Origin of the sequence: Candidatus Enterococcus willemsii (assembly GCF_009933335.1) — a bacterium.
GTDB classification, from domain to species: Bacteria; Bacillota; Bacilli; order Lactobacillales; family Enterococcaceae; genus Enterococcus_F; species Enterococcus_F willemsii.
In genome coordinates this window covers 1-57,671 of record NZ_MAEL01000045.1, presented here as the reverse complement: position 1 = coordinate 57,671, position 57,671 = coordinate 1, and the positions used below count along the sequence as shown (strand labels likewise).

Below are 57,671 nucleotides of genomic sequence, written 5' to 3'. Positions count from 1 at the left end.
CACCACTACCATCACATGTATGGCATGTTTCGTCACGTTTGTATTGGATTTCTTTTTCAATACCGAAAATTGCTTCCTCAAACGTTAAATTAATTGAATATTGTAAGTCTTCCCCTTGTCGTGGTGCATTTGGATTAACCGTACGTCCACCACCGCCAAAGAAAGATTCAAATATATCTTCAAAGCCACCAAAGCCACCAGCTCCAGAGAATCCGCCACCGCCGAAACCACCAAAGCCACCACCAGCTCCGCCATAATTGGCATCTGTTCCAGCATGACCATATTGATCATATGCTGCACGTTTTTGTGGGTCGCTTAAAATTTCGTATGCTTCCGAAACTTCTTTAAATTTCGCTTCTGCATCAGCTTCTTTGTTAATGTCTGGATGGTATTTTTTGGAAAGCTTACGATACGCTTTTTTGATTTCGTCATCCGAAGCCCCTTTTTGTAAACCTAAGACTTCGTAATAATCACGTTTTGTTGCCATTGGCTTCCCTCCATTATCTTACTTTTAACAGTCTTTCGTATTTTATCATAAAACCGAAAGAAGAAACATCATTTTGAAAAAAACTTCAAAAAAGAGCAAGAAATTTATATTAATTTGGTTAGAATCGCTCGAATATCTCACTTCTTTTCAGAAGAAAAAGCCAAAGCGGATGACTTTGGCTTTTTCACAAATAACGAGATTAGTCGTTATCTACTTCTTCAAAATCTGCATCAACCACATCATCTGCGCCACCTTGTGCAGCATTTGGATCTTCTGCCGCTTGTTGTTGAGCAGCTTGTTCATACAATTTAACTGTTAAGTTTTGTACGATTTCGTTCAACGCATCACGTTTTGTTTTCATTTCTTCAATGTTATTGGCTTCAACAGCAGCTTTCAATTCATCACGTGCATCTTCTGCTTTTTTCACTTCTTCAGCATCAACTTTACCTTCTAATTCGCCTAAAGTTTTATCAACAGAGAATAACAATGCATCTACGTCATTACGTAAATCAACTTCTTCTTTACGTGCTTTATCTGCTTCAGCATTTGCTTCAGCATCTTTCACCATACGTTCAATCTCTTCATCTGATAAACCTGAAGAAGATTTAATTGTAATAGTTTGTTCTTTTTGAGTACCTAAATCTTTAGCAGATACATTTACGATACCATTTTTATCAATATCAAATGTTACTTCAATTTGAGGGATTCCACGTGGAGCTGCTGGAATATCAGTTAATTGGAAGCGACCTAATGTTTTGTTATCGGCAGCCATTGGACGTTCACCTTGTAACACATGAATGTCTACTGCTGGTTGGTTATCAGCGGCTGTTGAGAATACTTGTGATTTACTTGTTGGGATTGTTGTGTTACGGTCAATTAATTTCGTAAATACGCCACCCATTGTTTCAATACCTAATGATAATGGTGTTACGTCAAGTAAAACAACGTCTTTTACATCACCAGTGATAACGCCACCTTGAATAGCTGCACCCATAGCTACAACTTCATCAGGGTTTACTGATTTATTTGGTTCTTTACCAGTTTCTTTACGTACTGCTTCAACAACTGCAGGAATACGTGTAGAACCACCAACTAAGATAACTTCATCAATTTCAGATTGAGAAATACCAGCATCTTTCAACGCTTGACGTACAGGTGTTTTTGTACGTTCTACTAAGTCAGCTGTCAATTCATCAAATTTCGCACGAGACATTGTCATTTCTAAATGCAATGGTCCTGCCTCACCGGCTGTAATAAATGGCAAGCTGATTTGTGTGCTTGTTACACCAGATAAATCTTTTTTCGCTTTTTCAGCAGCATCTTTCAAACGTTGTACAGCCATTTTATCTTTGCTTAAGTCAATACCGTTTTCTTTTTTGAATTCTTCTACCATGTAGTCGATGATTTTGTTATCAAAGTCATCCCCACCAAGGTTATTATCACCAGCAGTTGATAATACGTCAAACACACCATCACCTAGTTCAAGGATAGATACGTCAAATGTACCACCACCAAGGTCAAATACTAATACTTTTTCATCACGGTCAGTTTTATCTAAACCGTAAGCTAAAGCTGCTGCAGTTGGTTCGTTAACGATACGTTCAACTTCTAACCCAGCAATTTTACCAGCATCTTTTGTTGCTTGACGTTGTGAGTCATTGAAGTATGCAGGAACTGTGATAACTGCTTTTTCAACTTTTTCACCTAAATAATCTTCAGCGAATCCTTTGATATATTGTAAAATCATTGCTGAGATTTCTTGAGGTGTATAAGATTTACCATCAACATCTACTTTATAACCAGCTTCACCAATATGACGTTTGATAGAAGAAACTGTATTAGGGTTGGTTACTGCTTGGCGTTTTGCTACTTCACCAACTTGGATTTCACCATTCTTGAATGACACAACAGAAGGTGTTGTACGGTTTCCTTCTGGATTTGTAATAATTTTTGCTTCGCCGCCTTCTAAAACAGAAACAGCTGAGTTTGTTGTACCTAAGTCAATACCAATAATTTTACTCATATTAAAAATCTCCTTTGTCTAATTTATCTTCGTTTTCTTTTAATTATCAATTTTTATTGTGCGACAACAACCATACTTGGTCGTAAAATACGATCATGCAGTTTGTAGCCCTTTTGTAGAACTTCAACAATTGTATCTGTTGCATGTTCATCTGAAGCTGGAACAGTTTGAACTGCTTGATGCAAGTTAGGATCGAATGTTTCGCCTGCAGCTGGAATTTCTTCAATTCCTTCTTCTTTTAAACTATGGATTAAACTTTCTAATACCATTTCGATACCTTTTTTCAGACTGTCGCTTTCATCCGTTACTTCCGCACTTAACGCGCGTTCTAGGTTGTCGATTGCAGGTAGCAATTTCTTACCTAAATCTTGCGAGCGATATTTTTGAAGTAACTCTCGTTCATTACGATTACGATTCGTAATATTTGCTATTTCAGCACGCGCTCGTAAGAATTTGTCTTCAGTTTCTTCTAATTGTTTCTTCAATTCATCAATTTCAGAAACCGTTTCTTCCACTTCTTCAACCGATGTTTCTTCAAGTGGTGTTTCTTCAACTAATTCTTCTGAAACATTTTCTTTTTCTGACAACGGACTAACTTCCCTTCTATAATAAAGTCATTCTATAGATTAACTTGCCAACCCTACGAATCTAATGTTCGATAATAGTCAGCTAATGTTAAAGCTAATTCTTTCCTGAATACATCCATCAAACCAAACATTTTTGAATACGGCATACTTGTCGGTCCTAGTAAAGCGATTGTCCCTTTGCCATGTCCTTCAATATCATAACTTGCTTGAATCATGCTCATATTATTTAGCAATTCGTCGCCTAATTCTGAACCAATCCGAATTTGAATCGCCCCATCACGAGGTGCCAATAGTTGATTTAAATTATCCGTGTTCTTCATAAACGAATACATCGAACGAAATTGTTCAACATTCTGGTTTTGTTCAAAATTCAAAAGATTCATTCGGCCACCAACAAAGATTTTATCTTCAAAAATATGATTGAGCATTTCTTCAAATAAGTCTAAGACACCATCTGTTGTTTGGAAATACTTATGGAGATTCATCGGTATTTCAGTTCGTAATCGATGATAAACCGTCAATAACGGTTCCCCGATAAGTTTATCATTAATAATTCGAACCATTTTCTCTAAATCTTCACTGTTTAGATATTTTGGAATCGTAAATACTTGGCTTTCCACATTTCCTTTGTCCGTCACGATAATCGCAATGACTTGTCGATTGTTCAAAGGAATCATGCGAAAACCGGTTAGTTTTCGATCCTTAACATCTGGACCAAGTGATAAAGTTGTATAACTTGTTAAGGTAGATAAAATATTCGCCGATTGCTGAATGATTTCATTAATTTCATGAAATTCTCTGCCAAAGGATTGCCGAATAATCTCTATTTCTTTCTTATCCACTTGTGAAGGTTTCAAAAGGTGATCGACATAGTAACGATAACCAGTGATGGATGGTACTCGACCCGAAGATGAATGCGTTTTGGAAAGTAATCCCGCATCTTCAAGATTTTTCATCTCATTACGAATTGTTGCAGAACTTGCTTCTACGCCATCCTCCATCAATTTTTTCGAGCCAACCGGCTGGCCTAAATTTGTATAATTTTGGATGATCAGACGCAAGATTGTTTCTTGTCTTTCTGTTAACAAATTTATCACCTCTCAATTAGCACTCTTAACATCCAAGTGCTAACCACATATATAAATATATCACATCTAGATTAGAAGTCAAGAACAAACACTCAAAAATTAGCACTCTTTATTATAGAGTGCTAATTTTATTTTTTTCAGCAAAATTTCGCGAACACATCAATGTTTTCTTAAAATATGTTACACTAGTTTGGGTACTGACTCATTTATGTAACGATGGAGGAACACACATGCACAAACCAAATCCAAGCAAGAGTACATCTGCTTACATCCACATCCCTTTTTGTGAGCATATTTGCTACTATTGTGATTTTAATAAAGTCTTTTTAGAAGGCCAACCAGTCGATGAATACATTCAAGCTTTACTAAAAGAAATTGAGTTAACCTTACAAATTCATCCAACAAAAATTTCCGATACAATTTATATTGGTGGAGGAACACCCACTTCACTATCTGCTTCACAGCTCGATGTTCTGCTAGAAGGCATTCATCGTTTGATGCCAACTGAGACTACAAAAGAATTTACAGTCGAAGCTAATCCCGGTGATTTAACTGAAGAAAAATTACGGGTAATGAAGCACCACGGTGTCAATCGTCTATCGATGGGTGTCCAAACATTTAATAATCGCTTGCTAAAAAAAATCGGACGCAAGCATTCTGCCGAAGATGTTTATGAAACTATCCAGTTACTCGAAAAAAATCAATTTGACAACGTCAGTATAGATTTAATATACGCTCTTCCAGGACAAACCCTTGAAGATTTCCGAGATACCTTACATCGTGCAATTGATCTTGGTCTTCCTCATTATTCTATGTATTCTCTCATTTTAGAAAACAAAACTATGTTTATGAACTGGGTACGCCAAGGACGTTTAGAACTACCTACCCAAGAAGTCGAATCGCAAATGTTTGAGGAAGCCATTGAAGCGATGGCTAAATCGGGACATCATCAATATGAAATTAGTAATTTTGCAGCACCTGGTAAAGAATCACAACATAACCTCGTTTACTGGAACAATGACAACTATTATGGTTTCGGTGCTGGTGCTAGTGGCTATTTAGGAAATCAACGCTATAAAAATTTCGGTCCTATTCAACATTATTTGAAGCCTTTACGCGAAGGCAAGTTACCAATCGTTGAAACTGAAGACCTAACAGTCAAAAATCAAATTGAAGAAGAGATGTTCCTTGGTTTACGAAAGTTAGAAGGTGTCTCATTACCTCATTTTCATGAAAAATTCGGTGTTGACTTCATGACCGTTTACGGCAATATCCTTCCTGCACTAATAGATAAAAACTGGGCTGTCATCGATCATGAACGATTAAAATTAACTCAAACTGGTTTATTTATCGGCAATGAAGTATTTGAAAAATTTTTATTACCAAAATAATTTATCAAAGGAGTAACTGTATGATTACCACTATTTTCTTCGATTTAGATGACACCCTATTATGGGATAAAAAAAGTATTAAAACTGCTTTTGAAAAAACATGCGAATATGTTCCTTCTATTAATAAGGAAATTTTAGAAGATGCGGTGCGTCAAGAAGCGACCAAACTTTATCAAAGTTATGAAACATACCCTTTTACACAAATGATTGGCATTAACCCCTTCGAAGGTCTTTGGGGAACGTTTGATGATCATGGCGAAGAGTTCCAAACAATGAAGCATTTGATTTCAACTTATCAAGTAACGGCATGGACGAAAGGTTTACAACGTTGCGGTATTCAAGACAAAGACTTAGGTGTCAAGTTAGCAGAACAATTTATCCAAGAACGAAAAAAATATCCATTTGTTTATGAAGATACCTATCACGTCTTGGATTCATTGAAAGATACTTATCAGTTAGTCCTTGTCACAAACGGGGCTCCTTCTCTTCAACGGACAAAATTAGCTATCACGCCTGAAATTGCTGCTTATTTTGATACTATCATTATTTCTGGTGAGGTCGGCGTTGGAAAACCCGATCCGAAAATTTTTGATTTTGCATTAGCTCAGGCCGACATTCCTGTTGAACAAGGAATCATGATTGGTGACAACTTAACAACTGATATTTTAGGTGCCAATCGTGTTGGCATGCAAAATATTTGGATTAATCATCATGGACAAGAAGTAGCTGACATTCATCCTACGTATCAAGTGACTACTTTAAAAGATATCTTACCAATTATTAACAAACTTTCTTAACTTTGGAGACTGCTGTAAAAGCAGTCTTTTCTTTTTTCTTAATTTATAGCAATCTGACTACTCAGCTAACATCTAGATACGTTATAGTAGAAGTATCCCTTTTGAAAGGAGTGCTTTTTATTAAAACCGCCAAAAAATGGTTGTTTCGTCTCGTGTTAGTCGCAGTACTTATTTACACCTTTCCTTATTGGAAAACACCGGCTTTAAATGGACTTCATTTCGCCAAAGATACGGTCGTTGATTTATTTACTAGCAATCAACCGAATGAAAATCATCCCCTAACGTCTAACAATACAGAAAAAGTGACGATTACTACTCCTGAATCACAAACTTTTTCGATCGCAAATATTGAATTGGGTCATACCAAACAAGCGATAGAAAAACAATATGGTGCATCACAAGCGGAATATCAAAATGAATACGGATTTTCATGGTCTGTCTATCATCAAAACTATCAAAACTTTTTCTTGGTTGGTTACGACGCAGATAATCAAGTACAAGGCTTGTATACAAATCAAGACTTATTGTCCTCAACTAATGGAATTACCTTCAACGAAACAAAAGCAACTGTTCGAGAAATATTAGGTGAACCATTAGAGGCCATTCGAAAAGGATTGACGAACTATCTGATTACTAGTGATGGTGAATACGATGTGTATCATATAGATAATAGCTACATTACGTTCTTTTATGATTTACATGAGGGTGAAAAAATCACCGCCGTTCAAATCATTGCTGAAGAGACTGAATTAGCTAAAGATAACTTATACGCTTCCTCTTCATCTGCATTGCAAGAAGGATTTGAGAGATTACTATTTGATTTAACAAATGCTACTCGCGCAAAACGAGGCCTATCTATTCTATCCTGGTCAGAGCAAGCCCAAGTTACTGGTCGCAAACATAGTGAAGATATGTCCGTCAATAATTATTTTGATCATACCAATTTAGAAGGGCAGTCTCCTTTTGATCGAATGTCAGCAGATAATATTACGTATACACTCGCCGGAGAAAACTTGGCGTATGGACAACCAAGCAGTATTTTTGCTCATCAAGGCTTATTAAATTCTGAAGGACATCGTAAAAATATTTTACAACCCGACTTTGCCAATCTAGGAATTGGCGTTAGCTTTAATAACGAAGACCAACCTTATTTTACAGAATTGTTTTATCATGAATAAAAAACCAGCTCATTACCCTTGAGCTGGTTTTTTTACGATACATTCAATTTCAACATCTGCGCCTAATGGTAATTCCAAAACAGCTACACATGTGCGCGCAGGATACGGATCTTGAAATACTTCTTGATAAACCGCATTCATTTCTTCAAAATGTTTCATGCCCGTCAGATAAACATTCACTTTCACCACATTATCAAATGCGACTTGTGCTTCTCGCATCACAGCAGCTAAGTTCTTAAAGCACATTCGTGTTTGTTCAATAATACTTTCGCCAACTTCTTGATTTAAGGCATTTTTGGCAGTTTGGCCTGAAAAGAAGATATATTCACCACTGTCAACAGCATGTGAATACGGTCCAGAAGCCATTACATTTTTCCCTGTATATACTTTTCTTTCCATTTAAATCTCCCCCTTTGTTTCCATTGTATCAAATGCATTCGTTTTCAGCAAAAAACCATCTAACCCGATAAAGTTAGATGGTTCCTTTTACATATTAAAATACGCTCTTGTATCTTCTTCGTCTTGTTTCAACTGTTCAATTAACGCTTCGGCGCCGTTAAATGCAACTTGTCCTCGTAAAAAATGATTCCAACGTACACGTACATGTTCCCCATAGATGTCTTGTTTAAAGTCTAAAATATAGACTTCAACTGTTAACTGGCGGCCTTTTTCAAAGGTATCATTATGCCCAATCGATCCCATGGATGGATACCACTTGTCACCGACTTGTAATTCCGTTACGTAAACACCTTCTTGAGGCAATCGAGTAGTACTTTTAGTTTTAATGTTAGCTGTTGGAAACCCTAAAGTACGACCACGTGCATCTCCATGGACAACAGTTCCCTCAATTTCATAGGTATAACCTAAAAGATCGGCAACTTCTTCCATTTGACCAGCATCTAAATGTTCACGAATTCGTGTAGAACTAATCTTTTCACCTTCAAGTGTCGCTTTTGGTACAGTTACTATTTCGAATCGGTCTTTTGCATATTCTGGTAAACAAGCCATATTCGCAATTTCTTTCGGGCCATACGTATAATCAAATCCCGCAACAGCTACTTTCGCATGTAAATCGACAATATATTGATCGACAAATGCTTGTGGTTTTAGGCTAGCAAATGCAGAAGTAAATTCGACAATATACAAAATATCGACACCTTGTTCTTCCATTAATCGTGTTTTTTGTTCTAAACTAGTCAAATATTTCATTGTATCTGGTTGTAACTTTTGAAAAACAATTGATGGATGTTGATTAAAGGTCATCACTGCTAACTTCAAATTTTTTTCTTCAGCAATTTTCTTACCTGTTTGAATGACTGTTTGGTGTCCTCGATGCACACCATCAAAAAAACCTAAAACTAGTACAACATCTTCTGGCGGAATAATTGCTTCCTCATAGGGATGACGACATTCTATAATCTTCATGTTCTTTACTCCTTATTCTGTTTGTAAGACTTTTAGTGGTTTCACAATACCTGGTTGTTTTTCATGTGGTTGATACAGGCAAACCACTTTTTCTTGATAAAAGACTGCAAATGGTTCGGTAGGCATTGCAGTAAGTTCGAAATCTTCAAAACGTAAACGCATGCCGTTTTTGACTTTCTTCCATAAATCTTCTGAAATATCTACTCGGAAAAAATCTTTTACGCCAAACTCGATTGGCAAAAGAATATCTCCTAGTTTTTCACTATCCATTGCTTCTTGAACTTGCGCTAATGTCACGGCTTGCTCTTTTGCAAAACCAGCACTTGCTGTTCGCGTTAAATCGGACATATGGGCAGGGACACCCAATTTTTTACCAGTATCAACTGCTAACGTACGGACATATGTCCCCTTGCCACAAACAACTCGGAACCGCCAAGATTGCGTGCCATCGGGATGCCAAACTGGCTCACTTGTGCGTTCAAAGCTGTCAATTTGCGCTTTTCGTTCTGGCCGCTCAACAGTCTCACCATTTCGCGCATATTCATATAATCGTTTTCCATTTACTTTAACAGCAGAATACATGGGTGGAATTTGAATAATTTCTCCTATTAATTCATGCATTGCTCGATCAATTTCTTCTTTAGAAAATGGACTTGCTAACACTTGTTGTTCAACAATTTCGCCCGAAGCATCTTCTGTTGTTGTACTATAACCGAGAGTAATCTCCCCTTCATAGACTTTACCTGAATCGGTCAAAAATTCAATGACTTTTGTTCCTTTACCAATACAAATTGGTAAAACACCATCTACATCTGGATCTAGCGTACCACCATGTCCTACTTTTTTCGTATGTAGAATTTTTCTTAATTTAAATACACAGTCATGACTGGTCATCCCGCGTTCTTTCCATAGGGGTAAAATGCCGTTCATGCGTTCACCTCATTTATTTTTTTCAACAGTCACCATTATAACATATCCATCTTATTTGGGTATAATCAAACTTTCATTCCAAAAAATAGGGGTCAGACACTTGTCTGACCCCATCAATCATTATTCTTTATTCAAATTGCGAATCATTTCGTCAATTTTATTTCCATATGAAACAGACTGATCTAATTCAAAAATTAGCTCGGGTGTTTTATACAGTGTTAATTCACGACCTAATTCACGACGAATCAAGCCTGTTGCTTTTTCTAATCCCTGTTGTGCTTTTTGTCTGTCAGAAGCTAAATCTGACAATAAGCTATAATAGATGGTTGCTTGTTGCAAATCACCTGTTACATGTACATCCGTAATAGTTACTTCCTGCACACGAGGATCACGTACTTTTTTTCGCAAGATTTGATTAACTTCCTTCAAAATCTCTTGTGCAACTCGACGATCACGATAATTGGCCATTAAAAGACCTCCTTTGTGAGTTGATTATTTTACTTTAATTTCTTCCATGATGTAACCTTCGATTACATCATCAACTTTGATGTCGTTGAATTTTTCAATCATTGCACCACATTCAAAGCCCAATTTCACTTCTTTAGCATCATCTTTAAAACGTTTCAAGCTAGCTAAATTACCTTCGTAAATAACGATTCCATCACGAATGACACGTACACCACTATCACGACGAATGAAGCCTTCTGTTACGTAACAACCAGCAATGATACCGACTTTAGAAACTTTGTATGTTTCACGGACAACCATTTGACCAGTAATTTTTTCTTCAAATTCAGGATCAAGTAGTCCTTTCATTGCCGTTTCGATTTCTTCGATTGCTTTGTAAATAATACGGTGTAAACGAATATCAACTTCTTCAGTATCTGCTTGTTGTTTGGCTTGTGGTGTTGGACGAACGTTAAACCCGATAATAATCGCATTACTTGCTGCCGCTAAAGTAATATCACTTTCATTTACTGCACCAACAGCTGAATGGACGATATTTACACGAACACCTTCGACATCAATTTTCTTCAGAGAAGCTGCTAAAGCTTCAGCAGAACCTTGTACATCAGCTTTAATAATTACGTTAACTTCTTTTAATTCGCCTTCTTTTAGACTTTCAAACAAGTTATCCAGTGTCACACGAGAACTTGATGAACGTTGTTCAATCAATGCACGTTTCGCGCGTTCTTCCCCTGCTGCACGTGCTGTCTTTTCATCTTCAAAAACAACAAAACGATCGCCTGCTTGAGGAACATCATTTAAACCAGTAATTTCGACTGGCGTTGCAGGTGCTGCAGATTTATCACGTCGACCTAAGTCATTAGTCATTACACGAACACGACCGTAAGTATTACCAACAACAATTGGATCACCCACGTTTAACGTTCCTTGTTGAACTAATAACGTTGCAACCGGACCTTTACCTTTATCTAAACGAGCTTCAATTACTGTTCCAATTGCATTTTGTGTTGGATCAGCTTTCAAATCTTCGACTTCAGCAACTAAAAGAATCATCTCTAATAATTCATCAATGTTTTGACCGAATTTCGCTGAGATTTCAACGAAAATAGTATCTCCGCCCCATGCTTCAGGAATCAATTCATACTCACTTAATTCTTGCATCACATGTTGTGGGTTTGCCGCTGGTTTATCAACTTTATTCACTGCCACAATAATTGGCACTTTTGCTGCTTTCGCATGGTTAATCGCTTCGACTGTTTGTGGCATGACACCATCGTCAGCTGCCACAACTAAAATCGTAATATCTGTGATACTTGCTCCACGCGCACGCATACTTGTAAACGCCGCATGCCCTGGTGTATCTAAGAAGGTAATTGGTTTGCCATCAATATCAATTTGATAGGCACCAATATGTTGCGTAATTCCGCCAGCTTCACCACTAGTTACACTTACACGTGAATGACGCAAAGTATCTAACAATGTTGTTTTACCATGGTCAACGTGTCCCATAATTGTGACAACTGGTGGACGAGAAACTAGATTTTCAGCTTTTACTTCTTCTGGTTCAAAGAACTTATCGATATCAGCAATATCTACTTGTACTTTTTCTTGTGGTTCAATACCATAATCGGTTGCTAATAATTCAATCGTATCTTTATCCAATGGTTGATTTTGGTTAACCATAATCCCCATCATGAATAATTTTTTGATGATTTCAGCTGGTTCACGGTAGATTTTTTTCGCAATATCCGCTACATTCATGCCATCTGTATATTCCAAAATTTCTGGTAACTCACGGAATTTACGAGCTGGTACAGCAGGTTTGTTAGATGCTGGATGTTGTTTCCCTTTTCTGCCTTTTTTGTTGAATTTGTTACGGTTTTGATTACCTCCAAAATTGTTACCACGATTGTTAAAATTGTTATTGCGGTTACGATTTTGGTTGTTTTGACCTTGTGTTTGGTTTGAACGATTTTGTCCTTGATTTTGTGCAGGACGATTTTGATTCGTTGTTTGTCCCGCTTGATTATTTGAGCGGTTTTGATTATTCGTCTGCCCTTGATTATTTGATCGTTGTGGACGGTTTTGATTATTTTGTTGTCCTTGACCTTGCGCTTGGTTTGAACGATTTTGTCCTTGATTTTGCGCAGAACGATGTTGTTTATTTTGATTGCCACTTTGTTGTTGGCGGTTTTGGAAGTTAGGATTATTTCTTTGTGTTTGGAATTTTTTGTCGCCTTGAGCGTTTCCTTGGTTTACTGGTTTTTGGGATGCTGGTTTTTTCGATTGTGACGCAGCTCCACCTAGTTCTTGACGTAATTTTTTCTCCTCACTATCTGAGATTACTCCCATGTGATTTTTTACATCATAGCCTAGCGATTGTGCTTTTTCGACAATCTCTTTACTTGATTTGTTAATTTCTTTTGCAAGTTCGTATACTCTTTTTTTCCCCATGCAATCACCTTCCTAACCTAATATTAATTCCTTGATTCGTTTAGCAAATCCATTATCCATGACGCCTATAACCATTCGTTGCTTGCCAATGGCTTGGCTTAATTCATCGGAGTGGAAAACGTCGATACAAGGAACTTGATAAAAAGAACTCTTGTCTTTTACTTTTTTCTGTGTGTTCTTTCCGGCATCATGAGCCACTAAAACAAGTTTTGTTTTTTGCATTTTTACTTCTTTTACGGTCATTTCTTCACCGGTTACCAGTTTACCAGCACGCATTGCTAGTCCTAACATGTTTAATGCTTTTTGTCTATTCATTGCCAAACAACTCTCGTCTAGCTTTTTGATGGGTAACATAATCAACTAATTCTTGATAAAACTCATCCGTCAATTTCACTTCTAATACACGGTCTAAAATGCGTTTATCCCATGCTAATTGTGCTTCACTTGGTTCCATTGCAATGTATGCTCCACGACCAGGCATTTTACCTGTCGGATCAATCGCAACTTCGCCTTCTTTTGAACGTGTAATGCGTAACAGTTCCTTTTTTGGAATCATTTCACCAGAAACAACGGATTTTCTTAAAGGAATTTTTCTTTTTTTCATCGGAATCCCTCCAACATTATTCTTCTACTGATTCTGTTTCATCATTCAAAAAAACTTCTTCATCTGTCACAACTTCAGGCTCATTATCTAACTTTTCATAAAAATCTGCCATATCTGATTCAGACTTAATATCAATTTTGAATCCAGTTAATTTCGCAGCTAAACGTGCATTTTGTCCACGTTTACCAATTGCTAATGATAGTTGATAATCTGGAACGACAACTGTACATGCTTTTGGATTCGTTACATCAAAAATTACATCGCTAACTTCCGCTGGGTTTAACGCATTTGCGATAAATACTGCGGGATCTTCATTCCATTCTACAATATCCATGTTTTCGCCTTTTAATTCATTCACTAAAGCTTGGACACGTTGTCCTTTTGGTCCAACACATGTCCCAACAGGATCGATGTTTTCATCATGTGAACGAACAGCAATTTTTGAACGATCGCCTGCTTCACGTGCAATGCTGACAATTTCTACAATTCCATCATACACTTCTGGCACTTCTTGTTCAAACAAACGGCGTAATAAGTCTGGATGACTACGACTTACAAAGACTTGAGGTCCTTTTGATGTATTTTCAACACGTGAAACGTAAACTTTAATACGATCATGTGGTTGATAAAATTCATTCATCATTTGATCTTGTTTTGATAAAACTGCTTCGATTTTGCCAAGATTTACATAGATATAACGATTGTCTTGACGCTCAACAATCCCTTGCATGATATCTTTTTCATACGCGCTGAATTCATTATAAATGATATTACGTTCAGCTTCACGCACACGTTGTAAAATGACTTGTTTTGCTGTTTGGGCAGCAATTCGACCAAAGTCTTTTGGTGTCACTTCAAAACGAATTTTATCGCCAATTTCATAAGCAGGATTAACAGTCATCGCTTCTTGTAAAGAAACTTCCAATTGTGAGTCCATTACTTCTTCAGAAACTTCCTTGACAGCATACACGTGGATGTTGCCTTTCTTTTGATCAAATTCCACTTCTACATTTTGTGATTGACCATAATGGCGCTTATAAGCAGAAATCAATGCTGCTTCTAATGCTTCAATAACGATTTCTTTAGAAACTCCTTTTTCAGCTTCCAAAGCATCTAATGCGTTCAACATTTCTTTACTCATTGTCTTTCGATTCCTCCGTGTTTAAAATTGAATAGCTAGACGAGCTTTTGCAATATTTTTGCGTTCAACTGTAATTTCTTTTTCTCTTGTTTTGATTTTAATCTTTAAAACAAGAGTTTCTTCATTAAATGATTGTAAAAAGCCTTCATATACTTTTTCACCATCTAATGGTTGGTATAAAGAAATATGAATATACTCACCTAAAGCTTTTTCATAATCGGTCTCTTTTTTTAATGGGCGTTCTGCACCAGGAGAAGAAACTTCCAAAAAATAAGCTTGAGGAATTGGATCTGGGTCAATAGTATCTAATTTTTCACTTAAATGTTCACTGACAAAAGCACATTCTTCAATATCAATGCCACCGTCTTTGTCAATGAAGACACGAAGAAACCAACTTTTACCCTCTTTCACAAATTCTACTTCCACTAATTCAAAATTTTGTTCCTCCAAAATTGGAGTTACTAAGTCTGTTACGGTCTCCACAACAGTACTCAAATTTTATCGCCTCCTTCATGTCTACTAATGAAATCAAGTTCATTCCATAAAAAGAGTGAGGGAAAAATCTGCCCTCACTCACCTCTAGTATCATTACGTTTACAAATATAACATGATTCCGAAACTATTTCAAGTTTCAGACGTTTTCAGACCTTTTTCATTTACAAAAAATTAGAAAGGATTCGTGGAATCAATGCTTTTTCTTCAAAGTCCAAAGGTACTTGATGTGGAAAAAACTGCACCATTCGATAACTATAAACACCCAGTATCACGACGAGCATCGCTGTCCAAAAAGCTTTTGACGCATATACTTTTTGAATAATTGGCTGTTTTCTCAAAAGGACAATTCCAAATAAAATAGGGACTAACCAAAACAACGGATGATAATAAAAAGCTTCATCAATCTGACCGGATAACAAATGTAGAAAAGAACGCGTCATACCACAACCCGGACAAGGAATACCTGTTATCCAACGAAATAGACACATTAATAATCCGTCCATTCATCATTTGAAGTTGAATCGATTGGCGGTTGATTATTGACTTCGGCATCAGCACGCATCGCTTGATCCCACAAGCGATTTAAATCCGACTGTAAAATAGCCATATTAATGAGCGCTAGGCCAAAAAATGTTAGTAAAATAAATAGCAATTTATTATCGGTTGGCATTGAATAGCCTGTTTGGTACTGCGCCCGCATCATTAATTCATTGATTCGATACCACCAATAAAATTGATACAATCCACAAGTCAAAAGCGTAAGTACAATGACTAAGGAAGGATTTAAGTGATAATCTTCTGTATATTCATTTAATTCACTTGTTACTTGGTACATCCAAATGAATGGGTAAATTCCACAAGTAATAATGGATAAAACAATAATTAATAACACTGATCGATTGGGGCCAATCATACGTTTCTGATTCATAGGTCACTCTCCTTGATTCTTTCCTACAAGTATACAATGAAACGTACCTATTGATAAAGTGATGAAGCCAGTTTTATCAAAAATTATTTTTTTCAAAATGATGCATGCGATTATAATGCATATCATTGACAATATCTACACTGAAATCATCCAGTTGGTATACCACAGACCATTCTGTTCGCCATTCACCATTCCATTCAATCTTTACTTCTTCAAGTAAGTTCATCGCCTCTTCTGCCGTTAGCATTGCTTCATTTGTTAAGTTTTGTTGCAATATCTCATAACGATCATGACCAATGCCTATCTCAAAATCTTTTCCTGGTGATAACTGAAAATTAGTTGCCATCGATGTATGAATCACATTCATTTTTTGTTCTGCCCAGTCTACGACTACCGTATCACCACTTTTGTCAGCAATTAAGAAGTGATATGGCATACCTGCTGATGAATGCATATCATATTTTCTTAACAATTCAATAGCTTCCTCTGTTGTAGCTGCTTTATCCAGTAGCATTCGAACGGCAATAGTTGTCGTAATAGCTGTTTTCCCGGTCTTTTGTACAGTTGGTTCTGTCTGTAGCTCTAATACAGAAACACTCAATCCCTTTTCATTCATGCCGTCAACACTACCATACGGGGCAGCCAAAATTGATAGTTTTCCCATCAATGTTTCAGGCATTGTATCTTGTTCTTCGGATACACCTAAATGAGCTAAATTCACCATTGAATAGGATTTATAAGCATCTTTAGGTTCAGTATATACCAATAAAGCACCTGCTTTTGCGTAATCGAAATTACGACCCACTAGCCATTTGCCTTCTGGGGTCTTGACTGAAAAAGCACTACAACCAAATAGATTTTCATTGGTTTCAATCGGATAGCCAAAAAATAATTTATCAGAAACCACTTTTTCCAATTCACTCACGCTACTTACACCACGCGCTAACACGTCATCCAATTTGTAATCATTTTGATAATTGACACTGTATAAATCACCATCAACTTGCTTAATTGAACTAATTGTTTTTAAACGTGTAAACAACACACCGACAACCGCTATGATTAAAATAGCAAGTACACTGATTATCCGAATCACCCATTTTTTCATATAATTCTTCCACTTCCTTCAATTGATTTCCTGATGTTCTTATTGTAATATGGCCTTGGTATCACTACAATGTTCAATCAACCGACAGTTTTGCTATGTACTGTCGATTTAAGGAGAGAAAGATGACTACAAAAGATAGACGCATAACGAAAACAAAAAAAGCACTACAAAACAGTCTCGCAGAACTCGTCAGTGAGAAAGATTTACATACGATTACAATTAAAGAATTAACCACAACTGCCGATGTTCATCGCTCAACGTTTTATGCACATTATGTTGATATTTATGAGTTATATGACGAGGTAGAAAATATGGTTATCCATGAATTATCGGAATTAATTGAAACAAACTTCTCGCTCGAGTTTAGTATGTATTACCAAATTCTGTTTGATTATGTTGAGAAAAACCAACAATTTTGTAAAATGTTATTTAGTAATCATATTACGCACAGTTTCTTTGATCGTTTAACAAATCTGTTTAAAAATGCTTGTTTAAAGAGTTGGTGTATTCTTTTAAATACCACTGAAGTCTCTGCTGATTTAGATTATTTGGCACAATATCATCTCCAAGGTTGTTTTGGAATGATTCGTAAATGGTCAGAAGCTAATTTTGCTTATCCAAAAGAAAAAATGCCACATTTATTATCCATTATTGATACTAGCTTAACGAATGTTATCAATAAAAAACTGCGAAAAAAAGAGGAGCATCCCTTCTGATGTTCCTCTTTTTAATCGCTTATCGTTTCTTTCACCTTTATTATTTTCGTTTGCGAGTTCTACGATTTTGTAAGTACTTGTAACTACTGCACAAACCAATATTTAAGAACATGATTGCTGACAACACCGAGACAATATTATTTGTTACTTGCCCATCAACAATTACTCTTTGATAACTCTGTGATGACAAAAATATGTATAAGTGAAACAACCCTAGACCTAAAAAGAATAAACTACTAAATCCTAATTTATTAAACTCATCCACTCGATAATATGCATCATTTAAAACCATGTAACCTGTGACAAATATAACGGGTAAAAAAAGAAGTAACGCTAATATTGCCGACATTGTAAAATATTCTTTTGTTGCAAATAAAGTATCTGTATAGAAAATAACTATCAATACCATTTCCATAATAAAAGCATACTTGTAGCCCTTTTGTCTCACCAATAGCTGTCTTTCATCAAAATTCTGTTTCATATCTACCTTTCCTCCCAAAATAAGTCATCCAATGTTTTTCCTAATACTTTGCAAATACGTATACATAATTTAATAGTTGGATTGTATGCCCCTTTTTCAATCGCACCAATTGTCTGGCGGGTGACACCAATCCTTTCAGCTAATTCTGATTGCGTTAGACCTTTTTCCGCTCGTGCTGCACGCAATTTTAAGTTTTTCATCGAACCACCTCACTTAAATTGTAAACTATAACAAACTAAATGTACAATATAGATGTCATTTTTACTGTTAAGCCTAAAAAAGAATGCTCTTCCTTTCGGAGAACATTCTTTTTTTATTAACGACTAAAATTATTTACTTCTGCAACAATGGCATCTACAAACTCATTTAGCAATTCTACCGCTGTTTCTTTGCTACCATAACGACGAATATTTACTGTACCGTCTGTCATTTCTTGGTCACCGACAACGATTTGGTATGGAATTTTTTGTGTTTGTGATGCACGAATTTTGTAGCCCATTTTTTCATTACGGTCATCAACTTCCACACGAATACCTTTTGTTTGTAGCATTTCTTTGACTTTATAAGCATAGTCACTGTGTGCTTCAACTGAAACAGGAATAATTGTTGCTTGAATTGGTGCCAACCAAGTTGGGAATGCCCCTTTATATACTTCGGTCAAGTAAGCGACAAAACGTTCCATTGTTGAGACAATGCCTCGGTGGATAACAACTGGACGATGATTATTTTCGCCGTCTTCGCCAACATAAGTTAAATCAAAACGTTCTGGCAATAAGAAGTCCAATTGAATCGTAGACAATGTTTCTTCCATTCCTAGCGCAGTTTTAACTTGCACATCAAGTTTTGGACCATAGAAAGCTGCTTCACCCTCAGCTTCGAAGTAATCTAATTCTAATTCGTCCATTGCAGCTTTCAACATAATTTGCGCATTTTCCCACATCTCATCATCGTCAAAGTATTTATCTGTGTTATTTGGATCGCGGTAGCTTAGACGGAAACGATAATCTGTAATGTTAAAATCAGCATATACAGATGTCATTAAGTCTAATGTACGTTTAAATTCTTCTTTAATTTGATCTGGACGTACGAATGTGTGACCATCATTTAATGTCATTTCACGTACACGTTGCAATCCTGATAACGCACCTGATTTTTCATAACGATGCATCATTCCTAGTTCGGCAATTCGAATTGGTAATTCACGATAAGAGTGAATGTCATTTTTATAAACCATCATGTGATGTGGACAGTTCATCGGACGTAACACTAACATTTCGCCATCACCCATGTCCATTGGCGGGAACATATCTTCATGGTAATGATCCCAGTGACCAGAAGTTTTATACAAATCAACGTTTGCCATAATTGGTGTATAAACGTGTTGATAGCCTAAACTTACTTCTTTATCCACGATGTAACGTTCAATTGTACGACGGATAGTAGCACCTTTTGGTAACCAGAATGGTAGACCAGAGCCAACCTCAGGAGATAGCATAAATAGGTCTAATTCTTTCCCTAACTTGCGGTGGTCACGTTCTTTTGCTTCTTCACGTAAACGAATAAATTCTTTCAAATCTTTTTTGTCAAAGAAAGCTGTCCCGTAGACACGTTGCATCATTTGGTTATCCGAGCTACCGCGCCAATAAGCACCTGCCACTGACAATAATTTGAAGACTTGGATACGACCAGTTGATGGTACGTGTGGTCCACGACATAAATCAACAAAATCACCTTGTTCATAAGCTGTAATGACTTCATCTTCTGGTAGATCATTGATTAATTCTTCTTTATATGGATCGCCTGCAAATAATTCTAACGCTTCTGCTTTCGTTAATACACGACGAGTAATTGGATTATTTTCTTTCACAATTTTCATCATTTCAGCTTCAATGGCTGGTAAATCTTCAGCAGTCACTGGATGTTCACCATTATCAGTATCATAGTAGAATCCAGAATCAATTGCTGGTCCTACACCAAAATGAATGCTTGGATACAAGCGACGCATTGCGTTTGCCATCAAATGAGCAGTAGAATGACGCAATAAAGCCAACGCTTCTTCATGATCAGGAGTGACGATTTCAATAGCTCCGTCTTCTTCAATTGCTCGATCCAAATCGATTAATTCACCATTCAATTTACCTGCTAAGGCTTTTTTAGCTAAACTTTTTGAGATACTTTCAGCGATTTCTTTGGTTGTAATTCCAGCCGCAAATTCTTTGACTGCGCCATCTGGAAAAGTAATGTTTATCATTTTAGTTCCTCCTAGTTCGTATTATTGATTGATAAGAAAGTCGTATTGTAAGTTCCTGTTCCATCGTATAGATGTCTTACAATAAAAAAAGTCCTAGCATCACAATTGTGACACTAGGACGAAAATTCGTGGTTCCACCTAATTTTAAACACGAAAAATAAACGTGTTCCTCTAACGTGATAACGGTACGACCGCTTTTGCTTCAACAAAAGTTTCGAAAGTGGTCATTCCTTGGTTTTCTTCTGGAAAAGTTTCAGCCTAGCTTTTCCTCTCTTATCGAAGACTCTCAAGTGCAGTTGTCTTTCTCATCAATCAATTATGGTATCATTTAACCACTTCTTACAGAAAATTGCAAGTAAGAAATTAATTTATTTCCATTCACCGTTATTTCCGTAAGTCCCTTTTTTCAATTCATTGATAATCACGTGGATATTTTCTTTCGGTGCACCACTTGTTTTGTGGATAGCTTCTGTTACTTCTTTCATCATTGCTTCTAATTGTTCGGGTTTACGTCCTTCGATTAATTCAATATGAACAAATGGCATATTATTTCCTCTTTTCTTCAATTTAGCAAATAGCTAGTTCTTCTTTCAAAAATTGAGCTAACACCACCGCTTGATTGTGTTGGGTATCTTTCGCACTATAAATCAATGTAACATTCTCTGTTTGTAACCATTCACTAATTTGTTGAATAAAAGCAGTTACAGAAGAATTAGCAGCTAATTCTGTGCGATAGTTCGTTTGAAACCATGAAAATTTTTCGACTTGATGATTAAATTGCTGGCGTAATTCTTTAGTTGGAGCGATGTCTTTTGCCCACAAATCTAAATGTAAGGTCTCTTTTTTTATCCCTCGAGGCCACACACGATCCACTAGAATTCGCTTGCCATCTTCAGGTGTCATTTCTTCATAGGCTCGTTTGATTTTGAGTTTGCCCATTTTTGCTCATCTCCTGAGTAAATTATAGCGCGCAACTAAATATTGTACAAACAAAAAAGGACACGTTCAATAATGAAAATGTCCTTTTCGTGATTAATCTCTTGCTTCCAAAGCCAAGCGAATCGTTTCATCCACTAATTCAGATTGTGCATCGACAACTGGATAGAGCGTTTGTTTAGTTACTTCTTCCATCAATGAAAGTTCGGTACACCCTAATAACAAAACATCACACGCATGTTCTTTTATCATTTTCTCAAGAATAGAAAAATACAATTCTTCATTCAAAAAATTATTTTCTTTGATGTCTCGATAAATAAGATTGGTCACTTGTGTTTGAATTTCCATTGGTGGAATAACCACATCTATTTCTTGATGTGCCAATAACTCTTTTTCATACACTTTTGATTGAATAGTCCCTTCAGTCGCTAATACTCCTACACGCACTGGTCGATCATCACGCCCAAATTTTGCTAAGATAGCTTTGACTGCCAAGCGTGGCATATGAAGAATTGGTACAGAAGTGACACTAGTTAATTCATCATAAAAGTGATGCGCTGTGTTACAAGTTAACACAAAAAAGTTTGGTTGAAGAGGTGTATACTGTATCAAATCTTCTTTGAGTTTTGTCGCAGGATTTTCATTTGATTTTCCCAAAATAAACGCTGTGCGATCGGGAACTGTCGCATGATTAATCAACAAATAATTCAAATAATCTTGATCGGAATGATTGGGTGTGCGTTCATTTAATAGTTGAACAAAAGCTTCAGTCGCTAGTGTTCCCATCCCACCTAAAATAGCAAAAAAGTTTTTCATACACATCTATTTCTTTCTAAAGTATTTTTTGTAACGTCCATAGTACCCACGGAAAATATGTTGCACTAATAGGTACCGTTTAACATTCATATCTTTATTATAATAAATAGTTGATCCATATTGTTTCGTTTTAAGATAACGTTTCATCTCTTCTTTGTCAGGTCCTTCAGCAATATATTTCAGAAGAATTTTTTTAGGCACGCCAATCCATAATTTATCCCCTTTACCATAAATCGTTTCTGTTGAAGGGATATTTAGGATATAATCTTCTACTAAGTATTTTGCTAAATTGTACCCACTTAATGTCACAAAGAAACTGCTACGACCTTGGCGTAAATTAATTTCAAATAATTTATATTCACCATCACGTTCATCATACTTCATATCAAAGTTTGCAAATCCTGTGTACTCAATTTCTTCAAGAAACGCTTTAATTTGTTTACAAATTTTTTCATTGTAATCTGGCATGATTGCAACATAGTTTCCCACTGATTGCGGTGTTGGATCCTCAAGTAATGGATGTCCCAGACACATCATACGCACATGATGATTTTGATCAACATAAGCATTTAATACACGCATCCGAGAATCATCACCAGGAATAAAGTTTTGACAAATCATTTCTGAACGATAGCCTGCAGCATAAATCTTAGCCAATACGCCATCTAATTCTTGTTGTTCTGAAATAATAAAGGCTTTTTTACGCCCTTCAAATTCAACATCCAAGTATTCTACACTATTAGCTGGTTTCAAGGCTACTGGAAAAGCAAATGGCAATGTAATTGATCGCTTTTGTTCGAAAAGCTCTTTCGTAATAATTAGCGTTTCAGGATAAGGTAAGCCATACTTTTCACACGTTTCGTAAAAAGATACTTTATTTGATAACAATTCTTGAATTTCAGCATTTACTGTTGGACAGATAAAGCGTTCTGAAAGTTCTTCTTTATGATGTGTCACTAATTCTGTGTAGACATCGCCACAAGGAACTAATAACAACTTTCGAGTATCGTTTTCGTATTCTTTCATCAGCTGACGCATCACAGCAATAAAACCTTCAGACTCATTAAACCCTTGGTGGGCATGAACATTCACAATTTTACTGTATTTTGTTGCTGAAAGGAATGCCGCACTGTGAGCTTCAGACACAATCCCATATTCTTCGTAAAAGGAACGTGCCATACCATAAACATTGATGTCGCTACCCAATAAAATGGGTTGAAATTGTTCGTTCATTTTTTTATTCACTGTTAAAACACATTCTTTCATTCTCAAATTAGATAATTATTTCCTTTTATTGATTGCTTTATACATTCTTGACAAATAAAACAAGACGATACCAGTATAACATAAATCAAAAATACAAGGGAACAGCTAGTTTATTTTTCATCGACAAAATAAACTTTATACCACACTAAGAAAGAATAGATTGTCCAGATTTTACGACGAGCATCAATTTCTTGCGTATAATTTTTATCCAGCATTTCAAGGATTTTTGCTTGGTCAAAGAATTCCGGTACATAGTCTAGCTCAAATACACTACGAACTTCTTTGTAGAACTTTTCTTCATGTAACCAATCTTTAATCGGTACTGGGAATCCTAATTTTTCACGATCAGCCCATTCATCCGGTAAATGACGATTAGCTGCTTTTCGAAAGGCATATTTTGTATTTTCAGCATTCATTAAATATTTCACTGGAATTCTTTCTGCCAATTCCATCATTCGAATATCTAGTAATGGTGTACGAGCTTCTAAAGAATGCGCCATTGTCATTTTATCGGCTTTTAATAAAATATCTTTAGGCATCCATTGGTGAATATCTAAATATTGCATTTTTTTCACTTCTGGTAAATTCGGTACTTTATCATATTGCGCTTGCGCAATTTCTCTCACTGTCACGCTCTTTTGATAAGCTGGCTGTAAAATTTGATCAGCTTCATCTTCTTCAAAAACAAATGCTTGCCCAATAAAGAAATCTTCTGCTGGTGCTAAAGATTTATACAGATGTAAGCTACCTTTAAAGGTTGGCATTTTTTTAATTGTACGCGCCAAGCTATAACGAGTATTTTTGGGTAATTTTTTTAATTTTTCAGCAAACACTCGAACCGTTCTTGATTTGGTTGCAAAACCATAATCTGTATAACCTGCGAATAATTCATCTGCACCCTCACCTGAAAGCACAACCGTTACTTGTTCACGCGCAAGTTTCGCTAAGAAATACAAAGGCACGCAAGATGGGTTTGATGAAGGCTCATCTAAATGGTATTGAATATTCGGAAAAGCATTAAACGCTTCATCACTAGTTACTAATTTAGAAAAATTGCGTAACCCTAATTTTTCAGTTAATTTCTTCGCTTCATGTGACTCGTTATAGCTCTTGTCACCAAAACCAATTGAAAATGTATAGTTTGGTTTACTTACAGACGTTACAAAGCTTGAATCTACACCACTTGATAAAAAGGTTCCTAATTTCACATCACTAATGGAATGCGCAGCTACTGATTCTTGCACAGCATCATCAATTAAATCGATGGCTTGTTCTAATGTCATCTCTTCTTCTGAAAAATCTGCATCCCAATATTGAGTCATTTCTAACTCACCATTGCGAACAAAAAAGTAATGCCCTTCTGGAATACGATACACATTCTTAAAGAATGTTTCATCAATTGCTGAATATTGGAAAGTCATGTATGGTTTTAATGCTTTCTTATTCACTTCTTTGACGAAATCTGGATGATCTAAGAAACTTTTAATTTCAGAACCAAACATAAACGTATCATTTCCATGATAGTAATAATAAGGTTTAATACCAAAATGGTCACGCGCACCAAACAATTCTTGCTTTTCACGATCCCAAATCGCAAAAGAAAACATTCCTCTTAATTTTTTCACAACATCTGTGCCATATTCTTCATATCCGTGTAAAATGACTTCTGTATCGGCTTTCGTTGTAAAAATATGCCCTTTGGCTTCTAATTCTTTACGTAATTCTTGGAAATTATAAATTTCTCCATTAAAAATAATTGCTTTCGTACGATCTTCATTAAAAATTGGTTGATCGCCACTTTTTAAATCGATAATACTTAAACGACGGAATCCCAAGGCAACGTGATCATCGACAAATTCACCTGAACTATCAGGCCCACGATGCACAATCCGATCCATCATTTGATGTATTTGTTCTTTTTTTTCTTCAATTGTATATTTATTCGTCACAAAACCCACGATTCCACACATATAATAAATCCACCTATCTAAAAATTCATTACTATTTTATTTATCATTATTTGACAATAGTCTAATTTACTATAGGATATATATCCGATATAGTCCAGAATTATCTTACAAATTTGATTTTTTTTAAATAAATCTCTTGAAAATACCATTTGAAATAAAAACTTATAACGTAATCCAATATCGTCGAATAATTTCTTGATTCGTCGTATCCAAAACTTTCTTTTCTAATTGCCCATGATTGGCTTCAATAATTTTAGCTGACCCTATATTGTTATCGTTGCAAGTCACTAAAAGTTCAGTCATACCTCTTTTTTTAGCTTCTAATAAAGTCGCTCTTAATATCTGTGTGCCATACCCTTGTTTTCGATAATTCGGATGGACGGAATAACCAATATGTCCACCAAACGCTTCCAAGTAGTCATTACACAAACGAAAACGTAAATTGGACATCCCCACGAGAGTCCCCTTATCAATAATTAGCCACGTTTCACTAGGCGCCAACTCAACAGGAGGCTGCTCCTTGCGCATTTTTTCTAACACAGCTAGCCACGCTTCTACCGATGGCATTTGCGCTAAAAAAGATGAACCATCCATTGATTCTACCGTTTCTTCAAAAATTTGACGATAATCTAAAATTTGTTGTTTATATTGTAATGATGGTCGCACGAAGTTTAACATAGCCATCCTCCTTTTTTAGTCTTTCTAAAAAATGTTATTTTTTCTAATAGTATCACGAGTATAAATAATTGATAAGTTTTGTTTATCAAAAAAATAAAGACTGTTTTATGCGTATTTTAATTATCTGTGGATAACGTAAAAATTAATACCACCTGATAATCCCTTATTTATCAAGCTTATTACTAAGCTAGCTTGCTTAGGTGCTTAGTATTCGCAACTGCCACGACACATTAAATGTTTCACGAAACAAAAATAAAACTACTAACGAAATAACGAAAATGCTTATCTAGCATAATAAAATCCATATAATCACTTGGAACTACCCGTGAAACATTTTAGGAAATTTAACGATGCTAATTTATATCAGAAAAATTGGTGTATTCATAACTCACGCTATTGTAGGAATAAAGATTTTTTATTCCCCATCTAAGTTCGTTATGTGCTATAATTTTGGGGCTATATTTTTTAGGAGGTTGCCGCATGGAAGAACGTTTACTCGAACAGCAACATGTTGAATCCACCATTCAAGTGATTCAAAATGAACAAGAATTAATCAAGAAACAACAAGACACATTACAAGACACCTTGCAATCACAGTTAAAGGAGATTTCAGACAAACGAATTAACACAGGGTCGGAAGAAGCCTTTTATGAATCGGTACTAGAATACCAACAACACGAACAAGAATTAATGTTGCGTTATCAAACAGCAGAATCACAAGAAAAACGTTTAAAAACATTAACAACAATGTCCGGCAATCCTTATTTTGCCCGAATTGATTTTACAGAAGGAAATGAACCAAAAGAAACGCTGTATCTAGGAATTTCCTCTTTACGAGATAGCAAAGAAGAAACGATTGTCATTGACTGGCGCGCACCAATTGCTAATCTCTATTATGAAGGCGAGTTAGGACCGACTTTTTATCAAACAGATACCGATGAATTTGAAGTTGAACTCCTACTAAAACGTCAATTCAAAATTAGTGATGGTCAATTGCTTTCAATGGTCGATACTTCTGAAGTGATTAACGACGAATTCTTATTGGAAATTTTAGACGAAGCTTCTTCTTCACAAATGAAGAACATCGTTTCAACGATTCAAAAAGCACAAAACCAAATCATTCGCGATACAACCAGTAAGGTAATGTTAATTGAAGGAATTGCTGGTAGTGGCAAAACTTCTGCACTCTTGCAGCGAATTGCTTTTCTATTATATCGTAATCGCAAATGGCTTGATGACCAACAAGTGTTGTTATTTTCACCGAACCATCTATTTTCAGACTATATCGCCATGGTGTTACCTTCTTTAGGTGAAAGTGAAGTGCCTACACGGACTTTCCGATCATTCTTACAAAATTTATTACCAAATTATGAAATCATAAAAGAAGAACAACAAGAAGAAAACTTCTTAACAGGTGCAAACGATCGAGTGGAAAAACTAAAAAACGGTCTCGCTTTAGTGCAACAAATTCCGAATTATCTTCAATCAATTACAAACTTTGGTCCCCTTTTCCGTGACCTCAAAGTAAAAGGTGACACATATATTACCAAACAACAAATTCGTCAATGGTATCAAGAAACAAATCCACAATTGCCGTTATATCAACGGACACAGTTACTACAAACTAAAATTTTGAAAAAAATTGGCGGTCTTGAAAAAGAGGAAGCCAAAAAATCATGGGTCAAAGAAGCAACACGTGAAAAAGTCCAAGAAATCTTCGAAAATGACCCTAATTTAGAAGATTCTGAGGAGAACGAACGTCGCTTATTCAACAAAGTTCGCCGACAAATCGTGCGTAAGAAATTCCGGGCAATGACCCGTGGCGTCAATCAGTTTCAATTTATTCATTTTCCAAAACAGTATTTGCATTTCTTAAAACAAACAACCGGCGATTTGCTGAAAGCAGCTGAAATTTCAGAAGATGAGTGGTTACAATCTATTCAGCAAACTCGTCAATCATTACGAACTCGTCAATTATCACAAGAAGATGCCTTGCTATATACGTTACTAGTACGTGGTTTATATCCAATGAGCATTGAACAAAAAGCACGTTTTATCTTCGTTGATGAAATGCAAGATTTTCCACCCGCACAAGTCGCCTTATTACGAGAGCTTTATCCCAAAGCCGGAATGACTTTGTGTGGTGATTTAAACCAAAAAGTATTTGGGAATGAAACCATTGTCCATTCCTTGGATCAACTGTTCCCAACAGAAACAGTAGCACGCTACCAATTAACGACTAGTTATCGCTCAACAGAAGAAATCACTAATTTTGCAAATCAATTCTTGTCTCAAGAAGACCAAGTAAAAACTACAGCGCGCCGTGGTCCTCTACCACGTATCATCCAAACCCAACCGGATAAAGCCATGCAATGGTTAGCAAATGAGTTACAAGACGAAGAAAAAAATCGTCGTTGGCGGACAGCGATTATTTGTAAAACAACAGATGAATGTGAGACTTTGTATGCCTCATTAACTAATGATTTAAAGGAAAAAATTCAATTAATCGTTTCTGAAGAAGACTTTATGAAACGTCCAATTATGATTATTCCAGCATTTTTAGCCAAAGGTTTAGAATTTGACCGTGTGGTTGCGTGGAACATCAATCAAGCATTCCAAACAGAACAAGACAAGTTAGTCCTTTATACGATTGCTACGCGTGCTATGCATGAATTGTCATTAATTGCTATCGAAACAATTAGTCCTTTATTAGCAACAGCTGATTCAACTACCTATACAACCAAATAAAGAAAAAAGCTGACAAACAGGTTTGAAATGTTTGTCAGCTTTTCTCTACATAAGTGGTGCAAACACTTTTAAGGTCCAGCCCATTATTTTCATTAAGACACTTTCATTTTTGACGTCTTCCAGGGTGATGCGTTGTGATTGGGCAAGTGTTTTTTGGAAATCTTCTTCAATCGTCGGAATAACCGCTACTTTTTCCATATAAATGCCACATTCAAAGTGGTGATAAAAACTACGATAATCCAAATTTACGGTGCCAACAGTAGCTTTACTATTATCACTGACAAAAACTTTCGCATGAACAAATCCAGGCGTAAATTCATAGATATGAACCCCTGCTTCAATTAATGTGCGATAATGGCTTTTTGCCAATGCAAAGGCGTAGGCCTTGTCTGGAATATGCGGCAAGATAATGGTTACATCTACCCCACGTTTGGCCGCCATATAAATCGCACTTTCCATCTCACCATCCAAAATCAAATACGGTGTCATAATGTGTACGTATTCAGTTGCCTTATTCAAAATATCCAAATAGACAAATTCACCGACACGATCGCCATCCAATGGAATATCACCATATGGAATCACATGACCTGCTTCTTGGATGACTTCTTGTGGTCTATTCAACCAATTCTCTACATCCAGCACACCATCATCCAATGCCCACATTTGTAAAAACATTAATGTAAAACTATCGACAGCTCGTCCTTTTATCTTAATTGCTGTGTCTTTCCAGTAACCAAAACGTTCAATTTCATTGATATATTCATCAGCTAAATTAATTCCACCAGTAAAAGCGACTTTGCCATCAATGACACAAATTTTTCGATGATCTCTGAAGTTATAAACCGTTGAAACAAACGGACGAATAGGTGCAAAAATTTTGCATTTAATCCCCAAAGCCTCGAGTTTTTTAGGATAACTATGTGGCAACAATGAGAATTCATTAAAACCATCATATAAGAAACGTATTTCAACGCCCTCTTTTGCCTTTTCGATGAGAATATCTAAAATTGACCCCCACATTTTTCCTTCACCAACAATGAAATACTCCATAAAAATAAAGGACTCTGCTCGTCGCAGTTCCTCCATCAAATCCAAAAATTTATCTTCACCAGTGGGATAATACGTCAGATTCGTATTTTCATACACCGGGTATGGTCCAGTTGCCCCTACAAACGTTGCAACACCTAACAAATCTTTTTCCTCTTGAATTTTTTCCATCAGTTGTGGTTCTGTTTCAATCAACTGACTACTTTCTTCATTTAAACGAACCAAACGCCTTTTTTCCAAACGATGCCCAATTTCTAATTGCATATAAAAATAAAGAAAAATACCGATAATCGGCAACACTGTAAATAGCACCATCCAAGTTAACTTGACACTACTATCACTGCGACTATTCAGCAAAAACATGTAGCCAAAAACTGTAACTACAATGGCCCCCCCATAAAACACATGCACATAATTATTGGATACATATTCAAATAAAGCGACTAATAATAGTACTTGTAATAATAAAAATACCAATGCAATCCCTATTCGACTAAAAATCAGTTGCAACAACCCTTTTTTTCCTCTTTTTAATAAATAAATTGGTTCTTTCTCTTCCATTTTTCCCCTCCTACGCCTTTCTTATCATACACAAAAGAAACAAAAAAAGACAAGCTTTTGCAACTTGTCTTTTTCATTAAATAAAAAAAGTCGTCTCAGGATACTTTAAATGAATAATTTCTAATATCATACGCAATTCAACTACATTTTCTTGATTCTCTGGATCAAAAATTTTACTATGTCGTCCGATTTGACCATTGTTAATTAATCGATATTGGCGATTCCAAGCCATGAATTCCTCTACTGTTTGAAATTGACTAATAGGAAAGCCTGCCCCATCCAAAATTTCAGATAAACGAAATGCCACATAAGCACTATCTACAACTTGATAGCTTCTTGTTTGCTCTGATTGATTTGTAATTAATGCCTTTTTTGGTTTATTTGCTAATAACCATTCTAAAAGAAGAAAAAAACCAGCCATTCGAGTTGGCTCATCAAATAGTCTTTTAGACTCAGGCGAAGAACGAAAAACCAATGGAATTAGATAATCATTGCGATAAATCAACATTGGTGCACGCTCAACTGAGCAACTTAAATAACGATTTAAGTAACTTGTTCCTTGATAATTATCTAATCGATACCCTTGAACCCCAAATGATTGATACTTTTGACACAGTTGTGAACAATCAGCCACAGAAACAGCAACTTCTGTTAATTTCTCATAACCACTCAAAATTCGATCAAAGGGTTGTAAAACAATTTTTTCTTCCACTGTTTAGCCCCCTGTTAGTTAAAAATTAACTCGTTTTCCTAATCATACCATAATTCCAAAAAAACATTTACTGAAATACGAAAAAAGCGGTTACTTTTCTTTCATTTACTTGCTTCTTCCCACTAAACTTCTTACTAAAACATCCGATACAATTAGTAAATAGACAGAGGAGTGAGTTCATTTGAAAATACCACCTAATCTACCCGTATTTCATGCGCAACATCCGACAACCAAACCTGACGTGCAATCTCCTGACAAAAAAGAAACATCAACTATTGAGAAGCCTATCAATAAAAAAGCACCGAGTTTAGCTGATGACAGCCGACGTTGGGCAGAAGACATTCGTTTACACCATCCAGAAAAATACACAGAATGGGTTGCTCGAAACAAAGAAAAAACACTGTCTGGTTATCCTGATTTATCGCCATTGCCTCATGGATTTTCTATTAGAGACTATTACGCAGCACAAAATCCACCAAAAGAGTAAAGGAGAAATCAATGATTTCTCCTTTACTCTTTGCGCTCCTCTAACACGTGTATGAAGTGTTCAACAATCTTCGGATCAAACTGAGTTCCTGAAGAACGCTTAATTTCAGCGACTGCTTCTTCAGTAGTCATCGCTTGACGATATACACGATCATTTGTCATCGCATCAAAAGAGTCAACCACTGATAAAATACGACAAGCTAATGGAATTTCTTCTCCTTTTAGTTGGTGAGGATATCCTTTGCCGTCCCAGCGTTCATGGTGTGCTAAAATTAAATCTGCTACGCTTTCCAAATCAGCTGTCTCTTGCGCAATCCGGTAACCTACTTCTGGATGACGTTTCATTTCAACCCATTCTTCATCAGTTAAAGCAGACGGTTTTTTCAAGATATTAGCATCAATGCCTACTTTACCGATATCATGAAGCAAAGCAAGTAGTGATAACTCATCCAGTTCCTTTGATGAAAGCTGTAATCTTTGACCGATTGCCAAACAATACTCTTCTAGTCGTTTTGAATGCTCTTCTGTCTCATTACTTTTTTCGTATAACGTTGCTAATAATGTACTAATAATCGCATTACGATAGCTTTTACCATTTAATAATTTTTGTTGATACATATTTTTTTCAGCATCTTGTAATGCCATGGCAATAGATGTTTGGCTATCGGTGCAGGCACAGCCGAAGGACAAACTTAAAGGTAAATTGCTCCCTTCAATAAACACAGTAATATCTTTCAATTGTTTAACTAAATTTTCAGCATCTTGCAAAAGTTTTCCTTTCATCAAGATAACAAACTCATCGCCACCCCAACGAGCAATTAAATCGCGTGAAGAACATGTTTCCTCAAGAATTGTTGCTACTTTTTTCAAAACTAAGTCGCCCGTTTCATGCCCAAAAATATCATTACTAATTTTTAGACCATTTACATCAATCATGATAACGGCTAAAGATTCTTGTTTTTTAGCTAGCTTTACAATCGCATTTTCCATATATTTTCGATTAAATAATCCAGTTAATTCATCATAATAGCTTAAAAACTCAATTTGTCTATGATGTTCTTTTTCTAAACGCATATCATGAAATACCATCACGACACCAAATGTTTTGCCACGCTCTGATTGAATTGGCGCAAAGCTGTTTGTAATCGGGATAACCTCACTGTACCGGTTGATTAATTCCGTGTGATTAGCTAAACCGATTGTTTTGCCTGTAGATAATACTTTTTGAATAGGATTACTCGTTATTTCTCCTGTGTTTTCGTTCTGTAGGTGAACGATATCCGTAAAATACTGATTCTCTACTTCTTCTGTGCTCCAGCCTATTAATTTCTCAGCCACACTATTTAGTCCTGTAATTCGCCCCTGATTATCAGTTGTGACAACACCATCACCGATTGAATTTAATGTGATACGTAAAAATTCTTTTTCTTTGAATAACTCGCTACGATACCATTCCCTATCGGTTGAATCAAATAAAATAACATAAAGAAACTTTTCGACACCATCATCGATTACGGAAGTAGATACATCAAGCAGCTTAATTGATCCATCTGACAGCCGATGAGGGACTGCTAAAAATTCAGTACTGCTTTTTTTCATCTTTTCAAATTGCACATCTAAAACTTTTCGTTCGACTAAATTAAAGTGGGAAATTTCTTTGCCAATCATTTCTTCCCGTGGATAACCAAAATAATTGGTTAGCGCATCGTTTACATCAATAATTCGCCTTGTTTTAATATCAATCGCCGTGCTTAAGACATTATTTTGGCTAAACATCGCTTGTAAACGTGAAGCATAACGTTTATTGCGTATTTGTTCGATTTCTAATCGTCGATTACTAAACAACAACTGTAAAAAAACAATACACGCCACCGATAAAGTAATTAAAATTGCTACAATACTGATGCGAACAATTTCTTTGAAAATTGTTGCTGAACGAAGTAACACGTCTGATCCGCGTACCGATAGAACTAAATACCAATCGTTGATAGTAATCGGCATAGCAGAAACAAAATAAGACGTATTCTTTCTATTAAATATGACACTGCTTACTTTTTTCTCATCATCAATCATTGCATGAATTTGTTCCCTATCTTTTTTCCCAATGACTAAATCAGGAAAGACCTCGTATAAGTTTCCTGTCTCTTTAGCTGCCTTGCTTTCTGACGTATATAAAATGACACCTTGATTATCAATGATACTACTTTGCACATTTTTGTATGTATCATTTGTCATATGCTTAGACAATAACGCAGATAAATCAACTTGTGAATACAAGAAGCCGTGAGTTTTTCCGTCATCCATCAAAGGTGCCACGACATTAATAACATGTCCGTTAGTTGCTTCATTATAAATGGGGTGACTAAAAACAATTTGTCCTTCTCTTAATCTTGCTAGTTCAGCTTTCGTCCCAGCCGGAATAATTTGCAATATATCTGTTTGTTTTTCTAACTTCTGGTATAAAATACGACGCGATGGATTTAACTGATTTTGATGCGCTAAAAAAGCTTTTAATTCATCCGATTGATTATCTTCAAACATATTCATGGCAACCATCAACTCTTTTTTGACACTATCTAGCGACAACTTGAGCCCTTGTACATCATGATGCAGATTCTCAGTTAATGTTTCTTCAATAATTGTATTATATTCTTTATTTAATCGTTTCTTCTCATAAACAAATAGCAGGGAAATAGACACCACAAAAATGAATAGACAAAAAACCATAAAATAAATTGATTCTTTTCTTCCTAAACGCAGGAGTGGTTTCATTTTTCTGCGAAGCTTCTGCATACATTCACCTCCAATGATTTCTTATGAATAGAAACTTATAGTTATAAATTCATTTCTTCACAGACTCTCCTAATAGTTATCGGCTAGTTTATACATTTTTTCAAGTAATTTAATCTTTTTTTGTGCAATTAAATTTACTCGTAACAGGTTGCATTCCTTTATAACAAAAAGATTATAATAAAGATATTGATTTTTTTCAATAAATAACATAAAGAGCAAAAAAAAAGAGCAAACGCTCTTTTTTACTCGCCTAAATCCACATTATGGAAGATTTTTTGGACATCTTCTAAGTCATCTAAGGCATCAATCATTTTTTCAAATTGCGCTAAATCATCACCCGTTAACGCTACTTCGTTTTGAGGAACCATTTCTATTTCAGCAACATTGAAGTTTTCAATGCCTTTTTCTTTTAACGCTTCTTGAATCGTATGGAAGTCATCAGGTTCACCATGTACCATGATTTGTCCTTCATCTTCTTCTACATCACGAACATCAATGTCTTTATCCATTAAATATTCTAAAATTTCATCAGCGTCTGTACCTTCAAAACCAAATAGAGCGGTATTATCAAACATGTATGAAACAGCACCAGATACACCCATGTTCCCACCATTTTTACCGAAAGCGGCACGAACATCCGCTGCTGTACGATTGACGTTATTGGTTAATGTGTCAACAATAACCATTGAACCATTTGGCCCAAAACCTTCATAACGTAATTCAGAGAATTGCTCATCGCCAGACCCTTTGGCTTTTTCAATCGCACGATCAATGATATGTTTTGGTACATTATATGTTTTCGCACGATCAATAACAAATTTTAATTTTTGGTTTGAGTGAGGGTCAGGATCACCTGATTTCGCTGCTGCATAAATCTCAATCCCAAATTTTGCGTAAATTTTACTATTATTCGCATCTTTCGCAGTTTTCTTTGCTACGATATTTGCCCATTTACGACCCATAATCTCACTTCGCTTTCTATTTTTTCTTTCATCAATAATGACGAAATTTGTCCTTTACCATTATACTTTGCCAAAGCCATTCTGTGAAGTATTTTCTTGCAATCAAGACAGACGAATTGGAAATTTCCCGAAATTTTGTTCAACAATTTGCGGTTTACCCATTTGGTAGACTTGATCGCTGCGAATAGCTAATGGATATTTTTCTTCCTCTACTTTGCCAATTTTTGACACAAGCGGTAAAGAAAAGTTCTTTTTTTGTTCTTTCAAATATTGTTGCCCATTCTCAGTAAATCCTAACACATGTAAATAATTCGTTTGCCAGGCCTTTTCAACTTCCTCTTTCGTTAAATTCAATAATACATAGCATAACAAACGCTGAATACGAGTTTGCGTATATCGCTTTGTCTTTATCAATTGAACAAATTCTGCAAAATTAGTTGCTTGATGAACGAACGCTTTCAAACGATATTCCAATCCTTCGACCATTTGATAAATTTTCTGCAAATCTTCAATCGAACTTGTCACAATCCGATATTTTAAAAAGTCCCAATAGTTTTCCCAAGAGACATGATATTGTCTTAAATCATGAGCTGTTTGTTTCGGTACGACATCTGCAATCGAGCGTTCTTGGTAAACCACTTGACGAATGGCCGTCGCACTGGCTATAGTTGACGTTAACTCTGTTGTATGATAACCCGCACCAATTCTAGTCAGTGGCAAGCCACGCATTGGTCTTGGATAATGTGCATTTTCTTGCGCATAACTCAAACCTAGAATATGATTTGGTTGATTACCTGTTAAAACTAATTCAGGATAGATTTGTCGAAAGACTTCAGTCATTTTTTGTGCATAGGTTAACGTCGGGTCACTTAATTGTTGAAAAGAATCATTAATTACGTTTTGGTTATCTACTACAAATTGTCCGAACGCTTGATAATCAAAGTGATCACCTGCATCGGTCCCAAAACAATAACTTTCACATTGCAAGGCTTGCAACAATAAAATACCTCCACGCGCAAAGTAATCTGCGGATTGTAATGACCATTGGATTGGCAATTCAACGACTAAATCTACACCATTTTGCAAAGCTTCTTGCGCCCGCAACCATTTATCAATGATGGCAGGTTCTCCTCGTTGTAAGAAATTTCCACTCATCACAGCAACTACAACCTCTGCTCCTGACAACTTACGAGCTTGCTCTACATGATATTTGTGCCCGTTATGGAAGGGATTATATTCAACAATAATTCCACAAGCTTTCATTGTAGCTCCTCCAACTCAGTTTTACGAAAGCGAACCATCTCACGAATAAGCGTTTCATCAAAAGGCTCTGAATACGGGAACTGCACAGCTCCTTTGGAAAATTTATATTTTGTCAAATTTTCTTTGAACGCAGTAATCACAGTTGGTGTGGGATAAAATCCTAAATGTTTGGTGTTGTCCGCAAAATGCACAACATTTTTTTTCCAGTAAAAAGTCGGCATGCCATACGAAAATTTTTCTGTTGCTTCAGGTAATTCTTCTTTAAGTAGTTGATACATTTTTTTTAAATATTTTTGGTGTTCTTTCGGTGCTTGCGCAATATACTCTATGAACATTTCTGACCTCCTATTCAAAAAAGACCGAGAGAAGTTCTCGGTCTACTTGTGACAGACAAAAAACCAACGACGGCTTTTTTCATTTGGTTCACTATCAATAAAATCTGCACAGACTTCTACGTGTGAGAAGCCGGCATTTTCCAACAATAACAAGTACGTCTCTATTGGATAGGTTCTTTCTCGATGCAACTCGTCTTCACGCATAAAATGCCCATTCTCATCTTCTACAAAGAATGTTAAGAAGTGCTCAATACTATGTGCTTCTTCTCCCTCATAACTATCCCATAAAAAAGCAAATTCTTCTGTCTGGTAATGATAACTATATGAAGGAAACACTTCATCAATCTGATAGATTGAATGAACATCAAAAATAAAGACACCATCTTCTTCTAATATTCGATATACGCCATCAAAAACTTGTTGGACATCCATTTCATTTTCCATATAACAAATCGAATCTGAAAAACAGGTAATCGCTTCATACGTTCCCACATCTGATAAATCAAGCATATCCCCTTCAACAAATTGAATAGCGACTTCAGCTTCTTCCGCACGTCCACTAGCAATCATCAGCATTTCTTCTGACAAGTCAAGCGCCGTCACATCGAAACCATTTTTAGCAAATTCAACAGCCAAGGCACCCGTCCCACAGGCTAATTCTAAAATTTGTTTTCGTTCATCTAAATGTCGTAATGAAAAATCTAACCAGCGTTGATACAAACTAGTATCCATTACTTCATCATAGACGAACGCAAAAGTTTCATAAGACATAATTACTCAACAATCCATTCGCTAATATCAGCTAATGGTGCATCTGACCAAAGTTTTTCAAGATTGTAAAAGTCACGTTCTGTATTACTGAAGACATGAACAATGACATCGCCTAAATCGATTAAAATCCACTTTGCACCATCTTTTCCTTCGACCCGTTTAACTTCAACTTGTGCTTTTTCTTCTTGTTCAATGATATCTTCTACAATCGCTTTAATTTGACGTTCGCTATTTCCTGAACAAATCACAAAGTAATCCGCTAATAATGAAATTTCACGAACATCTAAGGCAATAATATCTTCTGCATGTTTTGAATCAGCTGCGCGAACAGCGATTTCTAAAATTTGTTTACTTTCTATGATAATTCCCTCCATGGTTACTTTTTCGCAACCCATTTATTATATGTTTCTAGTGTTTTTGGATAAATCGGCACTTCTTTTTCAACAAGATAGGCCAAAGTATGCTTTGTTTCATAAGCAACCGCTGCGTCTAAATCAACAATTGCAAGTTCACGTGCTTGTTCTACACCAGGAAAATTACGACCCGGTTCGATATAATCGGCTACATAAATAATTTTATCAAGCAAAGACATTTCTGCTGCACCTGTTGTATGCACCCGCATCGCTTGTAAAATTTCTTCGTCATCAATGCCTAATTCACGCTGAACTAAATTGGCACCGACTAAACCATGCCAAATCTCATTCCCCCAATGCAATAAATCCAAATCAAAACCTTCTTTACGAATAGTTTGCTGGAATTCTTCATCTGGGCGTTCTTTTGCGTAATCATGGACAAGTGCTGCAATACTTGCTTTTTCAATCGATGCACCGTACTTCCCAGCTAACGCAATCGCTGCTTCTTCTACGCCTAACACATGTCGAAAACGTTTTTCGCTCATTTGCATTTGTACTTTTTGGATAAGCAATTCCCGATCAAGTTCTGTGTAAATCTCACTATTATTCATTTAGGTACAGCCCCTTTTCTTGAATATAGTGTACCACATTTGATGGAACGAGGTAATTCACAGAACATCCTTGGGTAATTTTTTTACGAATATCTGTTGAACTAACATCCATTAAAGGTACATCAATCCAGATAATCGGATACGGTGTTTCTACTGGATAATGCGGGCGACGAACGCCGACAAACTGAATCATCTGCATTAATTCGTTAATTTTATACCATTTAGGTAAATATTCAACCATGTCTCCACCGATAATAAAGAAATAATCAGTATCTGGATTTTTTTCCATCAGCAATTTGATAGTATCATACGTATAGCTTTTTCCTTCGCGTTGTAACTCAATCGTTTCAATCGCTAGTTGTTCATTGCCTTCGATAGCTAACTCGAGCATCTTCACACGATGAACAGCATCAATTGTCTTTTTTTCGTCAATATGGGGAGGCTGATTAGACGGCATTAATAATACCTTTTCTAATCCCAATGCTTTCCCTACTTGATCGGCGGTAATGAGATGCGCAATATGAACAGGATTGAATGTCCCTCCAAGAATTCCTACTTGTTTGCGCTTTGATGTAAGAACTGGCTCCATTTCAGTCAGTGTTTGTACACGAAATGATTCACCTTGCAACTCAAAAACCTCCTTTGATTAGATTGAACGAACTTGTGTTGACACTTTTTGGTATTTTTCTTTTGATGATGGCTTGAAGACTACTAAGACACGTCCAATAATTTGAACAACTTGACATCCTAGCGCTGCTTCTAATTCTTCAGCAACATCTTCAGCTACCTCATCAGTATTTTGTAGTAATGATACTTTAATCAATTCACGTTTTTCTAACGCTTCACCAATTTGAATAATCATCGCTTCGTTGACGCCACCTTTACCAATTTGAAAAATCGGTTGTAAATGATGTGCTTCGCTACGTAAAAAACGTTTTTGTTTGCCTCTTAATTCCATCTTTTTTCTCCTTCTAAATCAATGCTTTTCTTCTTAGAACGTCCACACCTTTTGGCGCCCAACCAGCAACAACTCCTGGTTTTGTGACAGTAATCCAACCAAGTCCAGCAAAGACAATATCTGTTTTTTCTTTAATTGAAAATTCAAAACGCACAAATTCTGGAAACTCTGTCGTTTCATTAGGACGTGGCGGTTGCAATAATCCACCTACATGTTTTTCATAAAAGGCATCTGCCTTTTCTAATTTGGTACGATGAATATCAACATCATTCGACACATAAGCAATAAATGAACTGCGCTCACCTTGGATAAAGTCAAAACGCGCCAATCCACCTAAAAATAGTGTTTGTTCTGGATTTAATTGATAAGATTTAGGTTTAATTTCTTTTTGCGGTGCAATAATTTTTAAATCCTTTTTCCCAAGATAATGTGCCATTTGATGACGATGAATAATTCCTGGCGTATCAATTAAATAATGACCATCCTCTAATGGAATCTCAATTTTATCAAGCGTTGTTCCAGGGAAACGAGAGGTAGTAATTAATTCTTGAACGCCTGCAGTATGACGAATAATTTGGTTAATCAAGGTTGATTTTCCAACATTGGTTACACCTACAACATAGACGTCACGTCCTTCACGATATTTCTCAATTAGTGCTAGTAAATCTTCCATTTCGCCTGATTTCTTTGCACTTGTTAGTAAAATATCAACTGGACGTAAACCTGCTTCATGTGCACGTTCACGCATCCATTGAGTTAATTTTGATTTTTTCAATGATTTTGGTAAGATATCGACTTTATTTCCTACCAATAACACTGGATTATTACCTACAAAACGATGCAAACCAGGAATTAGCGAACCGTTAAAATCAAAAATATCCACAACATTCACGATTAGCGCTTCTTCTTGCCCCAATCCATTGAGCAATCGTAAAAAGTCATCATCAGTCAATGAAACATCTTGAATATCGTTGTAGTGTCGCAAGCGAAAACAGCGTTGGCAATAAACCTCTTCTGTTTCAATGCCTTTCTCTAATGCAGCTTTAGGCGTGTAACCTAAAGCATCTTTATCTTCGGTCTGAATCGTCACACCACAACCGATACATTGAATTGCTTCTGTCATTGTAATTCACCTTGCCATTTCATTTCAGGATGTTTTTTTAAAAGTTTTTTCATAATTTTTTTCTCTAAAAAGCGGTTCATTTTCGTTTTCCAGCTATCTGTATTGACAACGGGCTTTACCAAAATACTTTTAATTCCAGCTCGATTGGCAGCACGGATATCTGTCATAATTTGATCGCCGACCATCACCACTTCATTTTTATCTACATTTAATTCACGATAAGCCTTGTTAATCCCTCTTGATAATGGTTTCAAGGCACGAGCAACGTACGCTAAGTCAAATACTTCTACAGCGCGAGCAACGCGTTCTGCATTATTATTCGACACCACCACGACAGGAATGTCCGCTTCTTTCATTATCTCTAACCAAGCACGCAACTCTTCTGTGCCGTCAGGATTATTCCACGCAATTAACGTGTTATCTAAATCCGTCAAAACAGCTTTAATGCCATGCTTTTTCAATTGTTCAGGAGTCACTTTATAAATCGCATCGACCATCCAAGTGGGTTTGTAATTTGAAAACATAATTTCTCCTCTTAGTCAAAAAATGAAGGAGTACGACACTGTACTCCTCAACCGTTGATTATACAATAAAATACACAGAAATAAAAGGTTTCTACTTATTTCTTATAATAAAATTCTGGCAAATGAAATTGTTGTTGATTTTCAAACGCAAATCCAACTTGGAACAACAAATCTTCTCGTCCTTTGGATGCCATAAATTGAATTCCTAAAGGCATCCCTTCTTTCGTAAGATGTGTGGGTAAACTAATTGCTGGTTGCCCAGTTAAATTAGCTAATTGCGTATAGGGCGATAAAGTCAAACTTTTTTCAAACATCTCATACACCGTCTCTGCAGCATCTTGCGTTGATAATTCTTCCATCCGTGATAATTTTTCACGAATCGTATCACTTTGTAAATCGGTTTGAATGTTAGGTGCCGTATGAGCTGTCGCTGGTGATAAAAACAAGTCAAAAGATTCAAACAACTGCTCCATTTGATAGGCTGCCAAATCCCATTCTTGTAAAGATTGAACATAACTTGCTGCCGGTAATTTTTTACCATATTGATAAATGCCCCATGTCATCAATTCCATATCTTCTTTTGTCACTTCTCTTTGCAACAACGTTGAAATTTCGTCAAACATTGAAGCAGTCTCGGCACCATTCATTTGATAATAATTTCGAATCAAACTTGCGCCATTAACAGGATAAGGGACTTCGACAACCTCATGTCCTTGGGCAATCAGGAATTGAATGGCATCCGCTACAGCTTGTTCCGCCTCTTGAGAAACGTTACTACCTACCGGAGAAGTTGAACAAAAAGCAATTTTGAGTTTCTTATTACTCGCTTGCTGATGTCCCCACTCTGCTTGAGGTGCTTGATATGGTGCAGCTGCTTCTGTTCCTCGCATCGCATAAAACAGTGTTTGCGTGTCACGCATTGATACAGTCAGCGCAAATGAAATTGACGCTCCTTGCCAACCACGCCAACCAGAAGGCCCTACTGGCATTGTCCCACGTGTAGGTTTCAAGCCGATTAAGCCATTAAATGATGCGGGTATACGAATAGAACCCCCACCATCACTTGCCGTAGCAATTGGAAACATTCCCGAAGCTACTGCTGCTGCAGCCCCACCACTCGAACCGCCTGATGAACAAGTCACATTCCAAGGATTTCTCGTATGACCATAAATCTGTGCATCTGTCACATTTTTAAAGCCAAATTCTGGTGCTGCAGTTTGCCCAATTGGAATCAAACCATTTTGTTCAATGCGCTGCACAAAATGACTAGTTGATTGCGACCGTTGCGTTTCAAATAAGCGACTTCCTGATGTTGACAACCAACCTTTTTTTGAATGACCAAGCATTTTTAAAGGAATCGGTAAACCACCAAAGAGGGTTTGCTCAAGACCTTCTGTTTGTTCGTATTGTTCAATTGCAGCTTGCTTTTCAAATGTTACTAATGCATTCAGAGTTGGATTGTAGTCATTGATTCGTTGCTCTAACTCTTGTACATATTCTGAAAACGAAATTTTTCTTGTTTTTAACTGTTCTGCCCAATATAATCCGTCATTTATCATGTCCTTCACCTCTGTTCAGTTGTACCATATTTTTATTATTTCTTCTAGCTTCAGCTCATACTCAATATGTATATTTAAGCTTATTAAGAATATTTTATGTATATTTATGCTTTTATCATTGCTTAATATTTTGTTTTCTGATAAGATTACTTCATAAAATTAAAAGTGAGGGATTGCATAAATATGAAAGAAAAGGTTATTTTAGCATATTCAGGAGGTTTAGATACCTCCGTTTCAGTAAAATGGTTGGTTGACGAAGGATACGATGTAATTGCTTGTTGTTTAGATGTGGGAGAAGGTCGCGACACGGAGGCGATTCGTCAAAAAGCATTGGATGTCGGCGCTAGTGAGTCTTATGCCATTGATGCACGTGAAGAATTTGCACAAGATTTTGCGTTGATTGCTTTGCAAGGAAATACGTTCTATGAAAACTCATACCCACTCGTCTCTGCGCTGTCTCGACCATTAATTTCTAAAAAATTAGTAGAATTAGCGCATGAAACCAATGCCACCACTATTGCTCATGGCTGTACCGGGAAAGGAAACGACCAAGTGCGGTTTGAAGTCGCTATCGCTGCTTTAGACCCTGCCCTAAAAGTCATTGCCCCAGTTCGTGAATGGAAATGGTCTCGTGAAGAAGAAATTGCCTATGCAAAAGAAAAAGGCGTTCCTATTCCTGCTGATTTGGATAACCCTTATTCAATTGATCAAAACTTATGGGGACGCGCATGTGAATGTGGCGTTTTAGAAGACCCATGGGCGACTCCGCCAAAAGGAGCATATGCCTTAACCAAAGAATTAGAAGAAACTCCTGATCAAGCAGACATCATCGAAATTACTTTTGCTAAAGGTGTTCCTGTTGCGTTAGATGGCAAAGAAATGAATCTTTCCACATTAACTGCTGAATTAAATACTCTAGCAGGCAATCATGGGATTGGTCGTATTGACCATATTGAAAATCGACTTGTTGGGATTAAATCCAGAGAAGTTTATGAATGCCCCGGAGCTATGACATTAATGACTGCTCATAAAGAGTTAGAAGATTTGGTTTTCGTGCGAGAATTAGCGCATTTCAAACCAATTATCGAACAACAATTAGCACAAATTATTTATAACGGTTTATGGTTCAACCCATTAACCGATGCCTTAATCGCTTTCTTAAAGAGCACACAACAATATGTAAATGGTGTTGTTCGTGTGAAATTATTTAAAGGAAATATCATCTGTGAAGGACGGAAATCAGCAAATAGTTTATATGATGAAAATCTAGCTACTTACACTTCTGCGGATACATTTGACCAAGATGCAGCAGTTGGCTTTATTAAATTGTGGGGACTTCCAAGTAAAGTTCACGCAGAGATTCAAGCCGCACAAAAAGACTAACGGAGGACGTGCCATGAAAAAACTTTGGGGTGGCCGTTTCGATGGAAAAAACGAAGATTGGATTGATGCGTTTGGCGCATCAATCTCCTTTGATCAAGCATTAGCCAAACAAGACATCCAAGGCAGTTTAGCCCATGTCAAAATGTTAATGCATACAAAAATTCTTTCGCAATCAGACGGTGAAGCCATTATAACAGGCTTAAAAACGATTCAACAAAAACTAGCAAATAATGAGTTGGAATTTACCATCCAAAATGAAGATATTCATTTGAATATCGAATCGTATTTACACGATGAAATTGGACCGGTGGCAGGTAAACTCCATACCGGCCGTTCACGTAACGATCAAGTTGCAACCGATATGCATCTTTATTTAAAAGAGCATGTCTTAGAAATTATCGAAAAGGTACGGGAATTACGAACAGTTCTCGTCGAAAAAGCTACAGAAAACATCGAAACAATTATGCCTGGGTATACACATTTACAACACGCACAACCCATATCATTTGCGCACCATTTGATGGCTTATTATCAAATGCTTACTCGTGATGAACAACGACTAACGGAAAATTTACAACGGATTGATTGCTCGCCTTTAGGTGCAGCTGCACTCGCTGGTACCACCTTCCCTATTGACCGAGAATTTTCTGCAAATGAATTAGGGTTCAGTTCAATTTATGCGAACAGCTTAGATGCTGTTAGTGATCGTGATTTCATCTTGGAATTTTTAAGTAACTCATCCATTTTGATGATGCACCTTTCCCGTTTTTGCGAAGAACTTATTTTATGGTGTAGCCATGAATTTCAATTTGTCCAACTCTCAGATACTTTTTCGACTGGCAGCTCAATCATGCCTCAGAAAAAAAATCCAGATATGGCTGAATTAATTCGGGGCAAAACCGGACGTGTTTATGGTGATTTATTTGGTTTATTAACGGTGATGAAAGGTTTACCTTTGGCCTACAATAAAGACTTTCAAGAAGATAAAGAAGGCATGTTTGATACGGTAGAAACAGTTAGCAAAAGTCTTTCGATTATGTCTGGTATGATTGCAACCATGCAAGTCAATCAGCAACACATGCTTGAATCTACCGAAAAAGATTTCTCAAATGCCACTGAATTAGCTGATTACTTAGCCAACAAAGGAATCCCTTTTAGAGAAGCACATGAAATTGTAGGTAAACTCGTCTTCTCTTGCATTCAGAGAGGCATTTATTTGCAAGATGTTTCATTGGATGAATACCAAGCAATTACACCTGTCATCACCTCTGATTTATACGAGAAATTAACCTCAAAAGCAGCTGTTCAAAATCGCCATTCACTTGGAGGAACAGGATTTGAACAAGTCGAAAAGCAAATAATCAACGCAAAAAAAATCCTACAAAAAGAAGCATCAAGATGAGCTTACTCGTCTCGATGCTTCTTTTACTTCCATGGTAAATCAATGGATAATTGCTTGGTAAATTCTTTGTATTCTGCACGCTCTGCTAGTCTTTGTGCACGGCGTTTTTCGTAACCCCCACAGACTAAATGTTCTTCTTCTGTTTCAGGAACAACTTTAGGTACTGTAAATTCTGTTTCCTCATTCATATGAGAAGCAACTGCAACAAACGTTGTAAAACAAGTCGCTGCTAAATACCGCTCACCTGTGACTAAATCTTCACCGATGACTTTTACGAATACTTCCATCGACTTGTGATGTGCACCAGAAATATAAGACTCCACGCACACCGAATGATTACTATGCAATGGTTTTAGAAAATTCAGTTGATCAAGTGAGGCTGTGACTGCCCCACGACGACAATGTCTCGTCACCGAGATTGATGCCGCATCATCAATTAACGTCATTAACTTTCCACCAAATAAAAAACCAAATGGATTCAAATCAAATGGAAAAATCCGATGCGTTTGAATAACTTTTGAGTGACGGCAATAATTAAATTCTTCCATAATGTTCCCCCTATTTTCCTTTATTTTATCATATTTTTTCAAAATAAAAATACACCTTTACTGAAAAATAAAGATGTATTTCTGCTAGTTATCTGCGATATCCCTTGCCTAATTTTTTCTCCCATACTTTCAAAAGCTGCGACGTCGAAAAGGTTAAGATAAAATAAATCCCTGCGGCTACATACAATGGTTTTAATGGAATAAAGGCAGAGGTTGTGACGATTTGTGCGCTATTCATTAATTCGTAAATACCGATTGTCGATAACAAAGAAGAATCTTTAATTAAGACGATAAACTCATTACCTAATGGTGGTAAAACGTTCCGTAATGCTTGCGGTAAAATAATATAACGCATCGTTTGTGATTTGTTCAGACCTAGCGCACCTGAAGCTTCAAACTGTCCCGCATCTACGGCATTAATACCACCGCGGACAATTTCCGCCACATAGGCACCTGAATTTAAAGACAAAGCGATAATTCCTGGTAGCAAGCGTCCAAAGTCAATATCTAACACGCCAATTGCCACGACTGGCAAAGAAAAGAAATTGCGTAACAGCCCCATGCTAATTAATATCTGTACCAACATCGGTGTACCACGTAATACTTCAATATAAATATTAGCTAGCCATCGAAATGGTCGGATGGACGAAATCTTCATCAACGCAAAGACCAATCCCAAAATTGTTCCGAAGATAATCGTCACAATAGAAATGATTAATGTGACCAATGTTCCCGAAATAAAATAGTTGTAATAATCAAGTAGAAAAGAATAATCCATTAGTAACCCACCTTTTATTTCGCTGCATTTTCATTTGCTAAATCGGTATTTTTTTGGACAAATTCAGCTATTTTTCCGTCGTCAATTAATTTTTGTAACCCTTCATTCAATGCTTCTTGTAATTCAGTACTCCCTTTTGGCAAGGCAATTGCATAGGCTTCATCTTCAGAAGTAACTAATTCAACTTCGGCAATCGCTAAGTCATCGTTTTGTCCCACATAAGATTCAGCAACCGCACTTTCTAAAACAAGCGCATCAATTGTTCCTTGTTTGATTTCAATCACCAAGTTAGGTACTTTTGGTATTGAAACAATTTGTGAATCTGGTAATTGATCTGTGACAATCGATTCTTGAATAGACCCTTTTTGGGCACCAACTTTTTTACCTTCTAAATCATCTATGGTTTTGTATGTGTCTAAGTTATCTTTATGCACAACGACTTTTTGTTCAGGCAAGAAATAATTCATGGTAAAGTCGACCGATTTTTTTCTTTCTTCGGTTGCTGAAATACCAGAAACGGCAATATCAACTTGCTTTTGGTCTAACGCTGCTAACACAGCATTAAATTCCATATCGACAAATTGGACCTCATCAATGCCAATTTCTTCTGCTAAAGCATTAACCATGTCAATATCTGCTCCCACAATTGTATCTTTCCCATTAATCATTGTATGAAATTCAAAGGGTGCAAAATCAGCCGATGTTCCTACTTTTAGGACACCCTCTTGTTTAATTTTTTCTAATTGATTGCTTGCGGATACCTCTGTAGAACTCTCTGAATTCTTCGTGCCACTATTTCCACACGCACCTAAAACCATCATACCAACAATAATACTTGTTAACCCCCATACTTTTTTCATAAATGAAATCTCCTTTATAATATTTATACAAAATTAATAGTTTTTTTAATTATATATGCATAATAACACAAATTTATTTATAATAAAAGACTAAATATGCATTTTATTTAATAAATTGTATTTTTATAACTAGTTAAGAATCCCTCTCCGGAAAGAAAGCGTTTCCCTTTGACAGAATGGCTATTTTTAATGATAATAAAGAAAAAAGGAGGAATCATTATGTCTACCATGGTTTTTGTGAACTTTCCAGTTAAAGATGTTGCTGCGTCTACTGTTTTTTATGAAAAATTAGGATTTAAAAAGAATGATGACTTTTCAGATGAACGAACTAGTTGCATGGTGTGGGATGATAATTTTTTTATCATGTTATTGGATCATTCCTTCTACAAATTATTTATCAAAGACAAGACAATTGCTGACACAAAAACACAAAGTGCTGCATTAATTGCTTTTAGTTTAGGCAGTGCTGATGAAGTGAAAAAGTTCGGTAAACTCGCAGAAGAAAGCGGCGGAACGGTTTACTCTGTAGATATGGGGATTCCAGAAGATCAAATGTTTGGCTTAGAAGTACAAGATTTAGACGGTAATATGTTAGAACCAAACTGGATGGCAATGTAATGAAATAAAAAAAGCCTTGTACTTGAGTATTATAACTCATAGTGCAAGGCTTTTTTGTTGCTTAGTATTTTCTAAAACGTTGGTAACGAGCTTCTAGCAATTCCGATACATCTTTTGCTGACAATTCTTTCAATTTACGAATTAAGTCATCTTTTAAGCGTTTGATAATTGCAGCTTCTGCAATTTTTTCTCCACGGAATGTTTCTGGAATAACACGTTCCACAATGTTCAATTCTTTTAATTCTTTGGCCGTAATTTTCATCAATTCAGCCGCTTCTTTGGCACGACTTCCGTCTTTCCATAGAATCGAAGCAAATCCTTCCGGTGATAGTACAGCATAAATGGAATGTTCCATCATCCACACTTCATCTCCAAGCCCTAAAGCTAATGCACCACCACTACCACCTTCACCAATCACAATTGCAATAATCGGTACTTTTAAATCAGACATTTCTAGTAAGTTACGAGCAATCGCTTCGCCTTCTCCACGTTCCTCTGCACCGATACCACAAAATGCTCCTGCTGTATTGATAAACGTAATCACTGGACGTTTAAATTTTTCTGCTTGTTTCATTAGTCGCAACGCTTTACGATACCCTTCCGGATGCGGTGAACCAAAATTACGTTTTAAATTTTCTGGAAGGTTACGGCCTTTTTGAATACCGATAACTGTTACTGGCTTGTCGTCTAATAAAGCGACTCCCCCAACAACAGCTTCATCATCTGCAAACAGGCGATCTCCATGAAATTCTTGGTAATCGTCAAAGAGGCGTTCAAAGTAGTCCAAAGCCGTTAAACGCTCTTTTGCGCGAGCTAGTTGAACAATCTCGTGTGCACTACTCATGATTTTGCCACCCCTTCATCGTATGCATACGTACTAAGTCATATATGCGTTCTCTTAATTCAGTTCGTGGAACAATTTGATCCACAAAACCATGTTCTAGCAGAAACTCTGCTTTTTGGAAATCATCTGGTAGTTCTTGTTTGATGGTCTGTTCAATCACACGTCGACCTGCAAAACCAATCAATGCTTGTGGCTCGGCTAAAATAATATCGCCTTCCATCGCAAAGCTTGCTGTTACACCACCAGTTGTTGGATCTGTTAAAACAGTTAGGTAAAATAGGCCCTGATTACTATGTCGTTTGACTGCTGCAGAAATTTTAGCCATTTGCATTAAAGAAAAAATTCCTTCTTGCATTCTAGCCCCTCCAGAAGCAGTAAATAAGACAACTGGTAAGCCTTGTTCGGTCGCTTTTTCAAACAAGCGCGTGATTTTTTCACCGACAACCGTTCCCATACTTCCCATAATAAAGTGTGAATCCATAATACCTAAAGCAATCGATTCTCCTAGAACAGTTGCTTTTCCTGTTAAAACAGCTTCGTGTAGTTGCGTTTTTTCACGCATTTGCTCAATCTTTTCTTTATACTTTGGGAAATCCAATGGGTCTTCTGTTTCGACATCTGTATCCCATTCTTCAAAACTTCTTTCATCAATAGTCAACGAAATTCGTTCCCAAGCGGTTATACGGAAATTATACCCACAGTTAGGGCAGACTTTCTCTGCCCCAATTTCTTTTGTATAAAGTGTATGCTTGCAACTTGGACATTTTGCCCACATATTGTCCGGGACAGAAGGTTCATTCGTTGGCGTTGTTGGACGATTTGGATTAATTCGAATATAATCCTTTTTCTTTTTGAATAATGCCATGTTTTCCCCTCCTAAACTTCAGGCGTCCAATTTGGTAAAAATTCTTCTTGTAAAAAGGCCGTGCTGTAATCCCCCGCAATAACATTAGGATGACTGATTAAATCTAATTGGAATTCAGCATTTGTAACCACACCATCTGTAACTAGCTCACTTAGTGCACGTTGCATTTTCATCAATGCATCAAAACGAGTGTTGCCGTGTACAATGACTTTTGCAATCATTGAATCATAGTAAGGTGGGATTGTGTAGCCTGAATACATCGCACTATCAACACGAATCCCCATGCCACCAGCTGGCAACAATAAATTACTAATTGTACCTGGCGATGGTGCAAAATTAAAGGCTGGGTTTTCAGCATTAATTCGGCATTCAATTGCATGTCCAGTCATTTTAATCTCTTCTTGTTTTAGACCTAATGGTTCACCACTAGCAATCTCTAGTTGTTTCTTCACTAAATCAACACCGGTTACCATTTCTGTAATGGGATGTTCTACTTGAATACGAGTATTCATTTCCATGAAATAAAAGGCACCAGATTCATCCATCAAGAACTCAATTGTTCCAGCATTTTCATAATTAACTGCTTTGGCTGCACGGACAGCCGCCATGCCAATTTCTTGACGTTTATCTTCAGAAATAACGACAGAAGGTGATTCTTCTAGCACTTTTTGGTTATTTCTTTGTAAAGAGCAGTCACGTTCACCTAAATGAATGACATTTCCAAAACTGTCACCTAAAATTTGGACTTCGATATGACGCGCAGGATAAACAATTTTCTCAATATACATATCATCGTTACCAAAAGCAGCTTTTGCTTCTTGTTGGGCAGAAGAAAAATGTTGTGGTAATTCGTCTTTTGTCAATACTTTACGAATTCCTTTTCCTCCACCACCAGCAGCAGCTTTTAGCATCACTGGATAACCAATTTCATCTGCAATTGTTAATGCTTCTTCAACATCCGCAACTGCGCCTTCGCTTCCAGGAATGACCGGTACTTTCGCATCAATCATTAATTTACGCGCATTGATTTTGTTCCCCATATCATCAATCGTTTTACTTTTAGGTCCAATAAACGTAATATTGCATTCTTCGCACATTGAAGCAAATCGGCTATTTTCGGATAAGAAACCGAATCCAGGGTGAATTGCTTCAGCTTTCGTGACGATAGCTGCACTTAAAATTTGTTGTACATTTAAATATGAATCTGTTGCTTTAGCAGGTCCGATACAAATTGCTTCGTCTGCTAATTCAGTGTGTAGGGCATTTCTATCAGCTTCAGAATAAACTGCTACTGTACGGACACCCAATTCGCGACATGCGCGAATGATTCTCACCGCAATCTCTCCACGGTTTGCAATTAATATCTTTGAAAACATATGTCACCTATCCAATCATGAAGGTTAATTCAGCTTCGGCTACTTTTTTGCCGTCCACTTTTGCAATACCTTTACCAATACCAGCATTTGCTTTAACTTTAATAATTTCTACTTCTAAAATCAGTGTATCACCTGGTGTTACTTTTTTACGGAATTTGGCTTTATCAATGCCACCAAAGTAAGCTGTTTTGCCACGGAATTGTTCTAACGATAATAGTGCAACTGCACCTGCTTGTGCCATCGCTTCAACAATCAATACACCTGGCATTACAGGTTCATGTGGAAAATGTCCTTGGAAGAATGGTTCATTAATTGTCACATTTTTCTTAGCAACAACTCGTTCACCATCAACTAATTCTTCCACACGATCAATCAATAACATCGGATAACGATGAGGAATAATCTCTTTAATTTCTTGAATATTCATTACAGACATATTTACCCTTCTTTCACAATAAACAATGGTTGGTTAAATTCAACCACTTGTTCATTTTCTACTAAAACTTCAACAATTTCTCCTGAAACATCACTTGTAATTTCGTTCATGACTTTCATCGCTTCAACGATACAAACAACGTCTCCTTTTGCCACATGGTCACCAACTTGCTTGAATGTTGGTTTATCTGGGCTTGGTTTTAAATAAGCCACCCCAACTAATGGCGAAACAATTTCTGTTCCAGCTACAACCGGTTTTTGTTCTGTCGTTTCAACTACTGGAGCTGGCTGTACTGTTTGTGCAACAGGTGCTGCAGCTACTGGTTGTGGTTGTGCAACTGTTTCTACCTGTGTTGTTTGTGCACGTGACATGCTATTTTTATTTAAATATAATTCGAAACTACCATCTTTTAGATTAAATTCAGTTAGAGTGGATTGATCAAAAAGAGTAAGTAAATCTTTTATTTCATTCAAGTCCATTCTTATGCCTCCCAACGTTTCATTAAAATAACTGCATTGTGTCCACCAAAACCTAGTGAATTACTCATAGCATAAGTTAATTCGGCTGGTTTGCTCTCGTTTATCACAACGTTTAAGTCAATATCTGGATCTTGCTCTGTTACATTAATATTTGGTGGAATAAATTGGTGTTGCAACGCTAATAAGGTAGCAACTGCTTCAACTCCACCGGCAGCACCTAATAAGTGACCTGTCATTGATTTTGTACTACTTACATAAGTTTCTTTGTAACTATCTCCTAAACCATAACGAATTGCTGTCGCTTCTGACACATCATTGGCTGGTGTACTTGTCCCATGCGCATTGATGTAGCCAACTTCTGTCGGTTGAATATCTGCTTCAGTCATTGCTAATTTCATTGCTTTACCTGCACCTGAACCATCAGGATTTGGTGCTGTCATATGGTAAGCATCACAATTTGCGCCATAACCAACTACTTCACCAAGAATATTGGCACCGCGAGCTAATGCATGATCCAATGATTCTAACAATAGAACACCCGCTCCTTCACCCATAACAAAGCCACTGCGGTTTTTGTCAAATGGTGTTGATGCTTTATCAGGATCAGCTTCTGTCGTTAAAGCTGTTAATGAAGCAAAACCAGCAATACCAATTTCACAAATTGTTGCTTCTGCCCCACCAGCTAACATAACATCTGCATAACCATGCTTAATGTTACGGAACGCTTCACCTACTGAATGTGTACCAGAAGCACAGGCAGTCACTGTTGTTGTACAGATTCCTTTTGCGCCGACACGTAATGCAATATTTCCTGCAACCATGTTGACGATAGACATTGGCACGAACATTGGTGATACACGTTTTGGACCTTTCTCATTCATGCGTGTTACTTGATCTTGAATAGTTGGTAAACCACCAATACCTGAACCAACCATTACACCAAAACGATCAGCATCAATCGCATTTGTATCTAATTTTGCCATTTCAATCGCATCTAACGCTGCATGAATTCCATACAATGAAAACTCATCCATCCGCTTCGTATCTTTTTTAACGAAATATTTTTCTAATGGAAAATCTTTGACCTCTCCTGCAACTGAGATTCCTGTTGCTTCTGCGTCAAATTTAGTGATTGGACCAATTCCGTTGGTTCCTTCTTTTAAACTAGATAAAAATGTTTCCGGGTCGTTCCCAATTGGAGAAACCACACCGTATCCTGTGACTACTACTCGATTCATAATTTTTTCTCCTCTCTTAACCGTGCATGACCAAACCACCGTCAACATTAATTACTTGACCAGTGATATATGGGCTTTTTGCTAAGAAAATAGCCGTTTGCGCAACATCTTCTACATTGCCAAAACGTTGCAATGGAATACTTTGTGTTACTTGTTCTTTTACCTTATCTGATAAGACTTCTGTCATATCTGTTTGAATAAAGCCAGGGGCAATTGCATTGCAGGTAATCCCTCTTGGAGCCACTTCTCTAGCAACCGATTTAGTAAAACCAACCACACCTGCTTTACTTGCTGCATAATTGGCTTGGCCAGCATTCCCCATCAAACCAGAAACGCTTGATAAATTGATAATCACGCCTTCACGCTGTTTCAACATTTTTTTCATCACTTGTTGTGTCATATTAAATGTGCCAGTTAAGTTGATTTTTAACACTTGTTCAAAATCTGTTTCTGTCATGCGTAATAATAATTTATCATTAGTAATTCCAGCATTATTGACAAGTACATTGACTGGTCCTAATTGATCTTCTGTTGCTTTAATCATTTCACCTGCATTCGCAAAGTCAGAAATATCACCAGAGACACCGATACATTTCACGCCATAACTTTCAATTTCAGCAATTAATTCTTTTGAAATTTCACTACGCCCATTTAATACAATATTTGCGCCTTCTTTTGCAAAAGCTTTTGCGATTTCTAAACCAATCCCTCGCGTACTACCAGTAACAAAAACCGTTTTATTTTTTAATTCCATACTGTCCTCCTAGGATAATACTGCCTCAGTCTCTTGTAGCGTCTTACTGTCTTCTACGCGAGACATAACTAATGTTTTGTCAATTTTTTTAATGAATCCTGAAAGAACTTTTCCAGGTCCAATTTCAACAATTCGTTCAATGCCTAATTCTTTCAGTGTATCTACACTCTCATAGAAACGAACAGGTGACATAACTTGTCGTTCTAATAAATCTTTTATTTCTGTTTGGTTCATTACTTGTGCCGTTGTATTGCTAATCACCGGTACATTCATTTCTTTAAAGGTCACTGTTTCTAGTACTTCTTTTAAGTTTTCTGCTGCGGTTTTTAGCAATGCTGTATGGAATGGTCCACTCACATTTAGTGGTATCATACGTTTTGCCCCTGCTTCTTTTAATCGTTCCACGGCATCGTCAACTGCTGAAACTTCTCCTCCAATAACAATTTGTTGAGGTGTATTGTAATTTGCTGGAGAAACAATTCCCAATGAGCTTGCTTCTTCGCAAACTTTTTCAATTGTTTCAACAGGTGTATTCATGACTGCAACCATTTTTCCTGTTCCTGCAGGTGCTGCATTTGCCATAAACGCGCCTCTTTTAGCAACGAGTGCCACAGCATCCTCAAAGTCTAGCGCACCACTAGCAACTAAGGCTGTGTATTCACCTAGACTCAATCCAGCAACGGCATCTGCGTGATAACCTTTGGATTCTAATAAGCGCCAAAAAGCCACACTAACTGTTAAAATTGCTGGCTGCGTATATTCAGTTTGATCTAATTTTTCATTTTCAGTAAAACATAATTCTGCCATGTCATAGCCTAGAACTTTACTTGCTTGCGCAAATGTATCACGAACAATCGCTTCTTGTTCGTATAATTCTTGTCCCATGCCAACATATTGCGCACCTTGGCCGCTAAATAAAAAAGCTGTTTTCATGTTTATCTCCTCTAAATGTCTCTTTTTAATCAACGAATTGATTTCATTTGTTTGTATAAATCACTTAATTTTTTATTTGGTTTTCGTTGGAGATACGTATTCGAAATATCTAATCAACTTTCCTATATAAGGAAAGGCTAGGCTTTTGGCCCAGCCTCAAAAATTAAGCTTGTTGTTGTTCTACGTATTTCACTAAGTCGCTAACAGTTTTGATACCGTCTTCTACTTCGATTTTTACATCAAATTCATCTTCAATTTCATTGATGATTTGGAATAAGTCTAAGCTATCTGCTTCTAAATCTTCTTGAATGTTTGTTGTTAATTGAATTTCATCTTTCTCTTTACCTAATTCTTCTGCTACGATTTCTTGAATTTTTTCGAATACCATGTTTATATTCCTCCAATAATGTTTTTTAATTTTATATAACTACAGATTATAAGGTGATGATCATGGAACCCCATGTCAATCCGCCACCAAAACCTGAAAGTATCACTTTTTGATTGTTTCCTAATGTTAAAGTACCATCTGCAACGGATTCATCCAATAAGATAGGAATTGTTGCACCAGATGTATTGCCATATTTATCCATGTTTTGTAAAAATTTTTCGCGAGGTGCTTTAACTTTTCTCGCAATTTTATCTAAAATACGAGAATTTGCTTGATGTAGTAGAAAGTAGTCAATTGTCTCGCCTTCAATTAGTTCAGCAATTGCGGCGGCAACATCTCTTGTCGCAAAGTCAAAGATATCTCTACCAGCCATTGTTAAACAAGTTGTTTGTCCAGTTGTCGAATGACCATAAGGATTTTTATTCTCCTTATAACCAGAAGTCAATGACATACCTCTTGTTCCGTCAGCACGCAAGCTTTCTTTCAAGATATGTGGTTGGTCGCTTGCTTCTAACAATACGCCACCTGCACCATCTCCAAACAAGACAGCTGTTGTTCGGTCTTCCCAATCTAATACTTTAGAAAGAACCTCGCCTCCGATGATTAAGCCTTTCTTAGCTCCTGTACGAATAATTTTTTCGCCCATAGATAACGCATAAACAAAACCTGCACAGGCTGCACTTAAGTCGAAAGCAAATGCACGACTTGCTCCAACGGCTCCTTGTACCATACAAGCAACAGAAGGTGAGTTATAGTCTGGGGACATTGTTGCGACAATAATGAAATCTATTTCTTCTGGAGATGTGTGGCTTTTCTCAAGTAATTGATTGGCCACTTTAATACACAAATCCGAAGTATTTTCATCTGTTGCAATATGTCTGGTTTTGATTCCTGTACGAGAATAAATCCATTCATCACTAGTATCCATAATTTCTGCTAATTGATCATTGGATACTACTTTTTCAGGGACGTAACTCGCAGTTGCTGTAATTTGTCCAAAATTTGTCATACTTATACGCTCACTTATATTCTTGTAAGAAATAATGAAGATTATCCAACGCTTTAAGTAACGCTGTCTGCTCATCATCTTCCATATTCTTCAAAATTTCCCGAATCATTTGACTGTGAAAATGTTGATGAACACGAAAAAGTAACTTTCCTTTTTTTGTCAAACCTAATTTGACTACACGACGATCGTCTTCACTACGAATTCGTTCGACGTATCCTTTTTTCACTAAACGATTGATTGCAATGGTTAATGTACCAACTGTAATCGAAAGTTCTTTTGCAACCTCAGAAGTTGTCTTTTTTTTATACATACCGATTGCTTCAATCGTATGCATTTCAGTAATCGAAAGATCATTAAATTGCGATTTTTTTAGTTCTGATTCCTCGATAACTAAAATGTCATTAAAGACATCTACCAATAAGTTATTAATTCTTTCAAAGTTGGGTTTCATTGTTCCACCATCCGAATAGTTTGATTATCAAATCTTTTGACTATCAAACTATAATTTAAAATCAAAAAAAATGCAACCCTATTTTTGTGTTTTTTTCATTTTACATGTAATTTTCAAGGGATTCGATACATTTTTCAAGCCAAATATACTTTGACTTTCAAACAATTTTACCATATTCTTCTATTTTTTGCATAAAAAAATCTGAACAAGCGTATTTTTCGGTTATTTTTTTAAATTTCTATTAAGTAAATTCGCTTTTTTCCTTATTTTCTGCTATCTTCA

General features: G+C 36.6%; 62 protein-coding genes (1 of these 62 running past the window's edge). 9 read left to right on the top strand and 53 right to left on the bottom strand.

From position 1 onward, the window contains the following. The 4 genes from dnaJ to hrcA all read right to left on the bottom strand — a co-directional run. Positions 1-487, bottom strand: the 5' end (the start) of a protein-coding gene (dnaJ, locus tag BAU17_RS09295; RefSeq protein ID WP_161902543.1) for a molecular chaperone DnaJ. The gene continues 680 nt to the left of window position 1, outside the view; 487 of the gene's 1,167 nt are visible here — the first part of the coding sequence; the start codon lies at positions 485-487; its stop codon lies beyond the left edge, outside the window. A gap of 199 nt (positions 488-686) precedes the next feature. Further along, complete coding sequence (dnaK, locus tag BAU17_RS09290) at positions 687-2,510, bottom strand: molecular chaperone DnaK (RefSeq protein WP_161902542.1); 1,824 nt, start codon at positions 2,508-2,510, stop codon at positions 687-689. A gap of 53 nt (positions 2,511-2,563) precedes the next feature. Further along, positions 2,564-3,097 carry a nucleotide exchange factor GrpE gene (grpE, locus tag BAU17_RS09285; protein ID WP_161902541.1) on the bottom strand — a complete coding sequence of 178 codons (534 nt, stop codon included), beginning with the start codon at positions 3,095-3,097 and terminating at the stop codon, positions 2,564-2,566. A gap of 53 nt (positions 3,098-3,150) precedes the next feature. After that, on the bottom strand, positions 3,151-4,185 hold the full coding sequence (gene hrcA, locus BAU17_RS09280; RefSeq protein ID WP_161902540.1) for a heat-inducible transcriptional repressor HrcA: 1,035 nt from the start codon (positions 4,183-4,185) through the stop codon (positions 3,151-3,153). 230 nt (positions 4,186-4,415) lie between these two features. On the opposite strand from hrcA, the gene hemW reads away from it, so the two are divergent. The 3 genes from hemW (at position 4,416) to BAU17_RS09265 (ending at position 7,551) form a co-directional block, all read left to right on the top strand. Beyond that, positions 4,416-5,576: a radical SAM family heme chaperone HemW gene (gene hemW / locus BAU17_RS09275; protein ID WP_161902539.1), complete on the top strand. Its 1,161-nt coding sequence runs from the start codon at positions 4,416-4,418 to the stop codon at positions 5,574-5,576. Positions 5,577-5,596: 20 nt separating this feature from the next. After that, the gene (locus BAU17_RS09270) at positions 5,597-6,373 is read left to right on the top strand and encodes an HAD family hydrolase (protein WP_161902538.1); all 777 of its coding nucleotides are present in this window, start codon (positions 5,597-5,599) and stop codon (positions 6,371-6,373) included. Between the two features lie 110 nt (positions 6,374-6,483). After that, entirely contained in the window at positions 6,484-7,551 is a 1,068-nt protein-coding gene (locus BAU17_RS09265; protein WP_161902599.1) for a CAP domain-containing protein, read from the top strand. Between the two features lie 12 nt (positions 7,552-7,563). Here BAU17_RS09265 and BAU17_RS09260 read toward each other — a convergent pair whose 3' ends face one another. The 12 genes from BAU17_RS09260 to BAU17_RS09205 all read right to left on the bottom strand — a co-directional run bounded on the left by BAU17_RS09260 (position 7,564) and on the right by BAU17_RS09205 (position 17,104). Further along, the gene (locus BAU17_RS09260; protein WP_161902537.1) at positions 7,564-7,950 is read right to left on the bottom strand and encodes a RidA family protein; all 387 of its coding nucleotides are present in this window, start codon (positions 7,948-7,950) and stop codon (positions 7,564-7,566) included. An 87-nt stretch (positions 7,951-8,037) separates the two neighbouring features. Continuing rightward, entirely contained in the window at positions 8,038-8,976 is a 939-nt protein-coding gene (gene ribF / locus BAU17_RS09255; protein ID WP_161902536.1) for a riboflavin biosynthesis protein RibF, read from the bottom strand. A gap of 12 nt (positions 8,977-8,988) precedes the next feature. Continuing rightward, positions 8,989-9,906, bottom strand: a complete 918-nt coding sequence (gene truB, locus BAU17_RS09250; protein WP_161902535.1) for a tRNA pseudouridine(55) synthase TruB — start codon at positions 9,904-9,906, stop codon at positions 8,989-8,991. 120 nt (positions 9,907-10,026) lie between these two features. Next, the gene (gene rbfA / locus BAU17_RS09245) at positions 10,027-10,374 is read right to left on the bottom strand and encodes a 30S ribosome-binding factor RbfA (protein ID WP_161902534.1); all 348 of its coding nucleotides are present in this window, start codon (positions 10,372-10,374) and stop codon (positions 10,027-10,029) included. Between the two features lie 24 nt (positions 10,375-10,398). Further along, on the bottom strand, positions 10,399-12,828 hold the full coding sequence (gene infB, locus BAU17_RS09240) for a translation initiation factor IF-2 (RefSeq protein ID WP_161902533.1): 2,430 nt from the start codon (positions 12,826-12,828) through the stop codon (positions 10,399-10,401). A gap of 12 nt (positions 12,829-12,840) precedes the next feature. Beyond that, positions 12,841-13,143, bottom strand: a complete 303-nt coding sequence (locus BAU17_RS09235; RefSeq protein ID WP_161902532.1) for a YlxQ-related RNA-binding protein — start codon at positions 13,141-13,143, stop codon at positions 12,841-12,843. After that, positions 13,136-13,432: an RNase P modulator RnpM gene (gene rnpM / locus BAU17_RS09230; RefSeq protein WP_161902531.1), complete on the bottom strand. Its 297-nt coding sequence runs from the start codon at positions 13,430-13,432 to the stop codon at positions 13,136-13,138. The genes BAU17_RS09235 and rnpM overlap by 8 nt, the downstream gene beginning before the upstream one ends. A 16-nt stretch (positions 13,433-13,448) precedes the next feature. Then, on the bottom strand, positions 13,449-14,573 hold the full coding sequence (nusA, locus tag BAU17_RS09225; protein WP_161902530.1) for a transcription termination factor NusA: 1,125 nt from the start codon (positions 14,571-14,573) through the stop codon (positions 13,449-13,451). Between the two features lie 21 nt (positions 14,574-14,594). Then, entirely contained in the window at positions 14,595-15,068 is a 474-nt protein-coding gene (gene rimP, locus BAU17_RS09220; RefSeq protein WP_161902529.1) for a ribosome maturation factor RimP, read from the bottom strand. A gap of 161 nt (positions 15,069-15,229) precedes the next feature. After that, on the bottom strand, positions 15,230-15,556 hold the full coding sequence (locus tag BAU17_RS09215) for a DUF2752 domain-containing protein (protein WP_237579104.1): 327 nt from the start codon (positions 15,554-15,556) through the stop codon (positions 15,230-15,232). Continuing rightward, a complete protein-coding gene (locus BAU17_RS09210; protein ID WP_161902527.1) occupies positions 15,556-15,996 on the bottom strand; it encodes a DUF4234 domain-containing protein in 441 nt (146 codons plus the stop codon). The genes BAU17_RS09215 and BAU17_RS09210 overlap by 1 nt, the downstream gene beginning before the upstream one ends. A 76-nt stretch (positions 15,997-16,072) precedes the next feature. Next, positions 16,073-17,104, bottom strand: a complete 1,032-nt coding sequence (locus BAU17_RS09205; RefSeq protein WP_161902526.1) for a linear amide C-N hydrolase — start codon at positions 17,102-17,104, stop codon at positions 16,073-16,075. A gap of 122 nt (positions 17,105-17,226) precedes the next feature. Between BAU17_RS09205 and BAU17_RS09200 the strand changes: the two genes are divergently transcribed. Then, a complete protein-coding gene (locus BAU17_RS09200; protein WP_161902525.1) occupies positions 17,227-17,820 on the top strand; it encodes a TetR/AcrR family transcriptional regulator in 594 nt (197 codons plus the stop codon). Positions 17,821-17,860: 40 nt separating this feature from the next. Here the strand turns inward: BAU17_RS09200 and BAU17_RS09195 are convergent, their stop codons facing one another. The 9 genes from BAU17_RS09195 to BAU17_RS09155 all read right to left on the bottom strand — a co-directional run bounded on the left by BAU17_RS09195 (position 17,861) and on the right by BAU17_RS09155 (position 26,218). Then, entirely contained in the window at positions 17,861-18,301 is a 441-nt protein-coding gene (locus BAU17_RS09195) for a hypothetical protein (RefSeq protein WP_161902524.1), read from the bottom strand. Positions 18,302-18,303: 2 nt separating this feature from the next. Then, positions 18,304-18,501 (bottom strand): helix-turn-helix transcriptional regulator, encoded by a 198-nt coding sequence (locus BAU17_RS09190; RefSeq protein WP_161902523.1) that lies wholly within the window; start codon positions 18,499-18,501, stop codon positions 18,304-18,306. 116 nt (positions 18,502-18,617) lie between these two features. After that, the gene (gene thrS, locus BAU17_RS09185) at positions 18,618-20,552 is read right to left on the bottom strand and encodes a threonine--tRNA ligase (protein WP_161902522.1); all 1,935 of its coding nucleotides are present in this window, start codon (positions 20,550-20,552) and stop codon (positions 18,618-18,620) included. Between the two features lie 368 nt (positions 20,553-20,920). Next, positions 20,921-21,118: a 2-hydroxymuconate tautomerase gene (locus BAU17_RS09180; protein WP_267913753.1), complete on the bottom strand. Its 198-nt coding sequence runs from the start codon at positions 21,116-21,118 to the stop codon at positions 20,921-20,923. A 1-nt stretch (position 21,119) separates the two neighbouring features. Next, a complete protein-coding gene (locus BAU17_RS09175) occupies positions 21,120-21,491 on the bottom strand; it encodes a DUF488 domain-containing protein (protein ID WP_161902520.1) in 372 nt (123 codons plus the stop codon). A gap of 93 nt (positions 21,492-21,584) precedes the next feature. Beyond that, positions 21,585-22,304, bottom strand: coding sequence for an aspartate/glutamate racemase family protein (locus tag BAU17_RS09170; protein ID WP_161902519.1), 720 nt, complete (start codon positions 22,302-22,304; stop codon positions 21,585-21,587). Between the two features lie 6 nt (positions 22,305-22,310). Then, on the bottom strand, positions 22,311-23,570 hold the full coding sequence (locus BAU17_RS09165) for a carboxylate--amine ligase (protein ID WP_161902518.1): 1,260 nt from the start codon (positions 23,568-23,570) through the stop codon (positions 22,311-22,313). A 110-nt stretch (positions 23,571-23,680) separates the two neighbouring features. Next, entirely contained in the window at positions 23,681-25,540 is a 1,860-nt protein-coding gene (gene asnB, locus BAU17_RS09160) for an asparagine synthase (glutamine-hydrolyzing) (protein ID WP_161902517.1), read from the bottom strand. Between the two features lie 162 nt (positions 25,541-25,702). Next, positions 25,703-26,218, bottom strand: a complete 516-nt coding sequence (locus tag BAU17_RS09155; protein ID WP_161902516.1) for a GNAT family N-acetyltransferase — start codon at positions 26,216-26,218, stop codon at positions 25,703-25,705. Between the two features lie 480 nt (positions 26,219-26,698). Here BAU17_RS09155 and helD point away from each other — a divergent pair, with 480 nt between their 5' ends. Further along, on the top strand, positions 26,699-28,966 hold the full coding sequence (gene helD, locus BAU17_RS09150) for an RNA polymerase recycling motor HelD (RefSeq protein WP_161902515.1): 2,268 nt from the start codon (positions 26,699-26,701) through the stop codon (positions 28,964-28,966). Between the two features lie 45 nt (positions 28,967-29,011). On the opposite strand, the gene cls is transcribed toward helD, so the two are convergent. Continuing rightward, positions 29,012-30,577: a cardiolipin synthase gene (gene cls, locus BAU17_RS09145; RefSeq protein WP_161902514.1), complete on the bottom strand. Its 1,566-nt coding sequence runs from the start codon at positions 30,575-30,577 to the stop codon at positions 29,012-29,014. A gap of 76 nt (positions 30,578-30,653) precedes the next feature. After that, positions 30,654-31,289 (bottom strand): hypothetical protein, encoded by a 636-nt coding sequence (locus BAU17_RS09140; RefSeq protein WP_161902513.1) that lies wholly within the window; start codon positions 31,287-31,289, stop codon positions 30,654-30,656. A 181-nt stretch (positions 31,290-31,470) separates the two neighbouring features. Between BAU17_RS09140 and BAU17_RS09135 the strand changes: the two genes are divergently transcribed. Continuing rightward, positions 31,471-31,776, top strand: coding sequence for a hypothetical protein (locus BAU17_RS09135; protein WP_161902512.1), 306 nt, complete (start codon positions 31,471-31,473; stop codon positions 31,774-31,776). Positions 31,777-31,799: 23 nt separating this feature from the next. On the opposite strand, the gene BAU17_RS09130 is transcribed toward BAU17_RS09135, so the two are convergent. The 12 genes from BAU17_RS09130 to BAU17_RS09075 form a co-directional block, all read right to left on the bottom strand. After that, positions 31,800-34,568, bottom strand: a complete 2,769-nt coding sequence (locus BAU17_RS09130) for an HD domain-containing phosphohydrolase (protein WP_161902511.1) — start codon at positions 34,566-34,568, stop codon at positions 31,800-31,802. 242 nt (positions 34,569-34,810) lie between these two features. After that, a complete protein-coding gene (locus tag BAU17_RS09125; protein WP_161902510.1) occupies positions 34,811-35,530 on the bottom strand; it encodes a YebC/PmpR family DNA-binding transcriptional regulator in 720 nt (239 codons plus the stop codon). Positions 35,531-35,632: 102 nt separating this feature from the next. Then, positions 35,633-36,793: a nucleotidyltransferase gene (locus tag BAU17_RS09120; protein WP_161902509.1), complete on the bottom strand. Its 1,161-nt coding sequence runs from the start codon at positions 36,791-36,793 to the stop codon at positions 35,633-35,635. After that, entirely contained in the window at positions 36,790-37,128 is a 339-nt protein-coding gene (locus BAU17_RS09115) for an iron chaperone (RefSeq protein WP_161902508.1), read from the bottom strand. The genes BAU17_RS09120 and BAU17_RS09115 overlap by 4 nt, the downstream gene beginning before the upstream one ends. A gap of 42 nt (positions 37,129-37,170) precedes the next feature. Beyond that, on the bottom strand, positions 37,171-37,899 hold the full coding sequence (locus tag BAU17_RS09110) for a class I SAM-dependent DNA methyltransferase (RefSeq protein WP_161902507.1): 729 nt from the start codon (positions 37,897-37,899) through the stop codon (positions 37,171-37,173). Positions 37,900-37,901: 2 nt separating this feature from the next. After that, positions 37,902-38,273, bottom strand: a complete 372-nt coding sequence (gene rsfS / locus BAU17_RS09105) for a ribosome silencing factor (protein ID WP_202622307.1) — start codon at positions 38,271-38,273, stop codon at positions 37,902-37,904. A gap of 2 nt (positions 38,274-38,275) precedes the next feature. After that, positions 38,276-38,863 carry a bis(5'-nucleosyl)-tetraphosphatase (symmetrical) YqeK gene (gene yqeK, locus BAU17_RS09100; protein ID WP_161902505.1) on the bottom strand — a complete coding sequence of 196 codons (588 nt, stop codon included), beginning with the start codon at positions 38,861-38,863 and terminating at the stop codon, positions 38,276-38,278. Further along, positions 38,856-39,452: a nicotinate-nucleotide adenylyltransferase gene (locus BAU17_RS09095; protein ID WP_202622310.1), complete on the bottom strand. Its 597-nt coding sequence runs from the start codon at positions 39,450-39,452 to the stop codon at positions 38,856-38,858. The genes yqeK and BAU17_RS09095 overlap by 8 nt, the downstream gene beginning before the upstream one ends. 57 nt (positions 39,453-39,509) lie before the next feature. Further along, entirely contained in the window at positions 39,510-39,821 is a 312-nt protein-coding gene (gene yhbY / locus BAU17_RS09090) for a ribosome assembly RNA-binding protein YhbY (RefSeq protein WP_161902503.1), read from the bottom strand. A 13-nt stretch (positions 39,822-39,834) separates the two neighbouring features. Then, entirely contained in the window at positions 39,835-40,944 is a 1,110-nt protein-coding gene (gene yqeH / locus BAU17_RS09085) for a ribosome biogenesis GTPase YqeH (protein WP_161902502.1), read from the bottom strand. Next, positions 40,941-41,468 carry a YqeG family HAD IIIA-type phosphatase gene (locus tag BAU17_RS09080; protein ID WP_161902501.1) on the bottom strand — a complete coding sequence of 176 codons (528 nt, stop codon included), beginning with the start codon at positions 41,466-41,468 and terminating at the stop codon, positions 40,941-40,943. The genes yqeH and BAU17_RS09080 overlap by 4 nt, the downstream gene beginning before the upstream one ends. Positions 41,469-41,563: 95 nt before the next feature. Continuing rightward, on the bottom strand, positions 41,564-43,024 hold the full coding sequence (locus BAU17_RS09075; RefSeq protein ID WP_202622309.1) for an amidase: 1,461 nt from the start codon (positions 43,022-43,024) through the stop codon (positions 41,564-41,566). Between the two features lie 186 nt (positions 43,025-43,210). On the opposite strand from BAU17_RS09075, the gene BAU17_RS09070 reads away from it, so the two are divergent. Continuing rightward, the gene (locus BAU17_RS09070) at positions 43,211-44,410 is read left to right on the top strand and encodes an argininosuccinate synthase (RefSeq protein ID WP_161902499.1); all 1,200 of its coding nucleotides are present in this window, start codon (positions 43,211-43,213) and stop codon (positions 44,408-44,410) included. Between the two features lie 13 nt (positions 44,411-44,423). After that, positions 44,424-45,812, top strand: a complete 1,389-nt coding sequence (gene argH / locus BAU17_RS09065) for an argininosuccinate lyase (RefSeq protein WP_161902498.1) — start codon at positions 44,424-44,426, stop codon at positions 45,810-45,812. 23 nt (positions 45,813-45,835) lie between these two features. Here the strand turns inward: argH and BAU17_RS09060 are convergent, their stop codons facing one another. From BAU17_RS09060 to BAU17_RS09050, 3 genes are all read right to left on the bottom strand, one after another. Continuing rightward, complete coding sequence (locus BAU17_RS09060; RefSeq protein ID WP_161902497.1) at positions 45,836-46,360, bottom strand: acyl-CoA thioesterase; 525 nt, start codon at positions 46,358-46,360, stop codon at positions 45,836-45,838. A gap of 88 nt (positions 46,361-46,448) precedes the next feature. Continuing rightward, positions 46,449-47,138 carry an amino acid ABC transporter permease gene (locus BAU17_RS09055; protein ID WP_161902496.1) on the bottom strand — a complete coding sequence of 230 codons (690 nt, stop codon included), beginning with the start codon at positions 47,136-47,138 and terminating at the stop codon, positions 46,449-46,451. A gap of 14 nt (positions 47,139-47,152) precedes the next feature. Beyond that, entirely contained in the window at positions 47,153-47,998 is an 846-nt protein-coding gene (locus BAU17_RS09050) for a transporter substrate-binding domain-containing protein (protein ID WP_161902495.1), read from the bottom strand. 219 nt (positions 47,999-48,217) lie between these two features. On the opposite strand from BAU17_RS09050, the gene BAU17_RS09045 reads away from it, so the two are divergent. Continuing rightward, a complete protein-coding gene (locus BAU17_RS09045) occupies positions 48,218-48,616 on the top strand; it encodes a VOC family protein (RefSeq protein WP_161902494.1) in 399 nt (132 codons plus the stop codon). Positions 48,617-48,677: 61 nt separating this feature from the next. On the opposite strand, the gene BAU17_RS09040 is transcribed toward BAU17_RS09045, so the two are convergent. The 11 genes from BAU17_RS09040 to fabT all read right to left on the bottom strand — a co-directional run bounded on the left by BAU17_RS09040 (position 48,678) and on the right by fabT (position 57,389). Continuing rightward, positions 48,678-49,460, bottom strand: coding sequence for an acetyl-CoA carboxylase carboxyl transferase subunit alpha (locus BAU17_RS09040; protein WP_233706760.1), 783 nt, complete (start codon positions 49,458-49,460; stop codon positions 48,678-48,680). Further along, positions 49,453-50,325: an acetyl-CoA carboxylase, carboxyltransferase subunit beta gene (gene accD, locus BAU17_RS09035; protein ID WP_161902493.1), complete on the bottom strand. Its 873-nt coding sequence runs from the start codon at positions 50,323-50,325 to the stop codon at positions 49,453-49,455. The genes BAU17_RS09040 and accD overlap by 8 nt, the downstream gene beginning before the upstream one ends. 11 nt (positions 50,326-50,336) lie before the next feature. After that, positions 50,337-51,701, bottom strand: coding sequence for an acetyl-CoA carboxylase biotin carboxylase subunit (locus BAU17_RS09030; protein ID WP_161902492.1), 1,365 nt, complete (start codon positions 51,699-51,701; stop codon positions 50,337-50,339). Positions 51,702-51,708: 7 nt separating this feature from the next. After that, entirely contained in the window at positions 51,709-52,128 is a 420-nt protein-coding gene (fabZ, locus tag BAU17_RS09025) for a 3-hydroxyacyl-ACP dehydratase FabZ (RefSeq protein WP_202622308.1), read from the bottom strand. An 11-nt stretch (positions 52,129-52,139) separates the two neighbouring features. After that, positions 52,140-52,616: an acetyl-CoA carboxylase biotin carboxyl carrier protein gene (gene accB / locus BAU17_RS09020; protein WP_161902490.1), complete on the bottom strand. Its 477-nt coding sequence runs from the start codon at positions 52,614-52,616 to the stop codon at positions 52,140-52,142. 2 nt (positions 52,617-52,618) lie between these two features. Continuing rightward, a complete protein-coding gene (fabF, locus tag BAU17_RS09015; RefSeq protein WP_161902489.1) occupies positions 52,619-53,854 on the bottom strand; it encodes a beta-ketoacyl-ACP synthase II in 1,236 nt (411 codons plus the stop codon). Between the two features lie 16 nt (positions 53,855-53,870). Next, positions 53,871-54,608 (bottom strand): 3-oxoacyl-[acyl-carrier-protein] reductase, encoded by a 738-nt coding sequence (fabG, locus tag BAU17_RS09010; protein ID WP_161902488.1) that lies wholly within the window; start codon positions 54,606-54,608, stop codon positions 53,871-53,873. 9 nt (positions 54,609-54,617) lie between these two features. Further along, positions 54,618-55,541, bottom strand: a complete 924-nt coding sequence (gene fabD / locus BAU17_RS09005; protein WP_161902487.1) for an ACP S-malonyltransferase — start codon at positions 55,539-55,541, stop codon at positions 54,618-54,620. A gap of 163 nt (positions 55,542-55,704) precedes the next feature. After that, the gene (locus tag BAU17_RS09000) at positions 55,705-55,929 is read right to left on the bottom strand and encodes an acyl carrier protein (RefSeq protein ID WP_161902486.1); all 225 of its coding nucleotides are present in this window, start codon (positions 55,927-55,929) and stop codon (positions 55,705-55,707) included. 46 nt (positions 55,930-55,975) lie between these two features. Further along, complete coding sequence (locus BAU17_RS08995) at positions 55,976-56,938, bottom strand: beta-ketoacyl-ACP synthase III (protein WP_161902485.1); 963 nt, start codon at positions 56,936-56,938, stop codon at positions 55,976-55,978. A 10-nt stretch (positions 56,939-56,948) separates the two neighbouring features. Continuing rightward, positions 56,949-57,389 (bottom strand): fatty acid biosynthesis transcriptional regulator FabT, encoded by a 441-nt coding sequence (gene fabT / locus BAU17_RS08990; protein WP_161902484.1) that lies wholly within the window; start codon positions 57,387-57,389, stop codon positions 56,949-56,951. Positions 57,390-57,671: the final 282 nt, after the last annotated feature.

Bases quoted from the DNA above. Each gene is read 5' to 3' on its own strand.
- yqeK (WP_161902505.1), bottom strand. From the start codon at position 38,863: ATGAATAATAGTGAGATTTACACAGAACTTGATCGGGAATTGCTTATC.
- dnaK (WP_161902542.1), bottom strand. From the start codon at position 2,510: ATGAGTAAAATTATTGGTATTGACTTAGGTACAACAAACTCAGCTGTT.
- ribF (WP_161902536.1), bottom strand. From the start codon at position 8,976: ATGAAGATTATAGAATGTCGTCATCCCTATGAGGAAGCAATTATTCCG.
- rnpM (WP_161902531.1), bottom strand. From the start codon at position 13,432: ATGAAAAAAAGAAAAATTCCTTTAAGAAAATCCGTTGTTTCTGGTGAA.
- BAU17_RS08995 (WP_161902485.1), bottom strand. From the start codon at position 56,938: ATGACAAATTTTGGACAAATTACAGCAACTGCGAGTTACGTCCCTGAA.
- accB (WP_161902490.1), bottom strand. From the start codon at position 52,616: ATGGACTTGAATGAAATAAAAGATTTACTTACTCTTTTTGATCAATCC.
- fabG (WP_161902488.1), bottom strand. From the start codon at position 54,608: ATGGAATTAAAAAATAAAACGGTTTTTGTTACTGGTAGTACGCGAGGG.
- rbfA (WP_161902534.1), bottom strand. From the start codon at position 10,374: ATGGCCAATTATCGTGATCGTCGAGTTGCACAAGAGATTTTGAAGGAA.
- BAU17_RS09190 (WP_161902523.1), bottom strand. From the start codon at position 18,501: ATGAAAAACTTAAAATTGCGTGCAGCACGAGCGGAAAAAGGTCTAACG.
- truB (WP_161902535.1), bottom strand. From the start codon at position 9,906: ATGAACGGCATTTTACCCCTATGGAAAGAACGCGGGATGACCAGTCAT.
- BAU17_RS09055 (WP_161902496.1), bottom strand. From the start codon at position 47,138: ATGGATTATTCTTTTCTACTTGATTATTACAACTATTTTATTTCGGGA.
- BAU17_RS09235 (WP_161902532.1), bottom strand. From the start codon at position 13,143: ATGAATAGACAAAAAGCATTAAACATGTTAGGACTAGCAATGCGTGCT.
- argH (WP_161902498.1), top strand. From the start codon at position 44,424: ATGAAAAAACTTTGGGGTGGCCGTTTCGATGGAAAAAACGAAGATTGG.
- BAU17_RS09040 (WP_233706760.1), bottom strand. From the start codon at position 49,460: ATGAGTAGTGCACACGAGATTGTTCAACTAGCTCGCGCAAAAGAGCGT.
- nusA (WP_161902530.1), bottom strand. From the start codon at position 14,573: ATGAGTAAAGAAATGTTGAACGCATTAGATGCTTTGGAAGCTGAAAAA.
- BAU17_RS09170 (WP_161902519.1), bottom strand. From the start codon at position 22,304: ATGAAAAACTTTTTTGCTATTTTAGGTGGGATGGGAACACTAGCGACT.
- fabZ (WP_202622308.1), bottom strand. From the start codon at position 52,128: ATGAATATTCAAGAAATTAAAGAGATTATTCCTCATCGTTATCCGATG.
- BAU17_RS09215 (WP_237579104.1), bottom strand. From the start codon at position 15,556: ATGTGTCTATTTCGTTGGATAACAGGTATTCCTTGTCCGGGTTGTGGT.
- BAU17_RS09095 (WP_202622310.1), bottom strand. From the start codon at position 39,452: ATGGAGCCAGTTCTTACATCAAAGCGCAAACAAGTAGGAATTCTTGGA.
- BAU17_RS09045 (WP_161902494.1), top strand. From the start codon at position 48,218: ATGTCTACCATGGTTTTTGTGAACTTTCCAGTTAAAGATGTTGCTGCG.
- yqeH (WP_161902502.1), bottom strand. From the start codon at position 40,944: ATGACAGAAGCAATTCAATGTATCGGTTGTGGTGTGACGATTCAGACC.
- BAU17_RS09200 (WP_161902525.1), top strand. From the start codon at position 17,227: ATGACTACAAAAGATAGACGCATAACGAAAACAAAAAAAGCACTACAA.
- BAU17_RS09210 (WP_161902527.1), bottom strand. From the start codon at position 15,996: ATGAATCAGAAACGTATGATTGGCCCCAATCGATCAGTGTTATTAATT.
- BAU17_RS09125 (WP_161902510.1), bottom strand. From the start codon at position 35,530: ATGGGTCGTAAATGGGCAAATATCGTAGCAAAGAAAACTGCGAAAGAT.
- fabT (WP_161902484.1), bottom strand. From the start codon at position 57,389: ATGAAACCCAACTTTGAAAGAATTAATAACTTATTGGTAGATGTCTTT.
- asnB (WP_161902517.1), bottom strand. From the start codon at position 25,540: ATGTGTGGAATCGTGGGTTTTGTGACGAATAAATATACAATTGAAGAA.
- BAU17_RS09030 (WP_161902492.1), bottom strand. From the start codon at position 51,701: ATGTTTTCAAAGATATTAATTGCAAACCGTGGAGAGATTGCGGTGAGA.
- BAU17_RS09155 (WP_161902516.1), bottom strand. From the start codon at position 26,218: ATGTTAAACTTCGTGCGACCATCATTACAATATAAACAACAAATTTTA.
- BAU17_RS09080 (WP_161902501.1), bottom strand. From the start codon at position 41,468: ATGTTTTCAAATTACAAACCCACTTGGATGGTCGATGCGATTTATAAA.
- hemW (WP_161902539.1), top strand. From the start codon at position 4,416: ATGCACAAACCAAATCCAAGCAAGAGTACATCTGCTTACATCCACATC.
- accD (WP_161902493.1), bottom strand. From the start codon at position 50,325: ATGGCATTATTCAAAAAGAAAAAGGATTATATTCGAATTAATCCAAAT.
- infB (WP_161902533.1), bottom strand. From the start codon at position 12,828: ATGGGGAAAAAAAGAGTATACGAACTTGCAAAAGAAATTAACAAATCA.
- BAU17_RS09260 (WP_161902537.1), bottom strand. From the start codon at position 7,950: ATGGAAAGAAAAGTATATACAGGGAAAAATGTAATGGCTTCTGGACCG.
- cls (WP_161902514.1), bottom strand. From the start codon at position 30,577: ATGGAAGAGAAAGAACCAATTTATTTATTAAAAAGAGGAAAAAAAGGG.
- BAU17_RS09130 (WP_161902511.1), bottom strand. From the start codon at position 34,568: ATGCAGAAGCTTCGCAGAAAAATGAAACCACTCCTGCGTTTAGGAAGA.
- thrS (WP_161902522.1), bottom strand. From the start codon at position 20,552: ATGATAAACATTACTTTTCCAGATGGCGCAGTCAAAGAATTTGCGGCT.
- BAU17_RS09270 (WP_161902538.1), top strand. From the start codon at position 5,597: ATGATTACCACTATTTTCTTCGATTTAGATGACACCCTATTATGGGAT.
- rsfS (WP_202622307.1), bottom strand. From the start codon at position 38,273: ATGGAGGGAATTATCATAGAAAGTAAACAAATTTTAGAAATCGCTGTT.
- BAU17_RS09070 (WP_161902499.1), top strand. From the start codon at position 43,211: ATGAAAGAAAAGGTTATTTTAGCATATTCAGGAGGTTTAGATACCTCC.
- BAU17_RS09175 (WP_161902520.1), bottom strand. From the start codon at position 21,491: ATGGGCAAACTCAAAATCAAACGAGCCTATGAAGAAATGACACCTGAA.
- BAU17_RS09195 (WP_161902524.1), bottom strand. From the start codon at position 18,301: ATGAAACAGAATTTTGATGAAAGACAGCTATTGGTGAGACAAAAGGGC.
- BAU17_RS09120 (WP_161902509.1), bottom strand. From the start codon at position 36,793: ATGAAAGCTTGTGGAATTATTGTTGAATATAATCCCTTCCATAACGGG.
- BAU17_RS09205 (WP_161902526.1), bottom strand. From the start codon at position 17,104: ATGAAAAAATGGGTGATTCGGATAATCAGTGTACTTGCTATTTTAATC.
- BAU17_RS09000 (WP_161902486.1), bottom strand. From the start codon at position 55,929: ATGGTATTCGAAAAAATTCAAGAAATCGTAGCAGAAGAATTAGGTAAA.
- fabD (WP_161902487.1), bottom strand. From the start codon at position 55,541: ATGAAAACAGCTTTTTTATTTAGCGGCCAAGGTGCGCAATATGTTGGC.
- BAU17_RS09115 (WP_161902508.1), bottom strand. From the start codon at position 37,128: ATGTTCATAGAGTATATTGCGCAAGCACCGAAAGAACACCAAAAATAT.
- BAU17_RS09165 (WP_161902518.1), bottom strand. From the start codon at position 23,570: ATGAAAGAATGTGTTTTAACAGTGAATAAAAAAATGAACGAACAATTT.
- BAU17_RS09060 (WP_161902497.1), bottom strand. From the start codon at position 46,360: ATGGAAGAATTTAATTATTGCCGTCACTCAAAAGTTATTCAAACGCAT.
- yhbY (WP_161902503.1), bottom strand. From the start codon at position 39,821: ATGGAATTAAGAGGCAAACAAAAACGTTTTTTACGTAGCGAAGCACAT.
- BAU17_RS09110 (WP_161902507.1), bottom strand. From the start codon at position 37,899: ATGTCTTATGAAACTTTTGCGTTCGTCTATGATGAAGTAATGGATACT.
- BAU17_RS09050 (WP_161902495.1), bottom strand. From the start codon at position 47,998: ATGAAAAAAGTATGGGGGTTAACAAGTATTATTGTTGGTATGATGGTT.
- fabF (WP_161902489.1), bottom strand. From the start codon at position 53,854: ATGAATCGAGTAGTAGTCACAGGATACGGTGTGGTTTCTCCAATTGGG.
- helD (WP_161902515.1), top strand. From the start codon at position 26,699: ATGGAAGAACGTTTACTCGAACAGCAACATGTTGAATCCACCATTCAA.